This window comes from Gloeocapsopsis sp. IPPAS B-1203 (genome assembly GCF_002749975.1).
In the GTDB taxonomy this organism is placed as follows: domain Bacteria; phylum Cyanobacteriota; class Cyanobacteriia; order Cyanobacteriales; family Chroococcidiopsidaceae; genus Gloeocapsopsis.
The window spans coordinates 1-56228 of the sequence record NZ_PEIG01000015.1 but is presented as its reverse complement, the minus strand read 5'-3'; the positions used below and the strand labels follow the sequence as shown (position 1 = coordinate 56228).

The 56228-nt window shown below is 42.2% G+C and carries 60 protein-coding genes, 1 tRNA gene and 3 pseudogenes (1 of these 64 running past the window's edge); 28 read left to right on the top strand and 36 right to left on the bottom strand.

The window, feature by feature from the left end:
- The 9 genes and pseudogenes from CSQ79_RS21885 to CSQ79_RS21850 form a co-directional block, all read right to left on the bottom strand.
- A protein-coding gene (locus CSQ79_RS21885; RefSeq protein ID WP_099703248.1) for a VOC family protein crosses the window boundary here: on the bottom strand, positions 1-66 show its 5' portion. 408 nt of this gene lie to the left of the window's left edge; 66 of the gene's 474 nt are visible here — the first part of the coding sequence; it begins with the start codon at positions 64-66; its stop codon lies off the left edge, out of view.
- 106 nt (positions 67-172) lie between these two features.
- Positions 173-898 (bottom strand): alpha/beta fold hydrolase, encoded by a 726-nt coding sequence (locus CSQ79_RS21880; protein WP_099703247.1) that lies wholly within the window; start codon positions 896-898, stop codon positions 173-175.
- Between the two features lie 46 nt (positions 899-944).
- Positions 945-1277: pseudogene (locus CSQ79_RS29035) on the bottom strand (alpha/beta fold hydrolase); the annotation flags it as partial.
- A gap of 159 nt (positions 1278-1436) precedes the next feature.
- Positions 1437-2171 carry an SDR family oxidoreductase gene (locus CSQ79_RS21870; RefSeq protein ID WP_099703246.1) on the bottom strand — a complete coding sequence of 245 codons (735 nt, stop codon included), beginning with the start codon at positions 2169-2171 and terminating at the stop codon, positions 1437-1439.
- 276 nt (positions 2172-2447) lie between these two features.
- A complete protein-coding gene (locus CSQ79_RS28305) occupies positions 2448-2573 on the bottom strand; it encodes a hypothetical protein (protein WP_289501413.1) in 126 nt (41 codons plus the stop codon).
- A 70-nt stretch (positions 2574-2643) separates the two neighbouring features.
- Positions 2644-3201 carry a DsbA family protein gene (locus tag CSQ79_RS21865; protein WP_099703245.1) on the bottom strand — a complete coding sequence of 186 codons (558 nt, stop codon included), beginning with the start codon at positions 3199-3201 and terminating at the stop codon, positions 2644-2646.
- Between the two features lie 221 nt (positions 3202-3422).
- Positions 3423-4046 (bottom strand): response regulator, encoded by a 624-nt coding sequence (locus CSQ79_RS21860; protein WP_099703244.1) that lies wholly within the window; start codon positions 4044-4046, stop codon positions 3423-3425.
- A gap of 7 nt (positions 4047-4053) precedes the next feature.
- On the bottom strand, positions 4054-6684 hold the full coding sequence (locus CSQ79_RS21855) for a PAS domain S-box protein (protein WP_502693955.1): 2631 nt from the start codon (positions 6682-6684) through the stop codon (positions 4054-4056).
- A 422-nt stretch (positions 6685-7106) separates the two neighbouring features.
- A pseudogene (locus tag CSQ79_RS21850) lies at positions 7107-7820 on the bottom strand (IS1 family transposase).
- A 167-nt stretch (positions 7821-7987) separates the two neighbouring features.
- Here CSQ79_RS21850 and CSQ79_RS27150 point away from each other — a divergent pair.
- Positions 7988-8176 (top strand): hypothetical protein, encoded by a 189-nt coding sequence (locus tag CSQ79_RS27150; RefSeq protein ID WP_143755491.1) that lies wholly within the window; start codon positions 7988-7990, stop codon positions 8174-8176.
- Positions 8177-8216: 40 nt separating this feature from the next.
- Here CSQ79_RS27150 and CSQ79_RS21845 read toward each other — a convergent pair whose 3' ends face one another.
- Complete coding sequence (locus CSQ79_RS21845; protein WP_099703242.1) at positions 8217-8750, bottom strand: GNAT family N-acetyltransferase; 534 nt, start codon at positions 8748-8750, stop codon at positions 8217-8219.
- Positions 8751-8887: 137 nt separating this feature from the next.
- Here CSQ79_RS21845 and CSQ79_RS21840 point away from each other — a divergent pair, with 137 nt between their 5' ends.
- From CSQ79_RS21840 to hpt, 4 genes are all read left to right on the top strand, one after another.
- Entirely contained in the window at positions 8888-9496 is a 609-nt protein-coding gene (locus CSQ79_RS21840; protein WP_099703311.1) for a Uma2 family endonuclease, read from the top strand.
- A 492-nt stretch (positions 9497-9988) separates the two neighbouring features.
- The gene (locus CSQ79_RS21835; protein WP_099703241.1) at positions 9989-11434 is read left to right on the top strand and encodes an NCS2 family permease; all 1446 of its coding nucleotides are present in this window, start codon (positions 9989-9991) and stop codon (positions 11432-11434) included.
- 172 nt (positions 11435-11606) lie between these two features.
- Complete coding sequence (locus tag CSQ79_RS21830; RefSeq protein WP_099703240.1) at positions 11607-12620, top strand: adenosine deaminase; 1014 nt, start codon at positions 11607-11609, stop codon at positions 12618-12620.
- A gap of 55 nt (positions 12621-12675) precedes the next feature.
- Positions 12676-13200, top strand: a complete 525-nt coding sequence (hpt, locus tag CSQ79_RS21825; protein WP_099703239.1) for a hypoxanthine phosphoribosyltransferase — start codon at positions 12676-12678, stop codon at positions 13198-13200.
- Between the two features lie 249 nt (positions 13201-13449).
- Here the strand turns inward: hpt and CSQ79_RS21820 are convergent, their stop codons facing one another.
- Complete coding sequence (locus CSQ79_RS21820) at positions 13450-14352, bottom strand: LysR family transcriptional regulator (RefSeq protein ID WP_099703238.1); 903 nt, start codon at positions 14350-14352, stop codon at positions 13450-13452.
- Between the two features lie 83 nt (positions 14353-14435).
- On the opposite strand from CSQ79_RS21820, the gene CSQ79_RS21815 reads away from it, so the two are divergent.
- A complete protein-coding gene (locus CSQ79_RS21815; RefSeq protein WP_099703237.1) occupies positions 14436-15125 on the top strand; it encodes a CTP synthase C-terminal region-related (seleno)protein in 690 nt (229 codons plus the stop codon).
- A gap of 88 nt (positions 15126-15213) precedes the next feature.
- Entirely contained in the window at positions 15214-15504 is a 291-nt protein-coding gene (locus CSQ79_RS21810; protein ID WP_289501411.1) for a hypothetical protein, read from the top strand.
- Between the two features lie 287 nt (positions 15505-15791).
- On the opposite strand, the gene CSQ79_RS21805 is transcribed toward CSQ79_RS21810, so the two are convergent.
- The 3 genes from CSQ79_RS21805 to argF form a co-directional block, all read right to left on the bottom strand.
- Complete coding sequence (locus tag CSQ79_RS21805) at positions 15792-17291, bottom strand: DNA phosphorothioation system restriction enzyme (RefSeq protein ID WP_099703309.1); 1500 nt, start codon at positions 17289-17291, stop codon at positions 15792-15794.
- Positions 17292-17657: 366 nt separating this feature from the next.
- A complete protein-coding gene (lexA, locus tag CSQ79_RS21800; RefSeq protein WP_099703236.1) occupies positions 17658-18263 on the bottom strand; it encodes a transcriptional repressor LexA in 606 nt (201 codons plus the stop codon).
- Positions 18264-18421: 158 nt separating this feature from the next.
- Positions 18422-19339, bottom strand: coding sequence for an ornithine carbamoyltransferase (gene argF, locus CSQ79_RS21795; protein ID WP_099703235.1), 918 nt, complete (start codon positions 19337-19339; stop codon positions 18422-18424).
- 275 nt (positions 19340-19614) lie between these two features.
- Here argF and CSQ79_RS21790 point away from each other — a divergent pair.
- The 4 genes from CSQ79_RS21790 (at position 19615) to CSQ79_RS21775 (ending at position 22453) form a co-directional block, all read left to right on the top strand.
- Positions 19615-19686: transfer RNA gene (locus tag CSQ79_RS21790), tRNA-Thr, on the top strand.
- Between the two features lie 144 nt (positions 19687-19830).
- Entirely contained in the window at positions 19831-20547 is a 717-nt protein-coding gene (locus tag CSQ79_RS21785) for a hypothetical protein (protein ID WP_099703234.1), read from the top strand.
- A gap of 4 nt (positions 20548-20551) precedes the next feature.
- Positions 20552-20935, top strand: a complete 384-nt coding sequence (locus CSQ79_RS21780) for a hypothetical protein (protein ID WP_099703233.1) — start codon at positions 20552-20554, stop codon at positions 20933-20935.
- A 219-nt stretch (positions 20936-21154) separates the two neighbouring features.
- Positions 21155-22453 (top strand): GTPase family protein, encoded by a 1299-nt coding sequence (locus tag CSQ79_RS21775; protein ID WP_099703232.1) that lies wholly within the window; start codon positions 21155-21157, stop codon positions 22451-22453.
- Between the two features lie 46 nt (positions 22454-22499).
- Here the strand turns inward: CSQ79_RS21775 and CSQ79_RS21770 are convergent, their stop codons facing one another.
- Both CSQ79_RS21770 and CSQ79_RS28300 read right to left on the bottom strand, forming a co-directional pair.
- Entirely contained in the window at positions 22500-23690 is a 1191-nt protein-coding gene (locus tag CSQ79_RS21770; protein WP_099703231.1) for a DUF4336 domain-containing protein, read from the bottom strand.
- Positions 23691-23853: 163 nt separating this feature from the next.
- The gene (locus CSQ79_RS28300) at positions 23854-24009 is read right to left on the bottom strand and encodes a hypothetical protein (protein ID WP_289501409.1); all 156 of its coding nucleotides are present in this window, start codon (positions 24007-24009) and stop codon (positions 23854-23856) included.
- A gap of 252 nt (positions 24010-24261) precedes the next feature.
- Between CSQ79_RS28300 and CSQ79_RS21765 the strand changes: the two genes are divergently transcribed.
- Positions 24262-24516 (top strand): helix-turn-helix domain-containing protein, encoded by a 255-nt coding sequence (locus CSQ79_RS21765; RefSeq protein WP_099703230.1) that lies wholly within the window; start codon positions 24262-24264, stop codon positions 24514-24516.
- Complete coding sequence (locus tag CSQ79_RS21760; protein ID WP_099703229.1) at positions 24494-25849, top strand: site-specific DNA-methyltransferase; 1356 nt, start codon at positions 24494-24496, stop codon at positions 25847-25849. The genes CSQ79_RS21765 and CSQ79_RS21760 overlap by 23 nt, the downstream gene beginning before the upstream one ends.
- On the opposite strand, the gene CSQ79_RS21755 is transcribed toward CSQ79_RS21760, so the two are convergent.
- From CSQ79_RS21755 to CSQ79_RS21745, 3 genes are all read right to left on the bottom strand, one after another.
- The gene (locus CSQ79_RS21755) at positions 25827-26687 is read right to left on the bottom strand and encodes a hypothetical protein (protein ID WP_099703228.1); all 861 of its coding nucleotides are present in this window, start codon (positions 26685-26687) and stop codon (positions 25827-25829) included. The genes CSQ79_RS21760 and CSQ79_RS21755 overlap by 23 nt on opposite strands.
- 220 nt (positions 26688-26907) lie before the next feature.
- Positions 26908-27882 carry an aldo/keto reductase gene (locus CSQ79_RS21750; RefSeq protein ID WP_099703227.1) on the bottom strand — a complete coding sequence of 325 codons (975 nt, stop codon included), beginning with the start codon at positions 27880-27882 and terminating at the stop codon, positions 26908-26910.
- 75 nt (positions 27883-27957) lie between these two features.
- A complete protein-coding gene (locus CSQ79_RS21745) occupies positions 27958-28602 on the bottom strand; it encodes a Uma2 family endonuclease (protein WP_502693953.1) in 645 nt (214 codons plus the stop codon).
- A gap of 57 nt (positions 28603-28659) precedes the next feature.
- On the opposite strand from CSQ79_RS21745, the gene ilvA reads away from it, so the two are divergent.
- Positions 28660-30171, top strand: a complete 1512-nt coding sequence (gene ilvA, locus CSQ79_RS21740) for a threonine ammonia-lyase, biosynthetic (protein ID WP_099703226.1) — start codon at positions 28660-28662, stop codon at positions 30169-30171.
- Positions 30172-30227: 56 nt separating this feature from the next.
- Here ilvA and CSQ79_RS21735 read toward each other — a convergent pair whose 3' ends face one another.
- Positions 30228-30491 carry a hypothetical protein gene (locus CSQ79_RS21735; protein ID WP_099703225.1) on the bottom strand — a complete coding sequence of 88 codons (264 nt, stop codon included), beginning with the start codon at positions 30489-30491 and terminating at the stop codon, positions 30228-30230.
- 299 nt (positions 30492-30790) lie between these two features.
- Entirely contained in the window at positions 30791-30925 is a 135-nt protein-coding gene (locus CSQ79_RS28295) for a hypothetical protein (protein WP_289501407.1), read from the bottom strand.
- 213 nt (positions 30926-31138) lie between these two features.
- Between CSQ79_RS28295 and CSQ79_RS21730 the strand changes: the two genes are divergently transcribed.
- A complete protein-coding gene (locus tag CSQ79_RS21730; protein WP_099703224.1) occupies positions 31139-32473 on the top strand; it encodes a cytochrome P450 in 1335 nt (444 codons plus the stop codon).
- A gap of 129 nt (positions 32474-32602) precedes the next feature.
- Positions 32603-34498 carry a GTPase family protein gene (locus CSQ79_RS21725; RefSeq protein WP_099703223.1) on the top strand — a complete coding sequence of 632 codons (1896 nt, stop codon included), beginning with the start codon at positions 32603-32605 and terminating at the stop codon, positions 34496-34498.
- Between the two features lie 130 nt (positions 34499-34628).
- Here the strand turns inward: CSQ79_RS21725 and CSQ79_RS21720 are convergent, their stop codons facing one another.
- A complete protein-coding gene (locus tag CSQ79_RS21720) occupies positions 34629-35333 on the bottom strand; it encodes a chromophore lyase CpcT/CpeT (protein WP_099703222.1) in 705 nt (234 codons plus the stop codon).
- Between the two features lie 70 nt (positions 35334-35403).
- Positions 35404-36072 carry an S-layer homology domain-containing protein gene (locus CSQ79_RS21715; protein WP_099703221.1) on the bottom strand — a complete coding sequence of 223 codons (669 nt, stop codon included), beginning with the start codon at positions 36070-36072 and terminating at the stop codon, positions 35404-35406.
- A 142-nt stretch (positions 36073-36214) separates the two neighbouring features.
- Between CSQ79_RS21715 and CSQ79_RS21710 the strand changes: the two genes are divergently transcribed.
- Positions 36215-36913 carry a PD-(D/E)XK nuclease family protein gene (locus CSQ79_RS21710; protein ID WP_099703220.1) on the top strand — a complete coding sequence of 233 codons (699 nt, stop codon included), beginning with the start codon at positions 36215-36217 and terminating at the stop codon, positions 36911-36913.
- Positions 36914-37002: 89 nt separating this feature from the next.
- Here the strand turns inward: CSQ79_RS21710 and CSQ79_RS21705 are convergent, their stop codons facing one another.
- The 4 genes and pseudogenes from CSQ79_RS21705 to CSQ79_RS21695 all read right to left on the bottom strand — a co-directional run.
- On the bottom strand, positions 37003-37203 hold the full coding sequence (locus CSQ79_RS21705; RefSeq protein WP_099703219.1) for a hypothetical protein: 201 nt from the start codon (positions 37201-37203) through the stop codon (positions 37003-37005).
- A gap of 58 nt (positions 37204-37261) precedes the next feature.
- Positions 37262-37513, bottom strand: coding sequence for a hypothetical protein (locus tag CSQ79_RS21700; protein WP_143755490.1), 252 nt, complete (start codon positions 37511-37513; stop codon positions 37262-37264).
- A 457-nt stretch (positions 37514-37970) separates the two neighbouring features.
- Complete coding sequence (locus CSQ79_RS28290) at positions 37971-38108, bottom strand: hypothetical protein (RefSeq protein WP_289501406.1); 138 nt, start codon at positions 38106-38108, stop codon at positions 37971-37973.
- 553 nt (positions 38109-38661) lie between these two features.
- Positions 38662-38850, bottom strand: a pseudogene (locus CSQ79_RS21695) (hypothetical protein); the annotation flags it as partial.
- A gap of 25 nt (positions 38851-38875) precedes the next feature.
- On the opposite strand from CSQ79_RS21695, the gene CSQ79_RS21690 reads away from it, so the two are divergent.
- Positions 38876-39091: a HepT-like ribonuclease domain-containing protein gene (locus CSQ79_RS21690; protein WP_354000924.1), complete on the top strand. Its 216-nt coding sequence runs from the start codon at positions 38876-38878 to the stop codon at positions 39089-39091.
- Positions 39092-39183: 92 nt separating this feature from the next.
- On the opposite strand, the gene CSQ79_RS21685 is transcribed toward CSQ79_RS21690, so the two are convergent.
- A complete protein-coding gene (locus tag CSQ79_RS21685; RefSeq protein WP_099703216.1) occupies positions 39184-39726 on the bottom strand; it encodes a TetR/AcrR family transcriptional regulator in 543 nt (180 codons plus the stop codon).
- A gap of 107 nt (positions 39727-39833) precedes the next feature.
- Between CSQ79_RS21685 and CSQ79_RS21680 the strand changes: the two genes are divergently transcribed.
- Positions 39834-40436 carry a glutathione S-transferase family protein gene (locus tag CSQ79_RS21680; RefSeq protein ID WP_099703215.1) on the top strand — a complete coding sequence of 201 codons (603 nt, stop codon included), beginning with the start codon at positions 39834-39836 and terminating at the stop codon, positions 40434-40436.
- Between the two features lie 222 nt (positions 40437-40658).
- Entirely contained in the window at positions 40659-41531 is an 873-nt protein-coding gene (locus tag CSQ79_RS21675) for a pyridoxamine 5'-phosphate oxidase family protein (RefSeq protein ID WP_099703214.1), read from the top strand.
- 12 nt (positions 41532-41543) lie between these two features.
- Here CSQ79_RS21675 and CSQ79_RS21670 read toward each other — a convergent pair whose 3' ends face one another.
- From CSQ79_RS21670 to CSQ79_RS21660, 3 genes are read right to left on the bottom strand one after another with little or no spacing between them, the layout of a single operon-like run.
- Positions 41544-42104, bottom strand: a complete 561-nt coding sequence (locus tag CSQ79_RS21670; RefSeq protein ID WP_099703213.1) for a Uma2 family endonuclease — start codon at positions 42102-42104, stop codon at positions 41544-41546.
- A 44-nt stretch (positions 42105-42148) separates the two neighbouring features.
- Positions 42149-42655, bottom strand: a complete 507-nt coding sequence (locus CSQ79_RS21665) for a TIGR00725 family protein (RefSeq protein WP_099703212.1) — start codon at positions 42653-42655, stop codon at positions 42149-42151.
- Between the two features lie 9 nt (positions 42656-42664).
- Positions 42665-43549 (bottom strand): 4-hydroxybenzoate solanesyltransferase, encoded by an 885-nt coding sequence (locus tag CSQ79_RS21660; RefSeq protein WP_099703211.1) that lies wholly within the window; start codon positions 43547-43549, stop codon positions 42665-42667.
- A 107-nt stretch (positions 43550-43656) separates the two neighbouring features.
- Here CSQ79_RS21660 and CSQ79_RS21655 point away from each other — a divergent pair, with 107 nt between their 5' ends.
- From CSQ79_RS21655 to CSQ79_RS21645, 3 genes are all read left to right on the top strand, one after another.
- Complete coding sequence (locus CSQ79_RS21655; RefSeq protein ID WP_099703210.1) at positions 43657-45321, top strand: Ppx/GppA phosphatase family protein; 1665 nt, start codon at positions 43657-43659, stop codon at positions 45319-45321.
- Positions 45322-45446: 125 nt separating this feature from the next.
- A complete protein-coding gene (locus CSQ79_RS21650; protein ID WP_099703209.1) occupies positions 45447-45680 on the top strand; it encodes a hypothetical protein in 234 nt (77 codons plus the stop codon).
- Positions 45681-45919: 239 nt separating this feature from the next.
- Complete coding sequence (locus tag CSQ79_RS21645; RefSeq protein ID WP_099703208.1) at positions 45920-46132, top strand: hypothetical protein; 213 nt, start codon at positions 45920-45922, stop codon at positions 46130-46132.
- Between the two features lie 214 nt (positions 46133-46346).
- Here the strand turns inward: CSQ79_RS21645 and CSQ79_RS21640 are convergent, their stop codons facing one another.
- The 3 genes from CSQ79_RS21640 to CSQ79_RS21630 form a co-directional block, all read right to left on the bottom strand.
- Entirely contained in the window at positions 46347-46727 is a 381-nt protein-coding gene (locus CSQ79_RS21640; protein WP_099703207.1) for a hypothetical protein, read from the bottom strand.
- A gap of 761 nt (positions 46728-47488) precedes the next feature.
- Positions 47489-47929, bottom strand: coding sequence for an Hsp20/alpha crystallin family protein (locus CSQ79_RS21635; protein WP_099703206.1), 441 nt, complete (start codon positions 47927-47929; stop codon positions 47489-47491).
- A 284-nt stretch (positions 47930-48213) separates the two neighbouring features.
- The gene (locus CSQ79_RS21630) at positions 48214-48507 is read right to left on the bottom strand and encodes a hypothetical protein (RefSeq protein WP_099703205.1); all 294 of its coding nucleotides are present in this window, start codon (positions 48505-48507) and stop codon (positions 48214-48216) included.
- Positions 48508-48910: 403 nt separating this feature from the next.
- On the opposite strand from CSQ79_RS21630, the gene CSQ79_RS21625 reads away from it, so the two are divergent.
- From CSQ79_RS21625 to plsY, 5 genes are all read left to right on the top strand, one after another.
- On the top strand, positions 48911-49705 hold the full coding sequence (locus CSQ79_RS21625) for an MlaE family lipid ABC transporter permease subunit (RefSeq protein ID WP_099703204.1): 795 nt from the start codon (positions 48911-48913) through the stop codon (positions 49703-49705).
- A gap of 64 nt (positions 49706-49769) precedes the next feature.
- A complete protein-coding gene (locus CSQ79_RS21620) occupies positions 49770-50159 on the top strand; it encodes a DUF3119 family protein (protein WP_099703203.1) in 390 nt (129 codons plus the stop codon).
- Positions 50160-50215: 56 nt separating this feature from the next.
- The gene (locus CSQ79_RS21615) at positions 50216-51391 is read left to right on the top strand and encodes a DUF3086 domain-containing protein (RefSeq protein WP_099703202.1); all 1176 of its coding nucleotides are present in this window, start codon (positions 50216-50218) and stop codon (positions 51389-51391) included.
- A gap of 24 nt (positions 51392-51415) precedes the next feature.
- Complete coding sequence (locus tag CSQ79_RS21610; protein WP_099703201.1) at positions 51416-52207, top strand: class I SAM-dependent methyltransferase; 792 nt, start codon at positions 51416-51418, stop codon at positions 52205-52207.
- 294 nt (positions 52208-52501) lie between these two features.
- The gene (gene plsY, locus CSQ79_RS21605) at positions 52502-53185 is read left to right on the top strand and encodes a glycerol-3-phosphate 1-O-acyltransferase PlsY (RefSeq protein WP_099703200.1); all 684 of its coding nucleotides are present in this window, start codon (positions 52502-52504) and stop codon (positions 53183-53185) included.
- Between the two features lie 10 nt (positions 53186-53195).
- Here plsY and CSQ79_RS21600 read toward each other — a convergent pair whose 3' ends face one another.
- A complete protein-coding gene (locus tag CSQ79_RS21600) occupies positions 53196-54044 on the bottom strand; it encodes a hypothetical protein (protein WP_143755489.1) in 849 nt (282 codons plus the stop codon).
- A 25-nt stretch (positions 54045-54069) separates the two neighbouring features.
- Positions 54070-55788, bottom strand: a complete 1719-nt coding sequence (locus CSQ79_RS21595; protein WP_099703198.1) for a galactose oxidase-like domain-containing protein — start codon at positions 55786-55788, stop codon at positions 54070-54072.
- Between the last annotated feature and the right edge of the window lie 440 nt (positions 55789-56228).

Here is a 56228-nt window from a genome sequence, read left to right as displayed (position 1 = left end):
ATCGATTTGCATCGAACTCAGAGGATTTGAGCCTAGAGTTGAAGATGTTTGAGTTGAAATTGTCATCTGAATCTCCTGTAATTGTGAATGTTCTAGATCCCTCAGAGTCTTACCGTGTGAGCGAATGGAGTGCGAGATGTCCGATCGTCGATCGACAGACAGATAAATGCTGCTAGTCGCGCCCTGCCACAATCATCTTTTCGGCTAAACCGATCGGGTTAGAAAACATGACCTCGTGACTACCAGGCATTTGTACAAGCCGAAATAGCCCCAAGCGGTTAGACATTCTCGGATGCCAACCCCACTCGCCTTGAGGGAGGACATTATCTTCTGTACAGTAGAGGTAACTTTTAGGCATGGGCAGCGAGTAAAACTGCTTCAAGTCCAACTTGTCAATCCACGGTTGATACGGTTCAGGGGATAGTTGTGCGTAACTGGATCGAGCCAGTTCGAGGTCAGCATCGTTGAGAAGCGCTTCTCGCCAAAGCTCAAACGGCATCACCAGCGTATGATCGTCCGATTCTCTAGCTAGAGAGTCAAATAGCGCTTGATAGTGCGGCGGAAGGTTATCTCTGAGGCTTTCACCATCATTGAGGACAAAAGCATCTAAGAAGATCAGTCGTCGAATGCGATCGCTAATCGCTTCGGCAACTTTCGCAATGATTGTTCCGGCAAAACTATGACCTAAGAGAACAATATCGGTTAAGTCTTTGTCCACAATGTAATCGACGATCGATTGTGTGCATTGAGCATGGTTAACGTTCTTATTCACGCCTTTACCATGACCTGCGATCGTGGGAGCAAAAGCCTGATGCCCTTTCGCTTCTAGATGGTCAACGACTGCTTGCCAAGCAGAACCATCATGCCAGGAGCCATGAACCAAGACAAAAGTTGACATAGAATTGCTCTTAAAGTGATTCAGCGTTCTAATATTTATGCTTCGTCTATGGGGCGGTTGCAGCACGATCGATGAGCTTGGCAACGGCATCTGAATGGGAAACCATCACGACATGGGACGCGCCATTCACAACAATGGTCTCCTTTGAGTTAGCGCGGTTCGCCATGAAAGACAGTGCCGCTGGAGGAATGTTCAAGTCGCGATCGCCATAAATAATCTAGGACGGGGTAGATTTCCATGCGGGCGCACCGGAGGCTTCGTTCAGCGAGGCTTCCGTAATCGGGCGCTGGGTGCTAGCCATCAGTTGCGCGTCGTTAGCGGACACATCCGCAGCAAACTGGGCGTGGAACTTGTTCTGCTGAATGTAGAGGTGTTTGCCGCGGGGCGATGGTTCCTAAAAAGAGGGCGACCATCAGAAACAGGCGGATGCTGTTCCTGATGGTGAGCGTATTCATGTTGCGATCTCTTTTGGGGTTGTTCAGTTCAATTGTTGTAGTGGGTTGAAACTCATGAAAACATGACCCTGGGACAGTGTTACTTAGCCGCTCTGTCCAATCGGTCGAACGAGGATTTCATTCACATCCACGTCGTCTGGTTGCTCGATCGCAAAGGCAATGGCACGCGCGATCGTATCTGGTGGCATAATGGAGGTGCGAAATTCTGCTGCCCACTGCGCCGCTTCCGCATCAGTGATGGTGTTGCCGATTTCAGATTCCGTATTGCCGGGCGAGATCACTGTCACTCGAATATCTGTCGATTCTTGCCGCAATCCCTCAGAGATTGCCCGCACCGCAAACTTGGTGGCACAGTAAACCGCAGCATAGGGAAAAACAAGATGTCCGCCAACCGAGGCTAGATTCACAAACTGTCCAGCGTGTTGCTGTTTGAAGAGCGGCAGGGCGGCAGCAATGCCGTGAAGTACGCCGCGCAGGTTCACATCAATCATGCGGTTCCACTCGTCGATCTTCAACACTTCTAGCTTCGAGAATGGTCTTACCCCTGCATTGTTGACCATTACATCAAGGCGACCGAATCGCGCTTTGGCAAACTCAACAAACGCTTGCATGTCTTCGAGGCTAGTCACATCCAAAGCGCGGTATTCTACTACGCCACCTTTATCGCGGATTTCAGATGCGATCGCCGCAAGTCGATCGGTACGTCGTGCTCCCAATACAACCCGCAACCCTCGGTGAGCGAGTAATCTAGCAGTTGCTTCACCAATTCCGCTACTCGCTCCGGTGATTGCGATGACTTTGCTATTAACGTTTACCATCTTGACTTCCTCCTGTCTGCAAAAAGTTCCTGTATCCCCGTGTCGTCATCCTTGCCTCACTATCGGATACGCCCATCGCCTCCATTGTCCTAATTTCTTCTAAGGCGTACTCAGTTCTAATGCTTGGCTACTTTCAGATTCTTACAGCGTTTTATTGAATTCCTACGGGTCATCGAATTTGCTTCGATGATCCTTTTGTAAAATGCTTAAATTACTACATTAAAGGGCTTTGACTAGAGTGCTTCCTGGTTGTTGACTCCAGATTAATCAGTGTTATCAGCTTGTACTGGATAAACAAGTTTTCAGCAACTCAGCTACCTCTTGTGCGATCGCAATCAGGGTATGATTCACCGAGGAGTCGCGAAGAGAATCATTTCTGCTTTGTACTAGTAAATGCGTCATAGAACTACCCTCAATGAAATAACAAAACTGCTTTCGTCTATTACTAACGTTGATGAGTTATGAAAAGAGCTTAGTGACTTGCAGCAACAATGGCTGCTATCAACTCTGTTATTCTCCAGCATCCGGTATATCGAATGTTATTAATAAATAGGACTGGAGCAGCGGTTATTCCACTCTTGCATCCACTTTCGATATCTTCATTGATGCGATCGACATGCACTTGTTTAGACAACTCTTTGAGAAATTGAGGGATATCAAGCCCTAAATTGTTGGCGTACTCGACAAGATAACCGTTCTCTAACTGTTGTTGATGGATAAATAAAGTGTCGTGCATCGACCAAAACTGTCCCTGGACAGCGGCGGCTTCAGCGGCTTGGGCTGCCCGTTGAGCATGAGGATAAATCTGTATTTGCGGAAAATGACGGAAGATAAAGCATAAATAACCCTCTCCAAAAGAACCACTAAGCTCTCGTTTGATCCCTTTAATCAGCTTGTAAACGCCCGCACTTTTAGGACATTGATAGTCTCCATACATCACCAGTACGACCTTGGCACTCAGCACACCTTGCATCCAATCTTGGGTTGAAGGTAGGACAAGTAAGGGACTGTGGCTACGATCGTCGTTCATTTTTATACATCTGCATCAAACATGGAACCTTGCAATTCACTTGCTCAATCCATTGACTGCATCTCTATTTGTATAAACTCAATATAGGCGATCGCTTTTAAGCCGTCGTCTATAGCGAGTTAAATTTTTTACAGTACAAATTGATAGAGTAACCATGCCATCGCAAAGTATAAGGCTGGTTGTAACTCAAGTTAGAATCTCAATTCGATCGAAAGTACACCCTATAAATTAACAATGCCGCGTTTAACCGCAATAATCACAGCTTGGGTGCGATCGCTGACATCTAACTTATTCAAAATCCGATTGATATGAGATTTAACCGTGCCTTCACCGATACTCAAAGCCGCCGCAATCTCGGCATTACTCATGCCCTGTGCTAGTGAGTGAAGTACCTCCAATTCTCTTTCACTCAATTCTGGATTGCTGAGGCGCTGGACTAACTTTGCTCCCACGTCGGGCGGAATGTACTTCTGACCCCGATGAACGGTGCGAATGGCATTCAGAAGCTCGTTAGGTTCAGTTTCTTTCAATAGATATCCTTTTGCGCCTGCCTGCAATCCTCGATAGATATCTTCGTCACTATCATACGTGGTCAGTACAATAATTCGAGCAGATTTAGCAGTAGCACAAATTGCACTGATGGCAGCAACTCCTTCTACTTCAGGCATTCGCAGATCCATGAGCGTGACATCTGGTTGATTTTCCTTAAATAGCGCGATCGCTTGTTCCCCATTTTCAGCTTGGGCAACCACCTGCATATCTGAGTCACGGTCAATAATCGTGGCTAATCCTTGCCGAAAAATGGCATGATCGTCTGCAATCAGAACCCGAATGGCTTGGCTCATTGTGATGCTACTCCCGATTGACAGTGACAATCATCTCTGTTCCTTGTCCAGGTTGGCTCCGAATCGTGAGTTGTGCGCCGATGCGCTCTGCCCGTTCGCTCATGCCGAGTAAGCCAAAACCCTCAGAAGATGGAATACTCCCAACTCCAAAGCCCTGTCCATTGTCTTTCACACGCAAGCAAAATCGATCGCGATCGTAGACTAGCTCGACTCGAACTTCGTCAGCATTGGCGTGTCTAATCGCATTCGTTAATGCTTCCTGCCCCATCCGCAGTAGGTTACTCTCAACTTCAGTGGGCAGAGAATACACTGCACCCTCGATCTCATAATATAAAGTGGTATCCATTGCAGCAGCTCTGATTTGAGCGACGAGACGATGTAGGGCGCTCTGTAAGCTGCCTTCCTCCAAAAGCTGAGGACGGAGTGCAACGACCGATCGCCTAGCTTCAATGAGTCCAGTTCGTGCCAATTCTTTGATCAGGGTTAGGTGTGCCTGGGTTGCTTCCAAATCATCCGTTAGCACCTGGTTTGCCGCTCCTGCCTGAGCCAGAATGCCTGTAAACGCCTGAGCGAGTGTATCGTGAATTTCGCGTGCCATGCGATTACGTTCTTCCAGAATTGAGGCGACTTGTGCTTGCTTGTGCGCCGTAATATCTCGCGCTAGCCAAACCACCTGCCCCTGCCGGAAGGGTGCAATGCGAGCCGAAAGCCAGATTTCTCGTCCATCGATCCACAGACTGTACTCGACCGTGAGCACTTGTTGCGTTCTCAGCACCTGTTGAACATAATTGAGAAATTCATCGGCTTGTTCTTGTGCAAAGAGTTGATGCAGTGTTTTACCAATCTGCTCCTCGATTGGTCTATACAACTGAGCAGGCGAAATAGCGACCGCTTCGATCACTTGCCCTTCAGCAGTAATGACAAACAGCGGATCGGGAATGGCTGAAAAGAGCGATCGCAGTTCTGCTTCAGAGGCTTGCAATGCTGCTTCTGCCCGTTTGCGATCATCGATATCGGTATAAACTCCCAACGCTCGGATGGGTTCACCAAATTCATTCCAGGTAACAATTTTGCCGACAGAAAGAATCCATTTCCACTGACCATCCTGGGTACGATGGCGATACTCTGCTTGATAGTTGGGGACTTCTCCAGTAATAAAACCATTGTAAATTGCAACCATTGATTCTCTGTCATCAGGATGCAAACTCTCAATCCACCTAGATTTGGTCTCGTGAAATGTTGCCGGATCGTAGCCTAGCATTAAAGCGTATTCTGGGTTAACCACGATTTCTTCAGTTTTGATATTCATATCGTAGAGTCCCTGATTTGCAGCGGTTAATGCTAAGCGTAGTCGCTCTTCACTCGTTTGTAGAGCGACTTCTGCTCGTTTGCGATCGCTAATATCTGTAGTCACACCTTCCATATATCCATCGGTTGCATTCAGATGAAAAGAGTGAAGCCCCCAAAACGCTGTGCCGTCTCGTTTTCGCATCTGAATTTCAACGTTTTGCAGGTCGCCATGACGCTTCAGCAATTCAACGACTTGTTGGCGATCGCACAGATTTACATAAAAGTCTGGGGAATATAAGATCCCAATCATCTCATCGGGTGAATTAAAGCCATATAGATCGGCAAGGCGTTGATTAGCATCGAGAGCTAATCCATCCGAGAGGCGCGATCGAAAGATGCCGACCTGTGAGTTTTCAAAGATGTTGCGGAACTTAGTTTCACTGCGCTGTAATGCTTCTTCTGCCTCTTTACACTGGGTGATGTCATGTCCAATCGATAAAATTTCAACGAACTCTCCCTGCTCATTGAAGATGGCTTGATTCGACCAGGCAACCCAAACTCGCCGACCGTCTCGACACAGGTTTTCACCGTCGGTTTGCGGGTACGATTGAGGATTGCGAAGTAAAGCGTGGATGAATGGTTTAACATCGCGCCCAGAGGTTTCGATGTCTGGAATGATAGTCTCAAATAAGGTTCGCCCTAAAATCTGATGTTCTTCATAGCCCAAGAATTTCACCCCATAATCATTGATGTATCGAATCCGTCCTTGCGGATCATAGCGAATGATGACGGAGTTCGCGGTTTGTAACAGGTTGCGATAATTTGCTTCACTGCGTCTCAATGCGGCTTCGGTTTGTTGGCGTTCCGCAATCTCCTGCTGCAAGGCTTGAGTTCGCTCTTCTACTTTCTTTTCCAGTGTTTCGGCATAGTCTGCTAACCGTTTATACAACCGAGCATTTTCTAGTGAAATTGCTGCCTGAGCCATCAACAGTTTCAGGACTTGCAAGCGATCGCGCTTAAACACTCCGGTACTAAGATTGTTCTCTAGATAAAGGATGCCGATCAGCTGATTTTGCTTGAGAATTGGCATACAGAGAAGCGATCGCGTTTGTCGGTGTTGAATGTAAGGATCAGTTGAAAAAGACGATTCGCTGAGTGCATCATCAAACACCAAAGTTTCAGATGTGCGTTCTACCGAGTGAATGACGGAGACAGGAATCGTTGCACAGTCAGCAACAGCAAGCTTTTCTAGGTCACACTGTCTACTTCCGCTGCATTGAGCCACCACAGTGAGTCGATCATCTTTCAGGATCAGAGCGCCTGTTTCGGCTCCTGCATCTTCTATCACTGCCTGCATCAACGTGGCAATTAATCGATCGAGATGGATCATTTCTGAGAGAGCTTGAGCCGCTTTCATTGAATTCTCCCCCGACGAAGGACCGTCAGCCATCCCCTAAAGTATATCGTTCGCCAAACTCCAGAAAATTAAGTTTCTGGGTGAATTTTTTGAAGGTTTTTCAATGACACTGCTGCACCAAAACGCCGTTACAGTTAGCTTGCCGAAAGCGCGATGGTCGCAAAGCGAACCGCCTTCGGCATCGCTGCTTCTTCCATTGGAAAGACCTCACTAACTTAGCTAGCGACCGAGCTTTCAGTAAAACCGTTCCCGTTTATTAATCATATACTATCGATATCGTCGAATTTTACCAGAAGAGATTAGAAAGCATTGATAAAGCAGTTTGAGTCGGCGTTGCTGAATAGTGGGAGGAATCAAGCGAGAATCGGGACATCCCAACATCTCAAGTAGTGAAGTAACAAGCGGACTGAATGTCTCAGCATTTCTTCCGATTTGGAATAGCACAATGTTTTGCGATGTAATCGGGCTAGATAGTGCCGCAATCGCGTATTTTCACCTTCTCCCCTGGGGAGACGCTGCGCGAACGACTCGTGTCATATAAGTTTTGCTCACAATCTGGTCTCCCGCTGGAATAAATCGTGGATAGACACTCCAACCATCAGTGACATAGAAATAACACTGCCATGCTCTAACCACTGCCCATAAAGGTTCAAATGTCTTTGCACTATGGTCACCTAACACCCAACCTCAGATGCCTACTCTAAAGTGGTCTACTGCTGTCCACAGCCAAATTTTGTTTTTTTAGAGCCAACAAATGTTTCTAGTTCATCGAGTTCTCCAACTTGTGGGGTTTGTTCTGGAGCATCAGCATCAGGTAGGTGTTCTCCAACTTGTTTGACCCAATAAATGATAGTTGTATGGTGAACCCCTGTAAGTTCAATACCTCGAAAACCCATGCCATTGACATACATGCGTAAGCATTGCTGCTTGCTGTCATTGCTGTATCCTTGAGGTGCGCTATAGCTATCAATGAATTGACGACGACAACTAACACAAATGTAATTTTGCTTACCTCTTCTCTTTCCGTTCTTACGGACATGAGTAGATTGGCATTCTGGACATTGCATTAGAACTCATCCTACTTCCTCCCTCCATTATGCAACGCCGACAATCGATTCTGATTCAATCAAACCAGGAAGACAGTGAAGTAGGAGTATTGTTACGGAAAGTGTCTCAGGGGCAAAGTAATGAATAGAGTACCGAATTTGATTGAGGAGTTGGAACTTTATCCACTTTGTTTCTGGTTCAGCGAGTAAAGATGGGCGATCCGCAATCTTTGAAACCTAAGTATATCAACGGTTTCCAGACCATCTTACAGGTTTTTACACGTATCTTGGCTCAATACCTAATTGGAATTATTGGTTACACGTTGCCTAATCTGCGGAACATCGAACATCATTTGCACGATGCTGCATCGATATAGTTGATTTAGCTGAGCTTAGATTTTCTTCAAAAGAGTCAGACTAACTTAAGGCGATCGCATAAACCTGCACAGTTCTACGCAGAAAAATAGTGTCTTTTTCGTAGTACAATCCTGTTTTTATCGCAACTTTTTGTGATGCAATGTTACCTGGGGCGATTAGGGAGATGAGGCGATCGCCTATGGCGCTGCGCTTCGCGCAATCGCACCCAATCTTAAAACCATAATCGCGAGTTGCACAGGCGGCTTCTGTTGCTAAACCTTGTCCCCAATATTCTTTTGCTAGCATATAGCCAATTTCAACTTCAGGACATCCATCTACAATTTGCGGTATTAACCCGCAGCGTCCAATAAATTTGTTATCAGCTTTGTGAATTGTCGCCCACAAACCCCAACCTCTTTGCTGATAGCCATTGATCATTCTTGCGATCTGGTATTTTGTTTCTTCCCTGGTGATTGGTTTAGGGTAATATTTCATCACTACAGGATCGGCATAGATTTGTGCCAAATCTTCCACGTCGTCTAGCGTGAGTTCGCGCAAAATCAAACGGTGGGTTTCAATGGCGATTCTTCCCATTTAAGTAGACGTAAAGTTGACAAACGCTTGGCGACTAAAGTCGCAGCTTAAAAACTAAGTCCACCTCCGTGGACTCAGAAAAACCGAATCAGCTTTTTTCAAGTGTTAGTTTTATTAGCAAGAATGATATTAACACTGTGATTCAAGCTTTACATAGAAACTTCTCGTTTGCAGAATATTTAGCATATGAAAACGGGACAGATACTTCCTATGAATTAATCTATGGGGAACTGGTGGCGATGGCGCAACCTACTGGTCAACACGCCGATATTGCGGATCTCAATGACACTTATAGAGAATATATCAAACAGCGATCACTAGCATTATCCAAACAAGGCACAATCGCCATTCAAATCCCGCCAGTTGAAGGCAAAATTGCCCGAATTCCTGATGTCTGTGTAGTTACAGCCGAACAATGGCAAATGAAAACAAGATCTGCGGCGATCGCCCTCACGGAACCGCCACCATTACTGGTTGTTGAAATTGTCAGCACTAATTGGCGCGATGATTATTTAAAAAAACTCGCAGACTACGAAGCGCTAGGTATCCCTGAATACTGGATTGTAGATTATCTAGCTTTAGGGGCTTCGCGTTATATTGGTACTCCTAAACTCCCGACTATTTCTGTTTATCAGTTAAGTGAGGGTGAATACCAAGTTTGGCAATTTCGCGGTTCAGAAAGAATTCTTTCTGCTACATTTCCTGAATTGATGTTAACAGCCGAACAAGTATTTGTAGGAAGATAGAAGCAGAGGAAGCAGAGGAGAACTTATTTATATTTCTCATTTAGTGAAGTGATACTACATCAGACTTCCTTTATTATTAATTGGTATAACTTGTATACGTAGTTTTTGCAATTTTTAATTTATTGTTTGCTGTAAATGCTTATTTGTGTCGCCTCAGCATACATTAGCTGTTCTTCAGCATACTGAAAATCTGTATCTTAATCAACAAAAAATAACTCCGTATCGCTATAAAGTATGCAGCTAGTTAAATAAATCTAAAAATGTGCTTTAGTACAATTTTATTGTGGTGCTTATTTTAATACCAAGAGCCATAAAAGTAAAGTAACTCAATAGAGATCAAAAAAGATGGCGTACTGCGGCGCGGTGCGAAGTTGTAAATGATGACTTATGAATTTTGAATTACGAGTGATGAATGAGGTTAACTCAAAACGTGCTAAGGCACTGCTACGCTAACACAACTCACGCATTCAAAACTTTAAAGGAGACTGCTAGATGAATAGCGATATCGATCAGTTAGAAACGCAGAACCCAAGTTCACCAGGAGGACCACAGTATACAGGTTGGCAAGCGACGATCGCGCGTTACTTTAAATTCGGTGAATACCAAACCAACTTTCGCATCGAGACTTTGGCAGGGTTGACTACCTTCATGACGATGGCATACATCTTGGTCGTTAATCCGTTAATTTTATCTGATGCAATTTTCTTAAATGAGCCACGCGATTTATTTGCCGAACAAGTTTTTGCTACTGCAATTGCCGCCGCAATTGCTACCTTAGTTATGGCATTTGTGGCAAAGTATCCTTTTGCACTAGCCCCAGGAATGGGCTTAAATGCCTTTTTTGCTTACTCGGTTGTTTTGACCTTAAATATTGACTGGCGCTTAGCACTATCAGCCGTATTTGTCGAAGGCTTAATTTTTATTGCACTCACCTTGACAAACGTGCGTCGTCAAATCATCGATGCGATTCCACTGTCACTTAAAACAGCAACTTCGGTAGGTATTGGGTTATTTATTGCCTACATTGGACTTTCGGGTAATCCAGAAACAGGAGGCGCGGGAATTATTGTTGGGAGTGAAGTGACGACAACAACATTAGGCAGTCTACAACAACCAAATACACTTCTGGCGATCGCAGGTATTTTTATCACAACAGCATTTTTAGTCCGCCGCGTTAAAGGGGCATTACTTTGGGGAATTCTCGGAACTGCGTTACTCGGCTGGATTTTAGGTAACACACCTTGGCCTACAGGAATTGTACAGTTTCCTACCGCACCAACAGATTTATTTGGGCAAAGTTTTTTTGGTTTTTCACGGTTAACCGCAGCTAACTTTATCGACTTTGTTGCAGTTCTTCTCGTATTTCTATTTGTTGATTTATTTGATACGGTGGGTACGCTTGCTGGCGTAAGTATGAAAGCAGGATACATCAAAGAAGACGGACAACTACCACGAGTTAACCAAGCGTTATTTGCCGATGCTGTTGGAACTACTTTTGGGGCGATCGTTGGTACATCAACTGTGACAACTTATGCTGAATCAGCTGCAGGTGTTTCCGAAGGCGGGCGTACTGGTTTTGCTGCGGTGATTACTGGTGTTTTGTTTATTTTGGCAATCTTTCTTGTTCCGATATTTGAGGCAATTCCTGCGTATGCAACAACCCCTGCATTAGTCATCACAGGTGTCTTAATGATGGCAGGTGTCTTGGAAATTCGTTGGGGCGATCCTGCTGAAGCAATTCCAGCATTTTTAACAATTTTCTTTATTCCACTTTCCTACTCAATCGCAACAGGCTTATCGGTTGGTTTCATTACTTATCCCATTGCTAAGACACTACAAGGTAAAGCCCACGAAGTCACCGTCGCCACCTGGATTCTCGCAGCAGTCTTTATCGCTAGATTTGTCTTTATGACATTACGTTTTGGAACAGCTGAGTAATACAAAATGTCGCTTCAAGCTTGGTAATTGCTAATTGGTAATCGGTAATTGGTGATTGACAATTAAAACAAATGAAATGAGTCAGTATTGACAAATTGACAAATCAATAACACTGCGTTAATCAATTACCCATTACCAGTTACCCATTACCCATTACCCATATTCAAAAACAATGGATGCCTTTCTTCAAGAGATTCCTAAAGCTGAACTGCATATGCATATTGAAGGTTCCCTCGAACCAGAAATGATGTTTATCTTGGCAAAACGTAATGGTATTGAACTGCCTTATAAATCAGTTCAAGAAGTTCGCGATGCATACAATTTTCAAAATCTACAATCGTTTCTCGATCTTTACTATGCTGGGATGAGTGTGTTCCAGACGCAACAAGATTTTTATGACTTAACTTGGGCATATCTACAAAAAGCTGCAGCAGAGAATGTAAAGCACACCGAAATATTTTTTGACCCGCAAGCACACACCTCTCGCAAAATTGAGTTTGAAATAGTTCATGCTGGTATCTACCAAGCATTGCAGGATGCTAAAAAAGAACTTGGTATTTCTTCTTACTTGATTCTATGTTTTTTACGACATTTGAGTGCCGAATCAGCAATGGCAACTCTCGAACAAGCCTTGCCTTACAAGGATACTATTGTTGCTGTGGGCTTAGATTCTTCTGAGATGGGCAACCCACCATCAAAGTTTAAGCAGGTGTTTGATCGAGCACGAGAAGCTGGATTTTATACCGTAGCACACGCAGGGGAAGAAGGACCACCAGATTATATCTGGGAAGCGATTAAGCTATTAGGCGTGTCTCGCATCGATCATGGCGTGCGCTGCATTGAAGATTCCCAACTTGTGAAATATTTGATTGAACAGCAAATTCCACTCACCGTTTGTCCGCTATCAAATATTAAACTATGTGTTTTTGATTCGATGGAGAAACATAATATTAAACAACTATTGCATATGGGTTTGTGCGTTACGGTAAATTCGGACGATCCGTCTTATTTTGGCGGCTATATTGCTGAGAATTTACAACAAATTCAGGTAGCTTTAGGCTTGAGTCAACAAGATATTTATCAAATGATGAAGAATTCTTTTCAAGCAACCTTTTTGAGTCCTGAAGAAAAACAAGCAAAAATTACAGAGTTAGATGATTTTATGGCAAAAGCATTCGTATCTTGATACTAGTTGCGATTTGAAGTTGTCAGCATCACAGACGAAGATGCTAAGAAAAATTATGGCAAACAAAGTTCCGCTCATTTCTCAGCAAGAAATTGCTGATATCGTTAAACGTCTAGCATATGAGTTGGATCGAGACTATCGCGATCGCACTCCGGTTTTAGTTGGTGTCCTCAAAGGTTCATTTGTCTTTCTTGCCGATCTCATCCGTCAAATGCAAACTCCCATTCGCAATATTGAATTGATGCGGCTATCAAGCTATGGTTCTGCAACAGTGAGTTCAGGGGAGGTTAAAATGTTGATGGGGCTATCACCAGGCGTCGCTACTCATCAAGATGTCATTTTGATAGAAGACATTGTAGATACAGGACTTTCTACTTCAACAGCACTGCAAGCAATTCAAAATCAAAACCCAGCATCGCTTAAGCTGTGTGCATTACTAAGTAAACCTTCTCGCCGTCAAGTTTCAGTTGAGATTGATTATTTGGGCGTAACAATTGGCGATCGCTTTATTGTCGGCTATGGTATTGATCTGGATGAACAATATCGACAACTTCCAGCTATCTATGCATTAAAAGATTGAATCATATTAAGTTTTTCTAAATGTGACAAAAGACTTTATTTTTGATTCTGTTTTTTGATACTATATGAATAGCAAAGCATTTTTTTATAATGGCAATTTAGTTAATTTTATTTTTTTTGCTAATATCTCTATTATCTTAAGTATACCCTATCTTGTCAAAATACTCCAGAGAAACTAGCACAACAATTTACATCTTTCATCTCGAAAAACAAATATCAAAAGTCACTACCTGCATTAATTGGTATCAAGTTAGGTCGCAACGTCGCTGCTTAAAGATTGCATCCAAACCTTTGCCTCGTTCAAAAACTCTACAACCGCAGGTGTAGCTGTTTCTAGTGATGGAACAGCAAAAGCAAGATGCCTAAAATGTTTGGGTTTAAGAGACATTATATGAAGACCGGAAGAATCAGTTGGGAGAGCCATCTCAGGTACAATAGTCACGCCCATTCCCTCTTGAACCATCGCAAAAATTGTCCGCAAATCGATAACTTCAAACTGAGTTTTAGGAGTTATTTTTGCTTGGCGAAACATAGCTGTAATCAGAGGTTGACAGCCTGCTTTCGACATAATAAATGGTTCATGTGAAAGTTGACGGATATGAATCTGGTGTTGTTCTGCAAGTTGATGGTTGCGTGCAACTACTGCTAAAAACTCATCTTGAGCAATAGATACTGTCTCTAACCCGTCAGCAGGTAAGACAACAACACCAACATCTACTGCACGAGTATGAATCCACTCTCTTACTTCATCATCAGTTCCTTCAAACAAAACTACTTCAATACCAGGGTAACGTTGTCGAAATTGACGTAAAAGTCCTGGAAGAAAACGAGCAGAGACGCTGGGAAAACTACCTAAGCGAACTTTTCCAGTTGCCAACCCCACTGCTGCTGATGTTTCCTGGCGAATGCGTTCTGCATTGGTTAGCATATCCTGAGCGTAGAGCAAGACTCGTTGCCCGATTTCAGTTATAAAAATACCATTGCGATCGCGCTCTAACAGAGAAACCTGAAGTTCTTTTTCTAAAGCCGCAACCGCATGGCTTACCGCTGATTGAGTCATTCCTAAGTGTTCACTTGCGATGGTAAAACTCTTAGCTTCTGCAACCATTACAAATGCTTGAATCTGTGCCAGAGTAATATGAATTCGTTTCATGCGATTTATGTAACAAATCAATTTGACTCATGATTATATGGCAACTAAGCTGGACTAAACTACAGAATTAGGAGCTGTAAGCAGTGACTTGTATTGCAATACTTGGAGAATATACACCCACGTTTGAGCCACATATTGCAACAAAGAGGGCGATCGCTCATTCCCGTTCATTGCTAGCATCTGAAATTGAGGCACATTGGATTTCAACCCAAGACATTAACAGTTCACTATTTGACACTTATGCTGGGATTTGGATTGCGCCTGGTAGTCCGTATAAAAATATGGATAAGATGCTTTGGGCAATTTGCTATGCTCGCGAGAACAAAATCCCCTGTTTAGGAACCTGTGGAGGATTCCAGCATATGGTGCTTGAGTATGCACGCCATGTTCTTGGCTTTCAGGAGGCTCAAAGCCAGGAAAACGATCCTTACGCCTCGCATCTTTTTATTTCGCAACTCGATTGTTCGCTAGCAGGACGAGAAATGAAGTTAGCCTTTGTAGAAGGATCTCAAATTGCAACAATTTATAATTCTTTAACAGCCGTTGAACAATACTATTGCAATTTTGGCGTCAATCCAGATTATGTGGCTTACTTGAAGAGTCAATCATTAAGGGTAACAGGTTCAGACAGTGAAGGTGAAGTACGAGTCATTGAGCTTTGCGATCATCCCTTTTTTATGGGAACGCTGTTTGTTCCTCAAGCCCGTTCAACTTCTCAAACTCCTCATCCAGTTGTGACAGCGTTTTTAAAAGCAGCCCTTAAGGTAAGCTAACTTTTACCTCTTTTCCAAAATCTTAGTTCCATTCTTTGCAACGCAGTATTAGGGAAGTCAAAAGTAAGTTCTTGTCCAAATTAGAATTTTGTTAAGTTTGAGTTTTAGGGAGGTAAAAATATTAGTAAGTGTTGAAGGCATTTACCACAATGGTTGTGTAGAAATCACAGAAGATCCCAGTAATATACCTGAAGGAACTAGGGTAATTGTTACCTTTGTCGGCTCAAACGAGATTGATTTAGAATCTCAGGGCATCGATAGAGAGCATGCTAAAGTGCTAAAAGCAAATCTTGCTCCCTTCTCGGATGATTGGGATAGTCCCGAAATGAGTATTTATGACAACTACGATGATGCCAAAGCTAACCTTGAAGCGAGGTGATGTTGTTCTGGTACTCTTCCCTAACTCTTTATCGTGTTATCGGCTCACTACCAACACAAAACATTGATGTGGCATTGAAACATACCTTGGGGCTATAGTAATTGGCAGACTAACAATGTCTTTGTGCGGACAGTGGAGAGGTTATCAGTAATTCAAAGTTGCCTGCTGCTTACCATTATGCCGCTTCTAGTTGTCTATTAGTATTCGGGGTCAATTAGCATAAGATTATCGGTACAGTGATTGAAGATTGGTAGAGAGCGATCGCCTTAAATAGGCTTAGTCACTTTTTAAAAATCCAATAAATTATATCTTTTTTGTAAGCTGAATAATTGCATCCTTGCTTCACCAGAATTATCAGCCAAATCTGCAAATTCGACAAACCGCCGTAATTCTTTGCGTAGCAAATTGCGCTCAACTTCTAAAGCTTCTCGATCTAACTTTGGTGGTAAAACAATCATGTCAAATATCGTGGCGCGTTCTTTACCTGGATGTGGGCGCAAGACTCTACCGCGGCGCTGAATAAATTGCCGAGGATTTCCTGAACTTGCTAAAATCACTGCTGTTTGAATAGCCGGAATATCGACACCTTCATCTAAACAACGAATTGCGACTAAACCTTGTAACTCACCTGTTTCAAATTGACGGCGTAAGTTTTCGCGTTCTTGTAAAGGTGTTTGGGCGGTGTAAGTACTGACTCGAAAACCCAGTTCTAATCCTAAAAGTTTGGCAACAGCGTTGAGTTGATCGAGCGAAGAACGCTGCGCAATATTCTGATTCTGTGCGCTGTCACTGCAATAAAAAAGAGTATGAGTTGTTTCGCGACGAGTAGCCATCAAATCGCGTAAAGCATTTAATTTGTTTTCTGCTGCACCGATTAACCTAGCACGTTGCATAAGTAACGGTGTTAAATCTTCGTTCTCTAAGTTTTCTAGGGCAATATTATCGCGTTGTTGAAATAACAATGCTCTACCTATTCTTTTCGTTAATTTAGCATAAGCTAAGCTTTCTGATTCGGTTAATTCTACTAAAATTGGATAGTAGAGATAATGTACTAAAGCACCTTGGGCGATTGCATCTTTTAAAGTAAACTCAGGTTGCAGAACTTTGCCAAAATAATCAAACAAAGACTGCGTTCCTTCCTCATCAAAATATCTTTCAGGTGTTGCTGAAAGTGCTAACCGTAAACCTACACGGCGCGGTAAACATTCATCTAATCGGGGTGCGCCTAAGTTATGCGCTTCATCTCCCACAATCAACGTTTTTTCAGGAAAGTACTTGAGTTGCGATTGAAATCCATCCCCTATTAAAGTCGAGTTTGTCGTAATTACCGTGAGAAACCTTTGATTAAGCGATCGCACGTTATATAACTGAGTTGATAGTGCAGAGTGCCACTTGTGTAAATTCTCAAAAGCTAAAATCGGTTGTAGATTAAATTTTTCACATTCTCTTGCCCACTGAGTCACTAAATGCTGGTACGGACACACAACTAGTAATACTTGTAACCCAATTTTTTGATACAGTTCAGCAGCAATGCAGAGTGCTGTAATTGTCTTACCGCTACCTGTTGCCATTTTCAGTGTCCCTCTACCGTTATTAGCAAACCAACTTGACACGGCTTGACGTTGGTAGTGACGTAACTGTATAAACGGTGGTATTTGCGGACAACCTGGTGGTATCTTATTTACAACAGATAAATCAACTTGATAGTTGTCTTTATTTTCTGCAACAACTAAGCGAAGTTTAGTGCGATGGTCACTACGCGTTTGCGTAGCATGGTCGAAGAGCATACCGCCGAAGGCTTCGCGTTGAGAGTGATATTGCTTCGTCTGTGTTTGTTTAACCGGATATTGTTGTAGGTACATCTAACTTAAAAACCCCAAACTTGCGGCAACTTTAACTTCTCAACTAATCAACATCATTCATCGTTGTTACTTCGTCCAGCAATTCACAATAGCAATTTAATCTACAATCTGCTATTTTCTCGGAAATTACTTAGATTAAAAGTATTATATAATACTTTTAAGCGTTGAAAGCACAAAGCTATTAGCGACTCGAATGCTAATAGCCTGTGAAATCATCCGCCGCATTTTTTATTTAAACTTCGACGTTGTTGTGGATTTAGCTAACAGCTAAAAGCTAATTGCTAATCGCTATTAGTTATAGTCACGCCAAACACCAACAAGCATACCTTGCACTTGTACTTGCGTTGCCACAACTTCAATCGGGTTATATTTAGCATTTGCTGGTTTGAGAGTTACGCGATCGCCGCGACGGTAGAATCGTTTTAAAGTTGTACCATATCCATCTACTCGTGCAGCAACAATCGTACCATTGCGGAGTTTTTCTGGTTCGGAGACTGGGCGCATAATTGCCAAGTCACCCTCTGTAATCAAATCTTCAATCATACTGTCACCGACAACGCGCAAAGCATACGTGTGTGGTGGTAAAAATAAGTTAGAAAAATCCAACTGTTCCACAGTGTCAGTAAATGGTTCGAGTAAACCACCCGCAGCGATCGCACCCAAAACAGGGACACTTTGTTGCACGCGGTTGAGTATCCGAATTGTTCTTGCTTTACCTTCTGTCCATTCGATGTATCCTTTGATGCGGAGATGTTCTAAACGACTTTGAATCGGTGCAGGTGACTTCAAATTCATCGCCTGCATCATCTGACGAATCGATGGCGAATGCTGGTGTTGGCGAATATATTCACTTAGCCAGTCATACAATTGTTGTTGAGCTTCGGTGAGGGGTTCCATCATGGTTCGGGAGCTAAAATATAAATATCTATAAGAACATTCGTACTACATTATTGCCCCGAATAGCAAAAGAAACTACTGATAAAGTAATTTTTCTTTGAAAAGTTGAGAAAATTATGCTCTTGGTAATTGGTAATTGGTAATTGAGAGTTTACTACTTATTCGACTCCTAGCAAACTTGCGAGTAGTGCTTTTTGGGCATGAAGTCGATTTTCTGCTTGATCCCACACTCGCGATTGAGAACCTTCCATCACACCATCTGTAATCTCTTCACCGCGATGCGCTGGTAGGCAGTGTAGAACAATTGCGTCAGAATCAGCAAGACTCAGTAGCTGTTCGTTAATTTGATACGGCTGAAATACAGGAATTCTTGAATTTGCTTGTGATTCTTGCCCCATACTTGCCCATACATCTGTATAAAGTACGCTAGCACCTTTGGCAGCAGCTTCAGGATCTTGAGTGACAGTCACTTCAGATTTATTTTGGGCGATCGCTTTTGCTTGCTCTACAACTTTAGCATCTGGTACAAATTCCGCAGGTGTTGCAACGCGGACATTCATTCCCACCAATGCACAACCCAACATCAGCGAGTGTGCTACATTATTGCCATCGCCGACGTAAGTGAGTGTTAATCCTGCTAAATTACCAAAACACTCTTGAACGGTCAACAAATCAGCTAATATTTGACAAGGATGCTCCAAGTCACTTAACGCATTAATTACCGGAATTTTAGCGTAGTGTGCAAAAGTTTCCAGTTGCTGCTGTTCAAACGTACGAATTGCCAAAATATCTAAATAGCGATCCAAAACTCGCGCTGTATCTTCTACAGGTTCGCCGCGACTCACTTGAGTCACATCAGGATTCAAATCAATGACTTGTCCGCCAAGTTGATACATCGCGACGGAGAAACTCACCCGTGTGCGTGTGGAAGCTTTGTAAAACAGTAGTCCCAGGACTTTATTACAGTGCAGTTGCTTTCCCGCTTTTAACTCTGCTGCGAGTTGCAATAACTGTTTCACTTCATCTGCGTCTAAGTCAGCCAAGCTTAATAAATCGCGTCCTGTGAATGCTGCCATGCCAATCCTGGATGTTACCTGCGTTTACCTGATAAAGATAAACCGTACCAGATTTTTTTCACTTAGCCCAGTACATAGGTAGTCGTTTTGTAACAATATTAAAAAGTTGGTAACAGGTAACAGGTAATTGGTAATTGGTAAGAATATTGAGTAACTTCCCATTACCTATGACCGATTACCGCCTCAGCAGGTGTGATGTCTAACTCAGCCTCCCTACTTCGCTTGAACAAAAGCCTTGATCTAATGACTACATTTTTGCTATATTTATTTATTGTGCTGGTGTAGCTCAGTGGTAGAGCAGCTGATTTGTAATCAGCCGGTCGCAAGTTCAAATCTTGTCACCAGCTTTTAAAACTGAAATATGAAAAATATCAGAGGAAATCTGTATATTTCGATAAAGATTTCTTGAAGCCGACTCAAGATAACACTCTTCTACATAGCTTTTCTGTACTGTGGCATTAAAGGCAACAGCTAAGCTGAAAAGTAGTTTTATGTTAGATAATAAAGCATTATTCGATTATTGGCACGACAGGGTTCAGTTAAAAAACTACGAAAAAATTGAGGCAATTGCCCAACAAATACCAACGTACAAACTGCGTCATGAATGTACTAACTATGACACGCTGTGGCAAAGCCCAGAGGTTCAACAAGTAACAGAACCAGAACGCAGCCGCATTATTGCGATTATTAAATATGAATGTACCGCAAAAGTTCTTCAACATCGGGCTAGTTGTCTACGCGATCGCGCTAATGAGATTGAAGACGCTTACAAAGAAATACATCAACAGAAATCTCAGCTATTACGTCTTATCAAAGTACTGCAAGAAAAGCTTTTCGGCAAAGATCAGGAATTGCAACAGCTTGAAACACGCATAACTTCGTTGTCAGCCAAGAATGAGGCGCTACGAGTTGAGATTGAAAGCAACAAAGCAGCAGAAGAATTAAACAAAGAATTAGAGCAACTCAAGAAGCAGTACGATGCAGTTGAAAAGCGCAGACGCGAACTTGCTAAGAATAACCAAAGTCTAGGGGGAAGAGTCGCCCATACGCAACGCTACAAAAGGGAACGCGATGAAGCGAGAGCTTTAATTGCAGAACAAAAACGCCAAATTCTCACCTTAACACAAGAAAATCAGGAACTACGCGCAATAAATGAGCAATTTCTCCGCAAATTAAAAAGCCTAGCAGCAGAACCCACAATCGGATAAAAATATGAACCTGCAAAAACTCAAAGTCACAGTCTATGAGATTGCCGCAGTTAGTACAATCAAGCAACTCAAGACAAAATATGAGGCTCTTAAATCGCTAGATATGCGCCGTAAATCCTCTTGGGAACAAACAATAGAGATTGTACAGCAACATCAAAAAGAATTTACCAGTTGGTTAGAGAATCCACCTGATGAATACAAAGAATTATTTGCAGAAATTGATCGAGTTGCAAAAGACCATGACAACGAGTTAGCGATTCTCAAGCAAAAGAAACAAGCAATGATGTCAATCGCTGACGATTTAGAAGCCCTAGCTAATGAAATTTACGAAGAAGGCGATCGCTTAAAATATGAAGCTAGACAATCACAGCAAGCCGATTGGAACTAAAATTACAGACGCCTTCCGACTAAAGTCGGGGCTATTCAAACACAGTGTACCTGCGCACACTAGAGGATAAGAAGGTATGTCGCCCATCGAGTATGAATAAGTTCACCTGCATAAACTTCGATTTTATTTAGCTAGTGAATTCATTCGCTCAGTCCAATAAATTAAAATTAAGGTAACAGCCGCACAAGATTTATTCTTATATTTGCTGTTGCAATACAAATGACTGAACAACGCGATCCCGAATTACCACCCGCAGATTCTCAAAGCGATGAATCAGTGGTGAATGATTGGAAAAACCAAATTGCCAATCTTTGGCATAGCACAACATCGCGTTTTTGGCAAGCATTACCTATCGATCCTGCACAAACCGTAACGAAATGGTTTAGTATTAGTGACGAGCAAATCGCAGAAATTTTAGCGACAGTCCGTGCTGAATTACCAACAACAGAAGCACTGCTAATCGGTAAACCCCAAGCAGGAAAAAGTTCAATTGTACGGGGACTTACCGGAGTCTCAGCAGAAATTATCGGTCAAGGATTTCGCCCGCATACGCAACATACTGAACGCTATGCTTATCCTGCAAGCGATCTACCGTTACTGATTTTTACCGATACCGTTGGGCTAGGAGATGTCAATCAAAATACTCAAATCATAGTTGAGGAATTAATTGGATTACAGCAAGAAAGTAACCGCGCGAGAGTTTTGATTCTCACAGTCAAAATCAATGATTTTGCTACTGATACACTACGACAAATTGCCACACAACTGCGGCAGAAATATCCGGCGATTCCTTGTTTACTAGCCGTAACGTGCTTGCACGAGGTTTATCCTCCAGGAATTGAAGATCATCCAACTTATCCACCCAACTACACCGACGTAAATCGCGCTTTTGCAGCAATGCAAGAAACGTTTAGTGGATTGTGCGATCGCTCCGTGATGATCGACTTTACTCTTGAAGAAGATGGCTATACTCCGGTATTTTATGGCTTAGAAGCTTTACGAGATACTCTTGCCGACTTACTTCCTGAAGCCGAAGCCCGTGCAATTCATCAGCTATTAGATCAGGAAGTTGGCGAAAAAATTGGCAACCTTTACCGCGATGTTGGACGGCGCTACATCTTACCATTCTCAATTATGGCAGCGACACTTGCCGCCGTTCCATTACCTTTTGCCACAATGCCCGTATTAACAGCATTGCAAGTATCAATGGTAGGGCTACTCGGAAAGTTGTATGGACAGACATTATCGCGATCGCAAGCGGGAGGTGTCGTTAGTGCGATCGCGGGTGGTTTTTTAGCGCAAGCGATTGGGCGCGAGATCGTGAAATTTATCCCTGGTTTTGGCAGTGCGATCGCGGCTTCTTGGGCTGCGGCTTATACTTGGTCACTAGGAGAAGCTGCGTGTGTTTACTTCGGTGACTTGATGGGCGGTAAAAAACCCGATCCGCAGAAAATTCAAGCTGTGATGCAAGAAGCATTTCAATTGGCAAAAGCGCGGTTTAAGGGGATTCAGTCTTAATTTATTGGAGGTTAGGTAATAGGTAATTGGTAATGGGTAATTGGCTCTAACTCTTGTCTAGGGGTGGTGGTACAATACCAAACTTAGATAAACCTGCATCAATATCTTTCAGGAGTTGAAAATCTTCTTTGGGTAATGGAAATGTATTGTGTTGTTCTAAAAAGTCAAATGCTTGTCTAAACTGCTGCGATCGCGCTTTAATCGGTGCATCAAAATGACAAGGAATAATCCACTCAAAATTCCAACTTGCTACTTTATTCGCCCAGTTGATAGTTTCTTTGGGTGCGCGGTTGAGAATCAGAGTTTGCAGAATTGGTGCAACAAATAAACGACCATTTCCGCATAGCGCCTCGAATGATGGTTGCCAATTGTGTGTCCATTTAAACGGAAAAAGCCCAAAATAATTTTTGCGCGAACGATCTGGTGCTTTAAAGGCATTACGCAGTACCTCACCCCAGTTAACAACATCAAGGACGCTAGGACGAAAGTACAAAGCAAATAGTGCAGTACGTTGCCATCCCTTACGGCGATTGCTTTGGGTGTCTGCGATCGCGTCTGTGGCACTATCTTTAGCGTGGAAGAGTAGCGGATAAGGATCAAGTTGAACAATCGCGGGTGGTTCTTCGGGTACAGAAACTACCGAGTCAGTCACAAGTAATGTCTGCGATTTTTTGTGGAAGAAGGCAACTTCAGAAAATCGCCCAGGTCCAAGTTCAATTGCACCGAGGATAGCATAGTCGCACTCATCGGCAAAAGGCACTTGGCTGCTATCTTGGGGTAGTACGTGCGTGCGATCGCGTGGAAACCCCAGCCAACTGAGCGGTAAATTCAGCGGAAAACTCCACTGATTCGGCGCAACAAACACTTGAGCATTGGGAAAGCGGCGAGCAAACGGACCGACAAAAACTTTGTGTTCAATCCCAGAGATTGTTGGTAAGATAATATACTTGACATCGCCGTGTTCGGCAACTAATTCATTGACAAGCCGGATACACTCTGGAGTAGGTGCAACAGGTGCATAGATTAACAAGCCTTGATTGAGCTTCACAACAGTCATGCGAATTGGCACGACAACGTAGAAAATTCCTTGAACTTGGTCAAAAGTCCAAACAGTATCTTTAACTACCTCTTTGCGAATCGTCCGCCGCTTGCTAAACGGATACAGTGGCACAACGAACCAGAACCACCAGGCGAAGTCGTTGCGATGAGATTTTTCTAGTGTTTCCTGCGCGTTCATCGTTGTTCTAGCTATTCCAGGTTTCTCCTGTAAATCAACATTGGTGGATGTTGTGCAATCGCCATTCTAGGAGATCTCCTAGAATACTATGTTAACTGCAATACTAAAAGCTTAATGTCAGCTACCTCAAGTATCAGAGAGATGCGATGGGTAAGGTGAATGTTCAGTTATATTCGCTCCTTGCATCCACGAAACCACTATTTCCACTGATAAACCATTGTCGCGCGATCGCCGAGTTGGTTAGGAACCCAGAATCGAAGAACATCTTCAGAGGTTCACCTGGGATGAACCTGCCTCCATGCTGCGTACGTGACTGCATGTAGTTTATCTGCCTCAGTCACCTAATCGGGTATATGGGCAGAAAACTGATCTATCTAACAGCTACGTTGAGCAGCGGTAGATAATCCGAAAATGATCATCAGCAGTTGTCAACCGTCCAAGGCAAAACAATTGCTTAAATGCAATGGATATGAGGGTGGTGTAGTACAACTGAAGTATCCTTATTGTAAGGCGACAAAAGCGATAGTTGCGACGCAAACATCTTAAAGGTAAGATACATCAAAAGCGACTTATGCGACAAAAGCGACAAGAGCAAGGAGAGCATCGTGGGGAAAACGAACAGTTTTTAACCACTAACGAAATAGCAGAGATCCTTCGAGTGCATCAGAGAACAGTGCAACGATGGATCTCATCTAATCGGCTGAAAGCTACAAAAGTGGGACCAAAAATTTTGAGAGTTCGTAGGCAGGATCTCAATGAATTTCTCGAAAGTCAAAATCAAGATCATCAGGAACAATCGTTAGATGGCTACAGGGATACCAAGTAAACTTAAACGTAATGGTACTTCGAGGAATGGCAATAGAATGCCCTTCAGATTAGAGTATGAAGGGAAGGTAGCAGTTGAAGAAATTTTTAATATTGCTCCAGCGCAGTTGAATTGCGTTATTCGTACAGATGATAAAGCGCTGAGAGAACCTCACCGTAGCATCTTTGTAGAAAAGCAGCCTAGAAATCGATTGATTTATGGCGAAAACTTAAGGGTTCTTAAAGCCTTATTGGATGATGTTAATGTTGCAGGAAAAGTTAGGCTTATATATATTGATCCACCATATGCTACAGGTTCTGGCTTTGAATCTAGAAAGCAGAGTCACGCGTATCATGATTTGATTAATGGGGCTGACTACCTAGAGTTTCTCCGCCAACGGTTAATTTTGCTCAGAGAACTACTAGCTAATGATGGCTCTATTTATGTCCATCTAGATGACAATATGGCTTTTCCTGTCAAAGTTCTGATGGACGAAATTTTCGGCTCTAAGAATTTCCGAAATTGGATCGCAAGAAAGAAATGTAACCCTAAGAATTATACTCGCAAGCAGTACGGAAATATTTCAGACTATATCTTGTTCTATACCAAAAGTGAAAACTATGTATGGAACCAAGCATTTGAAGCCTGGACAGATGATACAGCTAAAAAAGAATATCAATATGTAGAAGAAGGAACTGGAAGACGTTATAAAAAAGTTCCTATTCATGCTCCAGGAACAAGGAATGGTGCTACAGGACAACGGTGGAAAGGAATGCTTCCACCTCCTGGTAAGCATTGGCAATATACACCAGAAACTTTAGATGAAATGGATGCAAGAGGTGAAATTTATTGGTCGCCAACAGGTAATCCTAGACGAAAAGTGTATCTTGATAACAGTAAAGGAATTCCAGTTCAAGATATTTGGCTTGATTTTAAGGATGCCCATAATCAAAATATTAAGATTACAGGCTATCCCACTGAAAAGAACTCAGAAATACTTAGGCGTATTATTCTTGCCTCTTCTAATACGGGCGATCTAGTACTAGATGCTTTTTCTGGCAGTGGTACAACAGTGGCAGTTGCGGAAGAACTAAAAAGGCAATGGATAGCGATAGATAATTCCTCACTTGCGATAGAAACAACAGTTCATCGCCTAAGCTCAGGTACTGAGGCGATGGGCGACTTTGTTAATAGTAATGGAACTAAGATAAAACAGGAATCCTTGTTGAACACTAGTAGAGTGTTACGCACCGGACTTGATGTATATTTCGAGTTTTCGTCAGATCTTCAAAGCATTTCAGAAGCTTTAGTTAAGGAGTGGTATAGTAAACTTAACTTTCAAGCCAATCTCTAGTGAATCTTTCCTCCAGCATTTTGAGAGTACACACCATCACTCTTCCCCTACCGTAGTTTTCTAGCGCAGCGTAGTCATTCCACATAGAACCGAGCGTAAGTCCTGGACCGTCATTTAGAAAAAATACTTTTAGAGGTAACTTATATGTATCAGCATATCTGAGAATGTCAGTCACTTTATCTCTGTTTCCGCCTGTACGATCATCCTCTTGCGCTCCTCCTCGATCTGAATCGTAACGGGCAAAGCCTACAACCAATGGCGTTTTATCCTGACGAGAAATAAGAATGTCTGCTGGTGTTTTTGCATCCCAATCCTTTAACACTTCATCAAGCATTACATCTCTTCCAGCACGTACTGGACCTTGAATCAAATACTCTGAATCAAAATTTGACTCGAACCACAAAAAGAACGCTTCCGTTAGTTCGTATCCTTTTTGTCCACGGCTTTTATACTCCATAAGAATAGCCATGAGTGCTTCATCAGGGTTTGGACGGCTTGCTAAATTTACTCTAACTTCCTCTATGGTTCTAAATCTATGTCCATAGTTCTCAATGATGGATGGAATTTTCTTCTTGACCTTTAACATTTCAACAGAGGTGTCCGGTGATACATACTTACGAAAAACTCGTAACAACTGAGTTCGAGACGGGTTTGGTTTCTCTGCAATGCTTGTAAGCAAGTCACTAGCACTACTAGCCATACTAGCTAACTCTGCAAACTGTTCTATAACACTACTGTAAATAGTTCTTGCTTCATCAAGGTAGTCTGGGTAAAATTCTGAGTCGATGAAAGTAATGTATTGAGAAGCTTTGCTTTTGTAGTCACTAAATGAGATCAAGGAACATCTCCTTAATAAATAGCTGTCACTGCTGTTTTGCCCATAGAACAGAAATTTTCTTAATTTTCTTGCTACTCAGGTGTTAGTCATATATTTTTGTATATTTATCAGATTTGGATGCCTATGCAGAACCTTCTGTGTTAACACGCTGAATCATCTAAATAAAAGTAGTTTATAAAAAACCGTTTTAAAAAGTGATTTAAAAAATATTTGTATTTACTTACTTAGTCTGAAAGATGTTTTGCACCATTTTTTTATCAACGCTTGCGGCTGCTCGATCTAATTCTGCAATCTCGTTAGCATCCAATTTCCAACCTAAAGCACCAATATTTTCTTTTGCCTGTTCTACTGATTTGGCACCAGGAATCGGGATAGTTCCTTTGCAGATACACCAATTAAGTGCTACCTGCGACATTGTTTTGTTTCTTGATTGCGCTATCTCGCGCAGACATGATAAAAGTGGTTGAGTTCCTGGTAATAACTGTCGAAACAATAGTCCGCGAATACCTTTTGGGAAAGAACCTTTTTCGGAGTATTTTCCTGTGAGTATACCTAGTGCAAGTGGGCTGTAGGCAATTAGTTTTATTCCCAGTTCATCACAAACATCTTTTAATCTCAACTGCGTCACAGGATAGGTAGATAGCAATGAGTATTGAACTTGTAGAGTTGCGATTGGTACTCCTTGCTCACTAAATCTTTTATGCACCCATTGCAGTCGTTTTGGTCCATAATTAGATAATCCTACGCCTTTAACTAATTCCTGTTCGTAGAGTTCTGCAAGACCATCTAAAAGCGCACCTTCTTGCCAAGGCGCATAATTAGCTGTAGACCAGTGCATCTGTACCAAATCGACGTTTCGCCTCAAGCGTTGGGCAGAAGATTTGCCAGCTTTCACCATTGACTGACGTGTTAATCGCCAAGGATACGCTGCTAGTTTAGTTGCAATGCAGATGTCTTCTTTACCCGCACCGTTATACTCCCTAGCAAAACGTCCCAACAACGATTCGCTGCGCCCGTTTAAGCGCCCAGTTCCATAAGAATCACCTGTATCAAACAATGTGACACCATGACTCACGCAGAGGTTAAAAACAGCTTGCAATTGACTATCCATGCTTTCGTCGTAGCCCCAAAGCAAGCGATTACCCCACGCCCAAGTACCACAGCCCATTGTGGGGAGGATGAGTTGTTGATGCATAGTTTGTGACTGGTAGCTTTTATTTATCGTACAAGCGATTGCGCGTAGCGCCCAAAGCGATCGCCTACAACTCTTCTACATTTGTGCGGCTTGAAAAATTGTATTAGTAGTTAAATCGAGTTCTGGAAAAATGTTAGAATCCAAGCGTTGACCGGAAATAAAGCGCTGCATCTGATATTCACCTTCAACCAATTGACACACCGTAATTGTAGGTTGCTTTGGTTTACCGATATAACGCACTGCTCCCAAAGCCCGAAAATCGACGATCCAGTATTCAGGAATAGCCATCGCTTCATATTCCACTAGCTTGTGCGCATAATCATCTTGCCAGTTTGTACTGACAACTTCAATGACCAATGGAACTGTTTTACCGTATTGAATCGTTGACGCTTTCTCCCAAAGAGGTTCTTCTGTAAGAACTGTACGATTAAGTATCACAATATCGGGTTGATATCCCGAATCAGGAAAACGCGGTTTTATTAAGCAAGTACGAGGAATCGTGTAAGGGAGTTTGGCGGTGCGAATTGCTAATGTTAGTTCTTCGGCAAGAAAACCCGCAATTAGTTCGTGGGAACCAGTAGGTTGCATTTCGATAACAATTCCATTATGTAGCTCATAGCGTCTGCCGTTGTCTGGATACCACTCGACAAATTCTGCAAAGCTCATGCGTTCTGGTAAGGTTTGAATCATTGCCACACACGATCGCACTTTCTTCCTCATCCTATCTCGCAGTAAAGTAAAATTATCTCTTATTCGGCACTTAAATAGACTCATCCCATGCTGTGCGACTATTTAGTACAAATCTTGACTGCCCGCGTGTACGATGTCGCGCAAGAAACACCGCTTGATTATGCTGCAAATCTATCCGCACGGCTGAATAATAAAATTTTCCTCAAGCGCGAAGATATGCAATCGGTGTTTTCCTTCAAGCTGCGGGGTGCTTATAATAAAATGGTAAATCTGCCCCCAGAGATGCTATCACAGGGTGTCATTGCGGCTTCGGCGGGAAATCACGCCCAAGGTGTTGCTTTAGCGGCGCGTCAGTTAGGAACACAGGCATTTATTGTGATGCCAGTAACAACACCTCAAGTTAAAGTTGACGCAGTGCGATCGCGTGGTGGAGAGGTAGTTTTACACGGTGATACCTACGATGATGCTTATGCGTATGCGCGTCAGATGGAAGCTGAAAAAGGCTTGACTTTTATCCATCCGTTTGACGATCCAGAGGTGATTGCAGGACAGGGAACCATTGGGATGGAAATTCTGCGGCAACATCAACAACCAATTCATGCTATTTTTGTCGCGATTGGTGGTGGCGGATTGATTTCGGGAATTGCAGCGTATGTGAAGAGGTTGCGTCCAGAAATTAAGATAATTGGTGTTGAACCTGTTGATGCCGATGCGATGTCTCAGTCACTCAAAGCAGGAAAACGCGTGCGATTGTCGCAAGTTGGTTTATTTGCAGATGGTGTTGCGGTGCGCGAAGTTGGTGAAGAAACGTTTCACTTGTGTCAGCAGTATGTTGATGAAATTATGCTGGTTGATACGGATGCTACCTGTGCCGCAATCAAAGATGTATTTGAAGATACACGCTCAATTTTAGAACCTGCAGGAGCATTAGCGATCGCTGCTGCCAAAGCTTATGTCGAACGCGAACAAATCCAAGAACAAACACTTGTTGCGGTTGCTTGCGGTGCAAATATGAACTTTGATCGTCTCAGGTTTGTTGCCGAACGTGCAGAACTAGGCGAACGCCGCGAAGCTATCTATGCAGTTGCTATTCCCGAACAACAGGGTAGTTTACGCAAGTTTTGTGAATGTATCGGTAAGCGCAACTTAACCGAGTTTAACTATCGCATTGCAGATGAAAAAGAAGCGCATATTTTTGTAGGAGTGCAAATTCAAAATCGTGCGGATCAGGTTAAGTTGGTCGAAACATTTGAAGGATGTGGCTTTAAGACGATTGATTTAACCGATGACGAACTGACAAAATTGCACTTACGACACATGGTTGGCGGACATTCTCCACTAGCGCACAATGAGTTACTCTACCGCTTTGAATTTCCCGAACGCCCTGGCGCGTTAATGAAGTTTGTTGGTTCAATGAGTCCTGATTGGAATATCAGTTTATTTCACTACCGCAACAACGGTGCAGACTACGGGAGAATTGTTGTCGGAATGCAAGTACCACCCCACGAGATGAAACAGTGGCAAGCATTTCTCGATACTTTGGGCTATCGATATTGGGATGAAAGTCAGAATCCAGCTTATAAGTTATTTTTGGGATAACGTCAACTTTGTCAATGTACCCTATACCCAAGAATCTAGGTAAGTATAACCTAATATTAGCTGCCAACGGGAAGACTTTGCTCAATCTGGATCGTTTGACCTGGAAAACCCTTAGCTTGAACCCGCTGGACGGCAATTGAGGCTGTTCCACCATAGTTAATGCAACCACTCATCGAGTTGGTAGTAGTAAAAAATGCGGTTCTCACGCGCAGTGGCACTTTTGGGAAAACACAAATTCTCCGGCGAGGAATGTTAAATGCTGTTTCAATGGTTTCAAAGTTACTGCTGGTGAACGTATGTGTGGCTGTGATAACTGTCATTTTAAAACTCCTGATTTATACTGATGAGTGCCTTATAAGGTCTATACTGACTACTGCACATGACAGATTACGAATTTTGACTTATTAATTGGTTGGCTCAGTTGCAAAATTTAAAACGGCAATTTTTGTGCTATGGAATTCATCTTCTAGGCGTTAGTGACACATTGATTCCTTAATATTGATAGACAAAAACTCAAATTCTGTTACAAAATCAAAATCTATAAATTTGAGCTTCTAACTATTAGCAACAAACTCAAGTAACCCTTTTCAATAAAGGTATAAGTTTTTGTAAAAATTATTCATAAAATACTTAATGCTTGATATTTGCCCCTTGTCAGAAGTTTACTGCTGAGGATGCGATCGCCATTTACCTCTAAAGATTGATGAAAAGTTCCCTCGTCTTGTCTGAAGTTAATGACATTACTGTCCTGCATGGGGGAAAACTTTATGCCCCATAAGCACATCAACAATTTACTTGACTCAGTAAATATTATCTTGCTTGGGTTCCACTCTCTGTGTGCAGCTATGAGAAAATAGAGATAGTATCTAGCACAAGAAACTGGAATAGGGATTATTTATTAGCTGCATAGGTTGTATTCACCAACTGTTGCTTTACTTAAAATTTAGCTTTTTATCCTAAATTTATTATGACCACTGCAAATTTTCCCCCTGGACCTAAGGGTCATTTCCTCATTGGTAATATACCAGAAGTTAATCGAGATCCACTTAACTTCTGTAGCCAGTGCGCTCATAAGTATGGTGACATTATTGGCTGGCAGTTCGGTTTGGTTCCAGCCATTATGCTTAATCATCCTAACTTGATTGAGGAAGTATTAGTTACCCAGCACCAGAACTTTGTCAAAAGTAGTGTGTACCGACGCGGACTGCGTGTTGTAGGTAACGGCTTGCTTACCAGTGAAGGTGACTTCTGGCAGCGTCAGCGTCGTCTGGTTCAACCAGCTTTCCACCAAGAGCGAATTGCAAACTACGCTCAGGTGATGGTTGCCTATGCCAACCGATTACTTGACTCTTGGCAAGATGGTTCTATCCGCGATCTTCACCAGGATATGATGTCGCTGACTTCACAGATTGTGTCTAAGGCACTATTTAACATCGATATTGCTGGTGAAATTTCAGGGGTGCAGGCTGCCTTAAATGCAGTTATGGATTTTAATGCCAAACTTAGCAATCAGTATCTGCTACCCACCTGGATGCCTACTCCTAGTAACTTACGCTACCAAAAAGCTATTCAACAACTAGATGAAATTGTGTACCACATTATCGACCAGCGAAGAGCTAGCAGCGATGATACAGGAGACTTACTTTCAATTCTGCTGCAAGTGCGAGACGAAGGTGATGGCACTGGAATGACGAATCAGCAAGTGCGAGATGAGGCAATGACCTTGTTTCTAGCAGGACACGAAACAACTGCCAACGCCATGACATGGACATGGTTTCTTTTAGCACAGCATTCTCAAGTAGAAGCGAAATTGCACGAGGAACTGCAAACCGTTCTGGGCGATCGCACACCAACAGTTGCCGATCTACGTCAGTTGCGCTACACAGAGCAAATTGTGCTGGAAGCCATGCGACTGTATCCACCTGTGTGGGGAATGAGCCGAGTCGCAAAACATGACTGTGTTCTTGGCGGGTATGAAGTGAAAGCTGGTACAACTGTATTTATATGCCAGTGGAATGTCCACCGAGATTCTAGATTCTTTGAACAGCCAGAAGTTTTTTACCCCGAGCGTTGGGCAGACAATCAGATCAAGAAGTTGCCTCACTTTGCCTACTTCCCCTTTGGTGGTGGTCAACACATATGCATTGGCAAGGCTTTCGCCATGATGGAAGCCGTTTTGCTTTTGGCAACACTCGCCTCAAAGTTTCGCTTGACGCTACAACCAAATCATCCAGTTGTGCTGCAACCATCGCTCACACTCCGCCCACGATACGGGATGAAGATGTTGCTCAAAAAGCGGTAGTTATTTGATTTGGCTGCAGATGAGCTTGATACTATCCTTAGTAAGCCATGATTGCGAATCTTGCAGTAACTGCTAGTAGTAAGCATGATGAGATCAACAATCAGACTCTGATCGAGGCAGGCGTAAGATATGGTGCGACTTAAAGTGTGGCAATGGGTTATATTGGCAACTCCAATTGCAGCAATTATCGGTTTCTTACTGTTCGCAGCAGGTTGGCAAATTCATGAGTGGCGAGTGAATTGGATTTGGGGTGTATTCATTCTTGTATTCGTTGGTTGGCGTTGGTTGCTGGTGAAGTGGACTCGCCTAGCCGTGGCGCAGGTCGAAGCAGTTGTCACTGAAGTTAGCCAGGAATTAGCATCTGCAAGCGATGAGATGCTACCAATCAAAAGTGATACCGCAACTCGAGTAGAAACTGCACTACAAGAAACTTTGAAAAAAGCACAAAGCGATCGCCCGATTTGGGAAGATTGGCAAATTTTTTGGCAACGCTGTCAGAATCTTGTCGTTGCTGTTGCCCATATTTATCATCCCGAAGTAAAGTACCCTTTACTCAATATCTATATTCCTCAAGCTTACGGATTGATTCGGGGAACTGTCGATGATATGGATCGGTGGATGCAAAAGTTATCCCCCGCACTCAATCAAGTTACCGTAGGGCAAGCATATCAAGCCTATGAAGTGTATCAAAAACTCGAACCATCAGCGCGAAAAGTTTGGCAAGCTTGGAACTGGGCGCAGTGGTTGTTAAACCCAGCAGTAGCAGTCGCTAAACAAGCAACTCAACGTTCGAGTAACCAAGCAACGCAGCAATTATTAGTTAATTTAAGTCAATTACTCCGCGAAGCTGCTTTACGCAACTTATGTAAGCAAGCGATCGCACTTTACAGCGGTACTACGCTACCTAGCACGTTTTCCCCTACAACACCAACACTCCCCAAAGCACAAACGCAAACACTGCGCGAAATCTTAGAGAAAGCTGAACCTGTCGAGGAAGTTAAGCAAAAGCCTGTCAGTATCTTACTTGCTGGGCGCACTGGTGCAGGAAAAAGCAGCTTAATTAACACCTTATTTCAAGCTGAGTTAGCAGAAGTGGATGTGTTACCGAGTACGGATCGCATTCAAAACTATCATTGGCAATCTGATACTGGAGAACTAATGCTGTGGGATACACCAGGCTACGAACAAGCGAACCGTGATGATTTGCGCGAACTTGTCCTTGATTATGCTACGAATGCAGATTTACTTCTCATCGTTACCCCAGCACTCGATCCGGCGTTGCAAATGGATGTAGACTTTCTGCAAGATATCAAAACCGAAGTTGCAGATTTACCTGCGATCGCGGTTGTTACCCAAGTCGATCGTCTGCGTCCAATCCGTGAGTGGGAACCTCCGTATGATTGGGAATGGGGCGAGCGCCCGAAAGAAATTGCCATTCGCGAAGCAACTGCATATCGCGCTCAATTACTCAGTGAATGCGATCTTGTTTTACCTGTGGTTACTGGCGGTCTTAATACAGGTCGAACAGCGTGGGGAATCGATGCACTATCCTTAGCCTTAGTCGAGGCGATTTCTCCTGCAAAGCAACTGCGACTTGCACGATTTTTGCGTAACTTAGAAGCCCGCACAGTTGCTGCTGCTAAAATTATTGACCATTACACTTTCCAGATGACAACTACCCAAGGACTCGCCGCACTCCTCAAAAGTCCTGTTTTACAATTCATCTCTACAGTTTCCACAGGTTCTTCCACGCTTGCCTATATCTTAGCCGAGCAAATTCCTGTAGAACAGTTGCCTGTTGTGATTGGTAAGCTACAAATGGCGTATGAGCTTTTCTCGCTTTTGAAGCCTGGTAATAAGCGTAACTTCGATCTTCTCTCGCTTTGGTCACTTTTATTAGAAAATACCTCAGCACCAGAGCGTAACGCTTGGGCATTTGGTCATGCTTTAGTAGAATATTGGACAGAAAATCTTAGCGTTGAAGAACTGCAACAGCGGTTTGAAAAATACTTACAGCAGGCTTGATTATGAAAAGCCTGGCGAATGAATTCGCAGCCAGATAAACAAAGATCCTCTAGACGCTTGGCGAATGAATTCGCCGCTAAATAAAACGAAGTTCACCTACGTGAACTTATACCATTTCACCAAATAAAAACTACAAGTCATTGCTCCTCTGCTCCTCTGCTCCCCTGTTCCCTCCTATCCAACGAAATTGATAAGCCTCACTTTCTGCACCCCAAACTTGATTACCAGTAGCATCAAAGCCGCGATCCCAAGTATCCATACCTGCTTGGTGTAAAGTGATGCGATTTGTGATTCGTACTGCACCTTTGTAATTACTTGGACATCCCGACGCGGATGTTTCTCCGATATAATTCTGTTGTTGACGACGCAGAAAGACACTACAGTTTGACGTGCCAATATCTTTCACGTTAATGATGCGTTGCGCTTCAGGTTTATTGCATAAACCAATCCAAGCTTGGAGTGTTGGGGGTCGAAAAACAGCTGACTCGATACTATTGTTATCTACACTCGGTGCAATTCGCAAAAAACGCTGACGATAAGGCTGGGAAAGTCGTTGTGAAAGTGCTTGTTCTTGATACATAAATACTGCATGAGGACGCGCGATCGCAGCAGCATTTTTGACTATCACTTTACAATTCGTGATGCGGACATCTGGTGCATTAGGGTTAGCACGGGCTTGCGCTGAGGTATCCATCGCGCCATCAAGGTGAGAAACAACTTCCTGCACTTGTTGTGCAGGTGAAGGTTGACGATTTGCAGGCGCAGCGTTAATCGGACTCGCATAAGTGAAAACAGCAGCACTCACTAATATTGCAATACTCTTTTTACTTCCCACAGCAGTTACTCAAAGCGATCGCACACAACTACACATACAATAGTTTAATAGATACCTGACCCCTGATCTCTCATACTCCTGGTTGCTGTTGTTTTGTTAAATATCTGCTGAGTGCATACGCCATATCACCGCGCGTCACTGGCTGTAGTGGTCTAATATTACCTTGAGCATCAATATTGACAAATCCTTCATTTAATGCTGTGGCGATAGAGCGTCTTGCCCATGTGGGAACGGATGCGGCATCGGGATATGGCGTGAGAATCTCGGCAACGGTATCATCAGGAAATTGATAGACTCCGTATGCTTGGGCAAAAATCGCGAAGGCTTCCGCACGATTTACCCTTTGATTAGGAAAAAACATATTTCCCCGATAGCCGCGCATAATACCAGTTTTCAACACAGTTTGAATATTGTTAAACGCCCAGTGCGAAGCAGGAACATCTTGAACTTCTACTAAGTTTTCTTGTGTAGCAGCCGCACGTGTATCAAGGGCAAAGGCATTGACTAAAATTGATGCAAGTTCAGCGCGACTAATAAATCGTTCAGGATGAAATTGCCCATCAGCATAATTATTCATCAACCCCGCAGCAACGACCTGTTGGATTGCATCAGGAGTAGATATTGTTGCAGGTGGTGTTTGTGCGCTCGCTTCGGGTACTGCGAAAAACGCGATCGCACTCGTACTTTGAATGACCATCGCCACCCAAAGTGTACCAGCAAGCCGATGTATTCGGGACATATCTAATTGACTCCACCCTCACTCAACACTTCCGTTTTCATACTAGTCACGACGATGCAGTTTAGGGCAAAGTTGCGTAAACATAGCCACTGCACCGCAAATCTTGCTCAAATAGAGTTAAGTTACTGCTAACACTTAACTAATGCCGTCAAATATCGATTTGTTACCTGCAATCTCAGCAAAATCAATTCGGCTAGAAGGAAAGCAATTTTTTGTGGATGATAAAGGCGATCGCTTACCCAGTGTCACGACAATTCTCAACGCTACCAAACCGCAAGAACAACGGGAAAGACTTTTCAATTGGCGACAGCGTGTTGGTGCAGAGGAAGCCAATAAAATTGCTGGAAGTGCGAGTCGTCGAGGTACGCAGACACATAAACAAATTCAGCGCTATCTTTTAGGTAAAGATACAATTTGTTCTCAAAATAGTCTTCCTTACTGGGAAAGTATCCAACCAGTATTACAAGATATCGATACTGTGCGTCTAGTTGAAGGTTCAATTTTTCACTACGACTTAGGCTACTCTGGTAAAGTCGATTGCGTTGCGAGTTACAAAGATACTCCTGTTCTGTGCGAGTGGAAAACTGCCGATAAACCTAAAGGTTCCATTGAGCGACTTTATGAATATCCCCTACAACTTGCTGCTTATCTTGGAGCTGTCAATCATTCTTATCAAGATTATGGCATTAAGCTTGACCATGCACTCTTAGTTGTTGCGATTCCAGACACACCAGCCGAAGTTTTTTGGTTTGAACCAGCACAAATTCAACATTATTGGCAACAGTGGATTGAGCGAGTAGAAGCTTACCGAAAATCACAAAAGCTGGAGTTTGATTGGTAGTCTTTTCTCCCCAGATTGAATTCTCAAAGCTAGCTTCAGCAGATCTGGGGCGATCTGAGCGGTAAATTACAAATCGCTTCTTCACTGCGTTAAACTATGACAAAATCCTTACTGGTAATTACATTAGCCTGCATACCAGTCAGAATAGCTAATAGCTCATTGCTGCTATTCAACTGAATCAAAGTATTGTTGGCATTCGCTCCTATATCTTGAGCAATCCGCAGTTGATCAAACGTCAGTCCTCCCGACAAGCCCAGCTTGTCCTCGTTGTCCTTGAAGTCGATTGACATAGGAAATCATTCCGTTTTTTTAGTGCATACATGTTGTAAACAAGTCTGTAATGTGAAACTACCAACGTGATTCTCCGCAGTTTTGTAGTCTAGCTAAAACTTGAATTTCTTGAGTAATAATATTGCCGTTTGGCTCTAGATATTCCTCGTTGAACTTAAAACTAATTACTGTGCCAGAATCGTAGCCTGTAATTCTATCAATAAAGAAAGGCGTACCCATGTCATAGGGAACACCTGGATCAATATGACAGCAGTTTGGATGTTTAGCTAAAAACTCATCGAAGCTAGTATATCTGTTTTTTCGCTCCAAGACTTTAAATTCTCCATCGATTACAATATTGTCAAAAACAGATCTATTCCAAATATTAAAAAGAGATTCCATTTGCTCCCTATCACTGAGATATCTCAATTTTCTAAAACAAAAACCTGAATAATTTAGTGCAAAGAATGGCAGAAGTATTGCACACAATGACAGAAGAATACTGGTAAGTGAGATGAAGATTTTTTTCATGTCTTACACCAATCTAGTTGTACACTGACAATTTTAATTCTTGCGAATCGGCGTTAAGACAGCAATTTAGACCAAAAATAACCTCATCTGCTTCAAGTTCTGGTGTAGCATTTCAGGGCGAATTAAACTATCATCTGCAAGATTTGTTGGAGTGGTTAATTGTCCGTATAAATATTGATTTGTTATGTTATTTATATTTAGTTGAACCATAATTTATCCAAATAAATTATCATCGCGGTTTACCACAATTTTGCAATTAATTATCAAAGCGTTTCTCTCCTATTTTGAGCAAACCGTTTTTATCTAAATAGCGTACTTTAAAATTAATCACTACAACATCGCCCGAATTATAGCCAAGAATGCGATCGAGAAATTTTTGCAGGAGGAACTTCATAACCACTGCCAGGATTCACGGAAGAGCATTCTGGATACAATGCTATATATTCATCGAAGCTTTTATACGGAATGTATTTGTTATTTCTTGGTTTTACGTGTATCCTATAAAGTAAATCTGTTCGCTTATTTTGGTAATCAAATACTGCTCTAATTTTTTCTTCATCACTTAGGTAACGCATCTGAGCAAAACAGAAGCCAGAATAGTTTAAACCAAAATAAATAAAAAGAATTAGCAGGACGCCACCAATAAATAAAAACTTTCTCAAGATTCACTATCCGTACTCGTGAGCCTCAATCATTTTCACTATTTTGTCTTACACATAGTTGTTTAATAATTAATTTGTGCTACAAACAATTTACTTTTAGTGTGTTTTTTATTTCGATGCAAGTTTTAAATAACCCGTCATATATTTCATAACATCTTACTAATCTGCATTCTACAATTTTTAGACCTGTTCGGCAAAGCTTTAAAGTTGATTTAATTGGCTAAGAGCTTTTACGCAATAATCTTCAATCAATGAGAATATTACTGAAGATAATTTATAAACAATTCATGAATTTACTAGTAGAAATTCAGTGATTTCTCTCTTTCTCAAAGCTGATGTATAAAGTAAAAACCAAGCAGCCAATCGTCTGAGCATCAACCGCACCATAGCAGCATAGACCATCGACTCACTTACTTCTGGCAGAAGTTCATAATCCTTGCTCAATCGTCGATAGCGTCCTAACCAACCAAAAGTCCACTAAACTACCCACCTTTAGGACATTCTTGGTGCTGTATATGCTGCCATGCAGTTTGTAAAAAATATGACCTTTGCTGAATTTGAGAAGGATAGAAAAACAATTTTTGCATCAAATAGAGCAATTCAAATCACTGGGGAAGCAGCAAAAAAGATTCCAGAAATAATGGTAATGATGCCTCCTATTTTGGAAGATTTGCAAGAAGATGACTCATGCTTGTTGAAAATATCAAGTAATTAATAAAAACAAGTAACTGAATCAAATTTGTTTAAATTTATACTGCACTAATAAAGTAGTGAAAATGCGATCGCTCAAAAACATGTATTTGCATTCTAGCTTTTCAATAACTCTTCAGGTAAACGCTGTAAAACACGCTGAAAAGGTGCTGTGTCGTCTAAACCTCGTGCTAGTATTAATGAACCTTGAATTTGTAATATGGCATCTTCTGCTTTTTGGTGCGCTAGTTTTTCTTCAAATCCAGCATCAATCAAAACCTGTGCCAAACTGCTAATCCAACAGGTTAAAGCCTTTTGAATTTCTGTCGCAAACAACTTTGATTCGAGTGATAATACTGCTAGAAGACAGGTGTGTTCGCCGCAATTGTACAATTCATTAACTTTTTGCGTCATCGCCTGAATTCGCTCGATCGGTTGACTGTGACTGCGCAACGTTGCAAAAATATTTGTCTCCATCCAGTCCTTGAGATAATTGAGAACAGCTTGCGCCATTTCTTCTTTACCTTTGGGAAAATGATGATAAAGACTGGCTTTACCTAAACCTGTAGCTTGCGAAAGTCGCGTTAATGTTGCCCCTTCGTACCCATATTGCCGAAAAACTTTGAGTAATTCGATAATGACTTCTTTGTCTTTGGACATCTAAACGATTTCAGTTCTCTCCTTGACATTGTACCGAACGATCAGTAAAAATATTGTACCGAACGATCGGTACATAGTCGTGCGCGATCGCAACTACAGGAGACGTCATGTTGAAATTGTACGATTTCCCACTATCAGGCAACTGCCACAAAGTACGGTTAATGTTGTCACTGTTGCAACTTGATTATGAGCTAATACCTGTCAACTTGAAGGAAGGCGAACAGAAAACAGCAGCGTTTTTGCAACTGAATCCGTTAGGGCAAGTACCAGTACTCATTGACGATGACTTGGTAGTTTGGGATTCGCAGGCAATTCTAGTTTATCTCGCGCGCCGCTATGGAGGTGAACAATGGCTCCCTACGGATGCAGACTCAATAAGTAAAGTCATGCAGTGGCTATCAATAACAGCTAATAACGTCCAAAGTAGTATAGCTGCGGCTAGGTTGCATTTCTTATTTAATACCCAGCTAGATTTAGATGTAGCACAACAGAAAGCTTACCAAATTCTGCAAATATTCAATGAACACTTGAGTAAACGTGACTGGTTAGAATGCGATCGCTTGACGATTGCAGACATTGCCTGTTTTCCTTACATCGCGTTAGCACCACAAGGCAAAATTTCTTTAGATGCTTATCCTCATGTCACTAATTGGATCAACCGTATCAAAGATCTTCCTGGTTACATCAGTATGCCAGGTATTGCAGGGTAGGGGGGCAGAGGGGAATACTAGATGTCCTGCGTGAATGTGCTTGCGAATGAATTAGCAGCTAAATAAACAAAGTCCACGGAGGTGGACTTATTTTAGTGTACGAAGGTACACTTTGCTTGAATAGCCCTGACTTCAGTCGCAGGGCATCTGTGATTCATGCAGGAAGGCTACTGTATTTCTATCTATTCAAAACTCAAAACTAGCCACTAGCCACTAAATATCATGGAAACTCCTTACCACGCCGGAGAACTTGCGGTTCAAAATCAAGCGGGAGTGCAAGCAGAAGCTGCAAGCTTGGGAAATATCATTGGTGCAATTATTAAACCAGCAGCAAAAGACTTTTTGCAAGATCAAAGATTTGCGATCGCATCCACTATTGATTCAAATAATGTATGGGCATCGTTGTTGACTGGAAAACCTGGATTTGTGCAAGCGATCGGCGATCGCACCATCAACATTCAAGCGACAATTCCTAGCGAATCACTGCAAATTGGTTTGCTAGTTATCGATTTTGCAACTCGACGACGCTTAAGAATTAACGGGAAAGCTACGAGAAAATCTGATGATAGTACTGATATCGCAACTCAACAAGTTTATTTCAATTGCCCCAAATATATCCAGCGGCGTCATTTAGTTGCAGATGCCACTCAGCTATCTACTACGTCTGTTCAAGATTTTAATAGTCTCACTGTAAAACAGCAACAGTGGATTACTCATGCTGATACATTCTTTATTGCCAGTATGCATCCTGAAAGTGGTGCTGATGCATCGCATCGTGGTGGGTATCCTGGATTTGTTCAGGTAGTGAATGCGAAGCAACTTGTATTTCCTGATTATGTTGGTAATAATATGTTCAATACTTTGGGTAATATTACGGTTAATCCAAATTCAGGCTTGTTGTTTGTTGATTTTGAATGTGGTAACACATTACAACTTACAGGAAAAGCTAGCATCATTTGGGATGAACGTACACAGCAATTTTCAGGTGCAGAACGTCTTGTAGAATTTCAAATTGAAGGCGTTAGAGAAACTATTAATGCTACAAATCTACGATGGAAGTTTGCAGAATACTCTCCGTTTAATTCGGTATTGTAATTGAAGCGATCGCTAGTTAAATATCTGCGCAACACTACAACTAAAATCAGGTAAAAGAGGACTATTTAAATCGTCTTCTTTATATAAAGTTGCTGCTAGTTTCAACACAGCATTTTCTCGCCGATAAATTTCTACCTGCTGCTTTTGAGGATCGATAATCCAATATTCTTGTACGCCTTGAACTGAATAGAGTTTCAGTTTGAGTTGGCGATCGCGTTTCTCTTGTAATTCTCCTGGAGATAGTACCTCAATGACTAACTCTGGTGCATCAGTTAAATGTCCTGCATCATCTAGTATTGCTGCCAAACGTTGATTACTTGCCCAAACTACGTCTGGAATCACATTATCTGCTTCTGTAAAGATGATTCCTGGTGCGAAAGCAACTTTTCCTAAATTGTTTTTACTTGACCAAAGCTCTAATTGTGTACCGATTTTGACACAAATTTCTTGATGCTTCCAGTGAGGTGCTTTACTCACTAACAACTCTCCATCAACAATTTCGTAACGATTTCCGTCATCTGGAAATAAATCTATATCAGCTGTTGTCCAGCGGACATTTGCTGCAGTATTCATCAAACCACTCCTAGCAGTGGATAGTATAGATATTCTATCAATTTTTATCGGCTAACTAACACGTTTTGAGTTAAAGCGATCGCATCATTTACACTTTGAGCAACATCAATCTTTTTTGGTGCTAATTTCTGAAAAAAATCATTGCTATTAATGTCATCATTCAACAAAATGACTGGCTTGTTTGATTTGATTGCTAAAGCTATTTCTGAGGCGGTTCCTGCACCCATACCGCAAGCAATGACAACATCACTCGAAAGCACGTTAATATTATTTCTGGCATTACCCATATCAGTAATAATTGCAATATCAACCGCAGGAGAAACGCCACTTGTATCGTTACCAGGAAGAATACCAACGGTTAAACCTTGGGCTGCTTTTGCGCCTTGATTTGCAGCTTCCATCACGCCGACATTTCTACCACCAGTTAGCAGTATCCATCCTTGTTGAGCAATGAGATATCCTAGCTGATAAGCATTTTGTAAATCAGTTGTAGTTGCTTGTTCGCCAGGACCCATCACCCCAATAATAGTTTTACGAGTATGTTGATTCATCACTATTTATTAACTCAAACTTCCAGCAATCATGCCAGCAAGTACAAGAAAACCTAACCAAACATTTTGGCGAAACATCTCTGCATAAGCTGAATTTGGAATATCTTTTTGTTTTAAACGAATATACTGCCAAATCCAACCTGCTGTAGCTAGTGCAAGCGCAATCCAAAAAGCAAGATGAAGCTGTAATTCGATACCTAGCCAAGCAAGCAAAGCAACTGTTCCAATAAAGAAAATACCGATCGCATCTGCTGCATAATTGCCAAAGAATAAAGCGCTAGAATTTATACCAATGCGGCGATCGTCATCGCGATCGCTCAATGCATAAACTGTATCAAAACCTAATGTCCATAGTACCGTTGCTCCCCAAAGTAACCATGCTGGTAACGATAGCGATCCTGTTACTGCACTCCAGCTAATTAATACGCCAAATCCCCAAGCGATCGAAAGAACTAATTGGGGAACGGGAAATACACGTTTCGCGCCAGGATATAAGAGAATAACTGGTACAGCAGCGACACATAGCACAAATGATAAGGTGTTGAGATACAGCGATAACCCAAACGCGCAGATCAACGCAGCTAAGGCAATTACAACCCCTATCTTGACAGAAAGCGCACGAGATGCTATGGGACGATTGCGGGTTCTTTGCACTTGCGGATCGATATTGCGATCCCAGAGATCGTTAACAACACAACCCGCCGCACTTGTCGCGAGAGTTCCTAAGACAATCACACCAACAAGCGGTAATGGTGGTGTTCCCTGCGCGGCTAAAAAGACTGCCCAAAGTGCGGGAATCATGAGAATTAACCTTCCTTCAGGCTTATCCCAGCGCAATAAGCGAATGATTGTAAACCACGTTGGTTCAGAGTTCTGTTCGTGCTGTGTCAGCATGGTTTAAAAAGTTACCGTAAATGAAATAATGAAATCAGGAATTTTGGATCGGCTTCCCCTATAGAATATCGTTATTCGGATCAGGGCTGGAGTTCTAGTGAGTGTTCATGGTCAATTTAGTATCAGCCAGTTCAATAAGTCTTCCTACTGTGGTAATGCAGCAGGAAAAAATCCTCGCTGCCATAGACTTGGGAACAAACTCCTTACATATGGTAGTCGTGCGCATTAAACCGGAACTACCAACTTTTAGTATCATTGCCCGAGAAAAAGACACTGTTAGGTTAGGCGATCGCACAACTGATGGAAATTTAAAGCCTGAAGTAATTGAAAGAGCGATCGCAACTTTGGGTAGGTTCCAAGAAATTGCCCGCAGCCTCAATGCAGACACGATTGTTGCTGTAGCGACAAGTGCGGTACGCGAATCTCCCAACGGCAAAGAGTTCTTACAACAGGTAAAAAATGAACTCGATCTCAATGTTGACTTAATTTCAGGGCAAGAAGAAGCAAGACGCATTTATCTTGGCGTTTTGTCTGCAATGGAACTTAATAGCCATCCGCACGGAATTATTGATATTGGTGGCGGTTCCACAGAACTCATTCTCGGTGATAGTCACGAACCGCGATCGCTAAGCAGTACTAAAGTCGGTGCAGTGCGGCTTTCAAGCGAATTTGTCACGACTGATCCCATTAGCAATGCAGAGTTTCAATTCTTGCAAGCATATGTGCGTGGGATGTTAGAACGTCCTGTCGAAGAATTGCTAGCCAAGTTGCAACCTGATGAAAAACTCCGCTTGTTGGGAACTTCGGGGACAATTGAAACACTAGCAGTCATCCATGCACGAGAAAAATTAGGGATGGTTCCCTCGCCGTTAACAGGCTACCAACTGAGTCTTAAAGACTTACGGGAAATCCTCAACCACTTGCGCAAACTAAGTTATGCCGAACGCGCCACAATTCCTGGAATGTCGGATCGCCGATCTGAGATTATTGTTGCTGGGTTAATTATTCTGCAAGAAGCCATGATGCTGTTGGGTGCAGATTCTATTACAATCTGCGAACGAGCGCTGCGTGAAGGTGTCATTGTAGATTGGATGCTGACTCATGGCTTAATTGAAGATCGCTTACGTTATCAAGGTTCGGTACGCCAACGCAGTGTGATTAGAACCGCCCAAAAATATCAAGTTAAGTTAGAGTATAGCGATCGCGTTGCCGCTTTTGCGCTGAGCTTATTCGATCAAACCCAAGGAGTACTACACAACTGGGGAACCGAAGAACGCGAACTTCTCTGGGCATCTGCAATTTTACATAACTGCGGTCATTTTGTTAGTCATTCTTCGCACCACAAACATTCATACTACCTCATCCGGAATGGCGAACTCCTCGGCTATACAGAAACTGAACTTGAACTGATTGCTAATATTGCCCGCTATCATCGCCGCAGTGCCCCTAAAAAAAAGCACGATAACTATCGCAACTTACCTACAAAACAGCACCGCCAAACGGTAAGTCAACTCAGTGCATTGCTGCGAATAGCCGTTGCCCTTGATCGCCGTCAGATTGGTGCGATCGCGCAAGTTCGGTGCGAATATCGCCCAGAAGCCCAAGAATTTCACTTGTGGCTAACTCCATCGCAACCAGGTGATGACTGTGCCCTAGAATTGTGGAGTTTGGATTATAAAAAGGATGTTTTCGAGGCTGAATATAATGTCAAGCTAATAGCCACCCTAAAAGCTTCTGAATCTCAAATCGAGCCTCCAATCATGCTAAGTTGAATAGCCTCGATTAAAGAGAAGTTGGTGGCACGGATAGAAATAACTAAGTAACTGCTATTTTGTTATTTTAATAATCATTATCATTATTATCTAAAGAAGATGTTACCTCTGAGGAGTGTTGATTAATGCATCGTTTTTTGAAGCTGAGTGCTATTGCAATTGTGATGATTTTATTGACTACTGTCATAGCTTCTCCTGGTAAAGGACAAGATGCTACACCACCACAAATTGTACCTGGACCCTGGGGAGATATTGTAGACCCTGTGACTCCGCCTGTATTCGAGTCAGAAGCAGATCGGATTACCTTTGATCGTCGCCAGCAGGTGCGAGACAATATCAAGTCACTTTCGTTCGCTTGAAGGTATTATCGAGTATGATGTCCCCTTTCAAGCACATGCGATGCAGCACATTGAGGCACTAAATGCGATCGCCTTCATAAAAGTAATGCTGAGCATTTTGTTGCAGCATACTTGAACAAAGAAGTTTCCTGAATATTTACTCTAAGCCTAATATATTCTTGCTCGTTCAATTACTAATCATTCTACCGAGTCTTTATGAATCTCTTTTCACAAAAAAAACCAAAGCTGACCCGAAAAAAATGCAGCAACTTAAAACTTGGATCTACGAACTGCTGCGCTTAGAACCGGAGATTTCGGTTTCTTTCAGCCAACTGCAATGTAAAGAACCTGGATGTCCACCAGTTGAAACTGCAATTACAATTTTGACTGATCCAGCCCAACAATACAAAATTCATAAAGCGATCGCTGATATTGAACAAGCTGATTTGTTAAAACTTTTTCAGGCTGAATAGTAGTGTGAGTTTTATTTGTTTCTGTCTACAAAATCAAGTTATTGTGTCTCATCAATTCACCTAATTTGCCTTAGAAGTTCTAGGCGAATAAATTTGCTGATAGACAAACCACATCCACCTCCATATAATTACTTACAAAATCCTTTTTTAGGGATAATAAAAATAGTCCACTCAGATAGTTCAAAGAGAATTGGAAGGTATTTGCAATTTATACTCAATAATGACAAATAACAGATTGATTTCCCTGTTTAGAAAACGAAACATATACTCGTGAATTCTCAGAGCAAGTTTCAACCGCATTATTTCTTCTAATTGTCACAGGCTTAAAAAGAACACAGCTCTGAAAATTAGCTTTATCATCAAAAGATATTGAGTAACCTTGTTTGCATGAAAAAGCTAAACTACCTGCTTTTACATCAACGTGATTATCAATAATACAACTTTCGATTGAGCCATTTTGATAAGTATTAATCGTACCACCTTTACAAGGTAGTGCTGCTTTAACTGGCAGAGAAAAAGTGAAGCAGTTGATTGTAAATAAACCTAGGAATGAGCTAATAGCTGTAAAAAATTTGAGATAAAACTTACTTGACATAGACTTTAGTATTAACTAAAAGAAGTATTCATAATTTATCTAAGTATTTCCTTGATTCTGTCTTCCGTAGCAATAAATTAGGTTTATGAATTATGAAGATTTTCACAAAGAGTTAATGAATACTTACTTATTTATCTATAGCTTTTGTATAATTTTGTTTGCGTAAATTCCAGTATGTGTTGCTAAAATTTAATAACGTTGAGCAAATTTATCAAAAGCAAAATGCCTCTAGAAGGGTCTCTAAAGGCGTTTTGTATCTTATTTTAGAAAAATCAAAAAGTTGTCTTTTGTATAGATATACCTTAATTAATAAACCATCTACCAGAGCATAAAGAGATAAGCGATCGCTTCTTAAAGAGATGTTATTTAGGTTATGATGCTTGTCAAAAGCCGATGGTTTCTGTTAGCGACTTTTTGCATATTGCTACACGCTTTAGGTGGAGAAAGTCAATGCATTTCTATCGTGTATGCCAGTAAAAAATGCAACTATTGTACTGTTTACAATAAGAAAACTAGTCATACTATTATCTTATCCTGTTAATCAATACAATTCAAGCTACAGAACACTACATATAGTAAGACGCAGTCAGGTGAGGACAGGTATATTGAGTAAATGTATTGCTCGATAAAGTTTTAGAAAAGCTAAGAGCTAACAGAAGAAATTGCTAACCGCTATCAATACAACAAAAGCCCGCGAAAATTATCTTGGGCTTTTTATATAATATTGATGTTATCTACGTAGCTTTGCGTGAGTGAGAGCCTTAACCAATATTCACTTTAACAACTTTGTTCTTTTCTGCTTCAGCTTTAGGCAAAGTTAAGTCTAAAACACCATTTTTGTATTCTGCTTGAACTTCATCGTTCTTGATCCGAGTTGGCAGTGGAATCACTCTTCTAAAAGAACCATAACGAAACTCTGAGCGAGTCATACCTTTTTCTTCTGTTTTCGTTTCGCTTTTGCGTTCACCACTGACAGCAACAGCTTCCGCAGTTACTTGGACATCCAAATCTTTGGCTTCCATTCCTGGAATTTCCAGCTTGAGATGAACTGCTTCAGGAGTTTCTTCAATCTCAGCCGCAGGAACAAACGCCATACTACTAGTTTCACCATCACCAGTACGCATCAAGCTATCGAATAGGCGGTTCATGTCCCGTTGTAAACTATCAACTTCACGAAATGGTTCCCAACGAATTAATGCCATGTCCTTTACCTCCGAATCTACGCTTCCTCTAACAATTATTCTTTCAAATGATGATTCAACACTGAGACAAACTGGATCGCTGATTTAGCAGCCAGTTGAGTCACTTAACTCAACCTGTTAATAAGCTATCAAATACACAAAAGCTTGTAGGTTCGGTTGTTTACACAGCATGAGTTCATCTTTCCGCCCCATTTTGAGAGCAGGGGTGCAGAGGGGTAGAGGAGATCTGAGGAGAATACTTTGTCTACCTAATTCAAAACTCAAAACTCAAAACTAACTACTCATCACTCTCCTCGCAAATTCTGGTAGCGGTAAAAAGCGTAGGTATCAAACAAGCCTCCGACAAGGCTGCAAGTCAGTGAAATGACAAGAAGTCCATGAAAAGGACTGTCGCTGCCAAACGTAGCGAGAAACTGCAAAATTTGGTTAGCGATCGCACTCGCAATTCCTTGCATACCAGGAATATAACCAATCAAAGAGGTGCTTGCGACTAACACGCCGACTAACAACATCGGTGCGACAAAGCTCAAAATGATTGATAGCAGCAGCGAACGGAGAAAGTTGGATAAAATGCTCATGCTCATGCTCATGCAGGCAATTTCCAGTTTTGATATCCAAAGGACATTTGTTACTTTCTACAATACGAGCGATCGCACCAAACGAGGACAAATTTCAACAATCTTAAGTTTTTATTAAAAGATTTGTCTACTTGTTCTAAGTGTTGTGACACATCACAATGATCTTGACTTGTTCAAATTGCCTAATGCAACACACTGTATAGCTATATTTCATAGGCTTTCCACTCAAGATTGGACTACCTACAAAGTTCTTGACAATTCTGAAAAGATTTTTACAGTAAATTAAGCTTGACAAATTGCCACATTGCCATTTAGAAATGGACTGAGCTATAAGCTGCTATTGTAATGAGTAATGCAGTGGGTAATTCTTCCCCTAAAACTATATTAGATCAACATCAACGCATTGAGTGACACGCGAAGTTCAAGTTTAGGAATGTGGAGTCAGCGGCTGCTGGCAGCACTGTTGCTTGGTGGACAAGTTGTTGTTCACTTACTGCGAGGCAAAGTTCACCGCCGCAACACACTCGATCAAATGGCTGCTGTCGGTCCCGAATCGCTTCTAATTGCGTTGATTACAGCAGCCTTTGTGGGTGCTGTTTTTACAATTCAAGTCGCACGCGAATTTATTCAGTTTGGTGCAGGAAATGCTGTAGGAGGAGTACTGGCACTCGCTTTGACTCGCGAACTTGCCCCTGTACTAACAGCAGTAGTTTTGGCAGGGCGTGTTGGCTCAGCATTTGCAGCAGAAATCGGCACGATGCGGGTTACAGAGCAAATTGATGCCTTGTATATGCTCAAAACAGATCCAATTGATTACCTTGTCATTCCCCGCGTGATTGCCTGCTGTCTCATGTTACCAGCGTTAACACTACTATCTTTGGTGACAGGTATGTTGGGAGGACTGCTCATTGTAACTAATATCTACAACCTTTCCCAATCTACTTTTCTAGATTCAGCTCGTAATTTTCTTAGTGTCTGGGATATTTGTAGCGCTGCCATTAAAGCAGCTTGTTTTGGCATACTGATTGCCATCATTGGTTGTAGCTGGGGTTTAACAACAACAGGAGGAGCAAAAGGTGTTGGACAGTCAACGACAGCAGCAGTCGTCACAGCATTACTCGCTATCTTTATCAGTAACTTTCTCTTAACAGCTTTAATGTTTCAAGGAACAGGCAGTGCAGTACTACGCGGAATCTGATAACAAGAGGTTTTAAGATAGGAAGTAAGTTAAAGGTCATACTTGTAACAGAGGATGCAAAACTGTGACTCCTTCTTCGTCAACAGCAACTACTGAGCTTGCACCTAATTACACGCTCCCTGTCGTTATTATTGTTGCAGCTATTGGGCTTATCTTAATTTCTCCTTGGATAGGAGGTGTCATTGCTCTATTTGGTATGTTTCTCATGTTCCAAGCAGGAACGCTGCGCTTGCAATTTACAGATACTGCGCTTGATATTTACCGAGGAGAAAACTTAATTCGTCGCTTTCCTTATCAAGAATGGCAAAACTGGGAGATTTTTTGGTCTAATATCCCTATTTTATTCTACTTCAAAGAAGTAAAAAGCATTCATTTTTTACCAATTATCTTTGATCCTAAAATGCTCAGAAGTTGTCTAGAACAGCGCATTCCGAAAGCAGAACCGAGAAGCTAGCAAAGAAAATAGTAAGATGATATGTCTTAACTTGCTGAATTTCAAATTCATTATTTATGAATCAAGACCAACAAAACCAAGAGATAACTAACAAATCTTCAGTAGAAGCAGAGGAACAATCTGACCAAGAATTTGTACCAGCATCTGAAGAAACAAATCAAGAACTTGTCTCAGAACCTGGAGTCGATTTTTTAGTTGAACTAGAGCAACTGTCTGAGGTAGAGTATGCCAAAGAGCGCGATCGCGTTGTCGAAGCTCAACAACAATTAAGCGAGCTAAAAAGTCAAGCAGCTGAACTAAAGCAAGAAATCTCAGCACTCCAATCACAACGCAAAAAGCTGTCTGAGCAAGTTAATCAAACTCAAAGTGCCCTCGATCAGGTCGTGCAAGAATCTTTATCACAACTTGAACAACGCAAGCAGTCATTACAAATTGCCGTAGAACAACTCGAACGTCGTCAAGAACGAATTCGTGCGGAAATGCGCACTACATTTGCCGGAGTTTCTCAAGATTTGGCAATTCGAGTTCAAGGATTTAAAGACTATCTCACAGGTAGCTTGCAAGATTTGGCAGCAGCAGCAGAACAACTTCAAATAGCACCGAAAGTTAAAGAAGAACCGGAACCACGGCAAGTCGAACCATCAAAACCTGTTGAAGAAGCCCCCTCAACACCACAATTTGCCGAACCGCGCTTTCAATCAACTGCTAAGCAAATTCGCCGTTTGCTTGATGAGTATCGTGCTGAACCAGATTATTATGGTCCACCGTGGCAACTCCGCCGGACATTTGAACCTGTCCATGCAGAACGAGCCGCTAATTGGTTTTTTACTCAAGGTGGGCGTGGTGCTTTACGCACAATGGGAAGTCGCTTACAGAATATTCTGATTGCGTCTGCTGTAATTTCTGTTTTATATACACTACATGAGGATCGCCTGCGCACACTCATTTTAGCCAATACTCCAGAACGCCTCGGTGACTGGCGGCGCGGCTTACAAGATTGCTTAGGAATTGGGCGTCCTGATTTTGGTCCAGATCGTGGCGTTGGTTTATTTGAAACTCCGGAAGCCGTCGCGCTAAAAGCCGAACGACTTGTCAAAGGCAACTTCATGCCACTGATTATTATTGATGATTCCGAGGATAAAGTTAGCTTAGGGCTTTTACAATTTCCTCTCTGGTTAGCCTTTGCCCCTGATCCTCAAAGGATGGCGCGAGAGCGAGAATACGATTTCTAAATAACTGCTGAGGAGGAAAAGTGAATGGCATCTAATTATGTGTTTACTGATACTCAGCATTTGCCAGAACTAGAACGGCTGCGGACAATTGAACAAGTTTTCGATCCACTCAGCCATAGACAACTTCAAGCAACTGAAATCGCCCCAAATTGGCAATGTCTTGAAGTTGGAGCAGGCGCAGGCTCAATCACACACTGGATGGCAGCAGTTGTTGGACAACATGGTAAAGTGACAGCTATTGACGTAGATACACGTTTTTTAGCCAACATCAAGCTATCAAATGTGGAAGTCATAGAAGCAGATATCCGACATTTTGAAGTGAATGCTTCTTTTGATCTTGTTCATGCTCGTTACGTTCTGATTCATCTTCCAGACTTTCAAGTTGCGCTGTCAAGAATGATTGATTTGCTCAAACCTGGTGGATGGCTTGTCATAGAAGAACCAGATTTTTCTGCTGCAAGAGCGATCGCTGGCAAAGAAACAGCTTGTCAGTCAGTTAACTGTGTCAACCGTGCTATTTGGCAAATGTTTACTGACCGCGGCATGGATTATGCTCTTGGGGTTAAGTTACCAGCAATATGTCAACAGCTTGGCTTACAACAACTATCTGTAGAGAATGATGCTCCTTTATCTCAAGGTGGATCGGGAGTCGCCAAAGTCATGAGAATGTCTACTGAGCAACTTGCTCAAAAATATATTGCAACAGGTGAAGCATCACATCAAGACATCGAACAATATTGTCAATTTGCCGAAGATCCGCACACTTGGGCAATATACTATTCAACTATAGGGATTTCAGCTAAAAAAGTAACCTAATTAGACAAAATGGAATAAACCTTGAAGAAAGTTATGAATGCTGAGTTATGAGTTATAAGTTTGAGAGAGTTGAAAAAATTCTTCAATTCAAAATGTGCTAAGGCACCGGTACGCTAACAAACTTCAAAACTCAAAACTAATCATAGCCAAAGCACCACTCTATTCACTCACTCCTCGACGCCACTTGCTACAACGGGGGACACCCCCAAGGGCGCAGTGGCTCCCCCTCGCGCTCCTCACCCCTCTTCTAGCCACTAGTCACTTGCTCCTATCCCCTTTGAATCACTATCCTATATGGCAGTTTGGTTAAGTTTGTGTGCAGCAATTTTACTAGTAGCTTACCTGCTCGGTTCAATTCCAACAGGCTACACTGCTGCAAAGCTACTCAAAGGCATTGATATTCGCGAACATGGTTCGGGTTCTACTGGTGCAACAAATGTGCTCCGGACACTAGGAAAAGGACCAGGATTTATTGTATTGGTCATTGATACTTTAAAAGGAGTTTTAGCGATCGCACTCGTTCGCTGGAGCTTCATCGCTGCAAGTCAAAACCTGATTCCTGCTAACGTAGATCTAGCAACCTGGCTACCTTGGATGGTGGCACTCGCTGGAATTGCTGCCATTCTAGGACATAGTAAATCAATTTGGTTGGGCTTTACTGGTGGTAAATCAGTTGCTACGAGTTTAGGTGTCTTACTGGCGATGTCGTGGCAAGTTGCTTTGTCTACTGCTGCTGTGTTCGGGTTAGCTTTAGCAGTGTCACGGATTGTTTCACTCAGCTCAATTGCAGGAGCGATCGCTGTTTCTCTCTTGATGCTTGTTTTAGGTCAACCGTTACCTTATCTGCTATTTGCGATCGCTGCTGGTTTTTATGTGATTATGCGCCATCGCAGTAATATACAGCGGTTACTTGCTGGTACGGAACCTAAACTAGGGCAAAAATTAAACTCGGAAGTTGAACAAAGTATTAACTCATAGTCTCAACTCCTTACACGCCGCGAGGAATCGTAATCTTAGTCACTTGCCATGCTCGGATGAGATTCATTTCTCCATTGCTAGGATTCAAGCTATACAACTTATTGAGCGGATCGTATCGCGGTGCTCCTAGTGCCACAAGTTGCTCTGCTGGGGAACAAGCCAGATCAAATAAACCGCTATTCCAAGCTGTAGAGTCAAATTTTAGTTGTGACCCCACAATCGGTCTTCCTTGTGCCAAGCTTAGCTGTACTAAACTGGTTTCACCTGTACGACTAGTGACAATAGAATAAATTGTCCCGTTTGGACATTGCGCTAATGTACTAAATCGGTCAGTTTGGGGTAAATTGATGCGATTAGTTGAAATCACTTGACCAGTATCAGGACTAATCGATACAAGTGCTACAGGTGGTCTACTGTTCCTTCTCGAAGCTAGAGCCAAAAGTGAACCATCATTAGCTGCTAACAAACTATCAATCTTCTGCTGTCTATTTAAACCAGTAACCGTCACAGGTGGTCTTGCTGAAGCGCCACCCACAAATGCAAGACGAGTTGCATTGCGTTCTCTCCTCCCACCTGAAACAGGAGAAATAGCAAGTACAAAGGTGCCATCAGATAAGTTGGTGAAACCACTCAACTGTTCGCCTGCTTCAAAACTAGTCGTGGCTATATCCTGAATTTCACCCGTGGCGACATTTAACGACTGTACAACAATTCTTCCGAATCTACGTTCAGGACGGGCACCGTAAATGATTAACGATGTTTGGGCAGAAGTTCGGTTAGCGAGAACTCCAAGAGCAGTTGTTGCAGTACCTGCGATCGCCATATAGCCGAACTGACGGCGTGTAAGCTTCATTTTCATATCTAATACTTAATATCTCTGAGCGCTAGGTTAATTGAATCCAGGTGGCTACTGACGGCACGTTATTGTTGTCAGTAATTGAGAGCATGTACCAACCAGGTGTAGCGATATTTCGGTTAGTCGTTACTGTGGCATTAAGAGAAGTACTTGTGCGAGAGGCAATTGGTGCGTCCACTAATCTCTGGTCAGTTTCTAGACCGTGAGTCGTTGCCATTGGTTTAATTAAATTGACCCACTTGATATTTGCCGCTTGGGGTGTATTAATTGTGATTGTTCCGCCATAAGCAACTGTTTGGGGCGCACTTTGAATCACTGGCCGCGACATTTGCATATATGCTGGACTATATATCTCTAGGCGGCGTTCCTCAATAGTGCGATCGCGATTTCCTCCCGCCGCAACGACCCTACCATCTGGAAGCAGCAATGCTATCGCATGATACAAACGGTTGATGTTAGATGGTGTTCCTAGTTTCCAAGTGTTTGTCGCTGGATTATAAATTTCTGGGGTTCGCGTTGCCGTACTCTCATTTTCGCCCCAAGCACTACCATTACACACAAATATTGTGCGATCGGGTAATATTACAGCATTGTGATGCATGCGAGCATAGTTTAACGGTGCTGCTGATGTGTAAGACGGGTTAGCAGTTTTTAGGTCTACAATACTTACTCTTTTGGTTGCTTGACCATAAAACTCGTTGGCACCACCAATAATCATGACCTTCTGATCTTGAGCAGGTGGTAGCATTACACTAGCAGCTTGACCACCATAGTCAACATCTTGCAGTCCATTGACAGGTTGTTCTGTAATTGGCTGCGTGAAATCTGTGGGCAAAGTCAATATACGAGGATAGACACCATTGTGGTAGGTAAAGTAACCTCCAGAGTAAAATACTCTACCATCCGCAAGCAAGAACAGGTGAGCATAGAGATCAAAAAGACTTGTCTGCTGCGTAAAAAATGTCCAACTATTCGTTCCAGATGAATAAATTTCTGGGTATGCGTCGATCAAACCATTTTCATCATATCCCGACACAGCTAACACTCTTCCATCACCTAACGTTACCACCGTGGGATACCAGCGACCGCTGTTCATCGAGGTCAACTCTATCCATTGCTCAGTTATTGGATCAAAAGCAAGTGCCAACGGTGAACCGTAGAACGGATCATATTGCAGCGTACCACCCGCAAACATGAGACGACCATCGGGAAGGAATGAGTGTCCACCGCAAAACAAGTCTAGTGGTAAGCCTGAGTCGTCTACAGGAGTGAGTGGCTGAAAGAAAGTACCAGTACTCACATTCCAAACAGCACTACCCTTTGTTTCACCCATCTTTGTAGGATCGTTACCAGAACCAGCAACAAAAAACACTTTGCCAGTCCGCAACAAAATGCCATGAATTGGGTTTATTGGGCAATTGTATGATAGTAGTTGCCAGCTATCTGTTGCAGCAGTTGCATTAGCAGTCGCTGTGAATGTTACACTGCCAAGGCTTTGTGTTCTAGCGCGTACAGTAACTGTTCCTGGTGTTGTACCTAATGTAAGGGTTGTACTCGCTTGACCGCTGGAGTTAGTTCTGACAGAGGCTGGGCTAACTGAACCACTACCGCTAACGATTGAAAATTGAACTAAGACATTTCTCGCTATACTGCCATTGTTGTTATTAACTCGTACAACTAAAGGAGCACTGAGGGTAGTCCCTACTGTACCACTTTGATTGTCACCACTTATTTTAGTGATTGGCATTTTAATTAACTCTTATACTAATTTTGAAAGCTTTACGTCATTACTGAATAAGCTCTGCTACAGTCTGATGCGTTCATCACTAAACACTCTGGCTGCGATTTCTTTATTCGTAATGTTTTTTAAGATTTATCAATAAATATAGAACTTTAATAAAATTAAAATTTATGAACTTTAGTGACTTACTCTACTATACGTTTGCATCATATGAAACGACGCAATTACAGTTAGAAGCCTGCTCAGTTTAGCTTGTTCTAAATTGTTAAATTTACATAAAACTCTATAAGTTCTGGCTTTTGTTACACCAAAGAAACAGCTATGCAAGTTGAATTACGAGCTTTAAGCTATTGCTTAGCTATTTAATTTTACTAAGTTTATTTTTACAATTATATAAATTATATTTTTAGAATTCTTTTCTCCTAAAAGAAGTTAATGTATTTAAT

Excerpts from the sequence above, each read along its gene's own strand:
- CSQ79_RS21760 (WP_099703229.1), top strand. The coding sequence starts at position 24,494 with ATGGCTACAGGGATACCAAGTAAACTTAAACGTAATGGTACTTCGAGG.
- CSQ79_RS21745 (WP_502693953.1), bottom strand. The coding sequence starts at position 28,602 with ATGAGGAAGAAAGTGCGATCGTGTGTGGCAATGATTCAAACCTTACCA.
- CSQ79_RS21600 (WP_143755489.1), bottom strand. The coding sequence starts at position 54,044 with ATGAAAATGAAGCTTACACGCCGTCAGTTCGGCTATATGGCGATCGCA.
- CSQ79_RS21770 (WP_099703231.1), bottom strand. The coding sequence starts at position 23,690 with ATGAACGCGCAGGAAACACTAGAAAAATCTCATCGCAACGACTTCGCC.
- CSQ79_RS21735 (WP_099703225.1), bottom strand. The coding sequence starts at position 30,491 with ATGACAGTTATCACAGCCACACATACGTTCACCAGCAGTAACTTTGAA.
- CSQ79_RS28295 (WP_289501407.1), bottom strand. The coding sequence starts at position 30,925 with ATGCAGGACAGTAATGTCATTAACTTCAGACAAGACGAGGGAACTTTT.
- CSQ79_RS21615 (WP_099703202.1), top strand. The coding sequence starts at position 50,216 with ATGAATCAAGACCAACAAAACCAAGAGATAACTAACAAATCTTCAGTA.
- CSQ79_RS21710 (WP_099703220.1), top strand. The coding sequence starts at position 36,215 with ATGCCGTCAAATATCGATTTGTTACCTGCAATCTCAGCAAAATCAATT.
- CSQ79_RS28300 (WP_289501409.1), bottom strand. The coding sequence starts at position 24,009 with ATGCAGTCACGTACGCAGCATGGAGGCAGGTTCATCCCAGGTGAACCT.
- CSQ79_RS21805 (WP_099703309.1), bottom strand. The coding sequence starts at position 17,291 with ATGCTCTTCGACCATGCTACGCAAACGCGTAGTGACCATCGCACTAAA.
- CSQ79_RS21670 (WP_099703213.1), bottom strand. The coding sequence starts at position 42,104 with ATGAATACTGCAGCAAATGTCCGCTGGACAACAGCTGATATAGATTTA.
- CSQ79_RS21780 (WP_099703233.1), top strand. The coding sequence starts at position 20,552 with ATGAACCTGCAAAAACTCAAAGTCACAGTCTATGAGATTGCCGCAGTT.
- CSQ79_RS21685 (WP_099703216.1), bottom strand. The coding sequence starts at position 39,726 with ATGTCCAAAGACAAAGAAGTCATTATCGAATTACTCAAAGTTTTTCGG.
- CSQ79_RS21845 (WP_099703242.1), bottom strand. The coding sequence starts at position 8,750 with ATGGGAAGAATCGCCATTGAAACCCACCGTTTGATTTTGCGCGAACTC.
- CSQ79_RS21725 (WP_099703223.1), top strand. The coding sequence starts at position 32,603 with ATGGTGCGACTTAAAGTGTGGCAATGGGTTATATTGGCAACTCCAATT.
- CSQ79_RS21675 (WP_099703214.1), top strand. The coding sequence starts at position 40,659 with ATGGAAACTCCTTACCACGCCGGAGAACTTGCGGTTCAAAATCAAGCG.
- CSQ79_RS28290 (WP_289501406.1), bottom strand. The coding sequence starts at position 38,108 with ATGAAGTTCCTCCTGCAAAAATTTCTCGATCGCATTCTTGGCTATAAT.
- CSQ79_RS21660 (WP_099703211.1), bottom strand. The coding sequence starts at position 43,549 with ATGCTGACACAGCACGAACAGAACTCTGAACCAACGTGGTTTACAATC.
- CSQ79_RS21750 (WP_099703227.1), bottom strand. The coding sequence starts at position 27,882 with ATGCATCAACAACTCATCCTCCCCACAATGGGCTGTGGTACTTGGGCG.
- CSQ79_RS21650 (WP_099703209.1), top strand. The coding sequence starts at position 45,447 with ATGCATCGTTTTTTGAAGCTGAGTGCTATTGCAATTGTGATGATTTTA.
- plsY (WP_099703200.1), top strand. The coding sequence starts at position 52,502 with ATGGCAGTTTGGTTAAGTTTGTGTGCAGCAATTTTACTAGTAGCTTAC.
- CSQ79_RS21630 (WP_099703205.1), bottom strand. The coding sequence starts at position 48,507 with ATGAGCATTTTATCCAACTTTCTCCGTTCGCTGCTGCTATCAATCATT.
- CSQ79_RS21635 (WP_099703206.1), bottom strand. The coding sequence starts at position 47,929 with ATGGCATTAATTCGTTGGGAACCATTTCGTGAAGTTGATAGTTTACAA.
- CSQ79_RS21820 (WP_099703238.1), bottom strand. The coding sequence starts at position 14,352 with ATGAAACGAATTCATATTACTCTGGCACAGATTCAAGCATTTGTAATG.
- ilvA (WP_099703226.1), top strand. The coding sequence starts at position 28,660 with ATGCTGTGCGACTATTTAGTACAAATCTTGACTGCCCGCGTGTACGAT.
- CSQ79_RS21665 (WP_099703212.1), bottom strand. The coding sequence starts at position 42,655 with ATGAATCAACATACTCGTAAAACTATTATTGGGGTGATGGGTCCTGGC.
- lexA (WP_099703236.1), bottom strand. The coding sequence starts at position 18,263 with ATGGAACCCCTCACCGAAGCTCAACAACAATTGTATGACTGGCTAAGT.
- CSQ79_RS21865 (WP_099703245.1), bottom strand. The coding sequence starts at position 3,201 with ATGAACGACGATCGTAGCCACAGTCCCTTACTTGTCCTACCTTCAACC.
- CSQ79_RS21705 (WP_099703219.1), bottom strand. The coding sequence starts at position 37,203 with ATGTCAATCGACTTCAAGGACAACGAGGACAAGCTGGGCTTGTCGGGA.
- CSQ79_RS21640 (WP_099703207.1), bottom strand. The coding sequence starts at position 46,727 with ATGTCAAGTAAGTTTTATCTCAAATTTTTTACAGCTATTAGCTCATTC.
- CSQ79_RS21765 (WP_099703230.1), top strand. The coding sequence starts at position 24,262 with ATGCGACAAAAGCGACAAGAGCAAGGAGAGCATCGTGGGGAAAACGAA.
- CSQ79_RS21880 (WP_099703247.1), bottom strand. The coding sequence starts at position 898 with ATGTCAACTTTTGTCTTGGTTCATGGCTCCTGGCATGATGGTTCTGCT.
- CSQ79_RS21655 (WP_099703210.1), top strand. The coding sequence starts at position 43,657 with ATGGTCAATTTAGTATCAGCCAGTTCAATAAGTCTTCCTACTGTGGTA.
- argF (WP_099703235.1), bottom strand. The coding sequence starts at position 19,339 with ATGGCAGCATTCACAGGACGCGATTTATTAAGCTTGGCTGACTTAGAC.
- CSQ79_RS21680 (WP_099703215.1), top strand. The coding sequence starts at position 39,834 with ATGTTGAAATTGTACGATTTCCCACTATCAGGCAACTGCCACAAAGTA.
- CSQ79_RS21830 (WP_099703240.1), top strand. The coding sequence starts at position 11,607 with ATGGATGCCTTTCTTCAAGAGATTCCTAAAGCTGAACTGCATATGCAT.
- CSQ79_RS21645 (WP_099703208.1), top strand. The coding sequence starts at position 45,920 with ATGCAGCAACTTAAAACTTGGATCTACGAACTGCTGCGCTTAGAACCG.
- CSQ79_RS21610 (WP_099703201.1), top strand. The coding sequence starts at position 51,416 with ATGGCATCTAATTATGTGTTTACTGATACTCAGCATTTGCCAGAACTA.
- CSQ79_RS21870 (WP_099703246.1), bottom strand. The coding sequence starts at position 2,171 with ATGGTAAACGTTAATAGCAAAGTCATCGCAATCACCGGAGCGAGTAGC.
- CSQ79_RS21775 (WP_099703232.1), top strand. The coding sequence starts at position 21,155 with ATGACTGAACAACGCGATCCCGAATTACCACCCGCAGATTCTCAAAGC.
- CSQ79_RS21835 (WP_099703241.1), top strand. The coding sequence starts at position 9,989 with ATGAATAGCGATATCGATCAGTTAGAAACGCAGAACCCAAGTTCACCA.
- CSQ79_RS21595 (WP_099703198.1), bottom strand. The coding sequence starts at position 55,788 with ATGCCAATCACTAAAATAAGTGGTGACAATCAAAGTGGTACAGTAGGG.
- CSQ79_RS21785 (WP_099703234.1), top strand. The coding sequence starts at position 19,831 with ATGTTAGATAATAAAGCATTATTCGATTATTGGCACGACAGGGTTCAG.
- CSQ79_RS28305 (WP_289501413.1), bottom strand. The coding sequence starts at position 2,573 with ATGACGCATTTACTAGTACAAAGCAGAAATGATTCTCTTCGCGACTCC.
- hpt (WP_099703239.1), top strand. The coding sequence starts at position 12,676 with ATGGCAAACAAAGTTCCGCTCATTTCTCAGCAAGAAATTGCTGATATC.
- CSQ79_RS21715 (WP_099703221.1), bottom strand. The coding sequence starts at position 36,072 with ATGTCCCGAATACATCGGCTTGCTGGTACACTTTGGGTGGCGATGGTC.
- CSQ79_RS21730 (WP_099703224.1), top strand. The coding sequence starts at position 31,139 with ATGACCACTGCAAATTTTCCCCCTGGACCTAAGGGTCATTTCCTCATT.
- CSQ79_RS21860 (WP_099703244.1), bottom strand. The coding sequence starts at position 4,046 with ATGAGCCAAGCCATTCGGGTTCTGATTGCAGACGATCATGCCATTTTT.